We start from the raw sequence: 56156 nt of genomic DNA on the forward strand, positions 1-56156 counted from the left end.
GAACGTGTACGACAACTCGATCGTGCAGACGGACCGTTTCCTTGGCGAGACGATCGATTGGCTCAAGGGTCAGTCCAAGACTTACGACCCGGCGTTGCTGTACGTGAGCGACCATGGTGAGTCGCTGGGTGAGTACGGTCTGTTTCTGCACGGTGTGCCGTACAGCTTCGCGCCCGAGGCACAGAAGCATGTGCCGATGGTCACCTGGTTCAGCGACGGCATGAGCGAGCGGCGCAAGCTGTCGCGTTCGTGCATGGAGGCGGGGCTGGATGCGCCGTTGACGCATGACAACCTGTACCACACGGTGCTGGGCGTGATGGACGTAACCACGCCGACCTACAAGCCGGCGTTGGATGCATTGGCTTCCTGTCGCGCCAAAGGCTGAGCTTCTCTGAGCTTGTTGGGCGCTGTTGTTCAGTTCAGGGCGACACTCACGCCGACGGGGTACCTTGCTCCGCGAATGTCCCCCGGGGCTTCGCCCCTCCTCCTTTATTTCGCTGCGCAAGGCACCCCATCGACGTGAGCGTTGGACAGAGCAGTTGTTGATCGCGCGATCACCGCAGAGCGTGTCCACGTGAACAGGGCGTCGGGTGCTCCCCGCAGCGAAATAAAGGAGGAGGGCGAAGCCCGGGGGACATTCGCGGAGGGGAGTACCCAGCGGCCTGTGCACGCGCCCCGAACTGACCCCGAACCCGCACCCCGGGCAGTTACTTCTTCTCGCGCGCCACCCGCCCCATGAGAAAGAATTCGTTGTTCGGCTGCATGCCACTGAAGCTGGCCAGCCGATTGCTGAGACCGAAGAAAGCCGTAATCGCTGCGATGTCCCAAATGTCCTCATCGTCGAACCCGTGTGCGTGCAACGGCGGAAAGTCGGTGTCGTCGATTTCGTGGGAACGGTCGCACACCTTCATCGCAAAGTCGAGCATCGCGCGCTGACGCGGCGTGATGTCCGCCTTGCGGTAGTTGATCGCCACCTGGTCCGCCACCAACGGCTTCTTCTCGTAGATGCGCAACAACGCACCGTGCGCCACCACGCAGTAAAGACACTGGTTGGCCGCGCTGGTCGTCGTGACGATCATCTCGCGGTCACCCTTGGTGAGCGAGCCTTCCTCCTTCAGCATCAACGCATCGTGGTACGCGAAGAAGGCACGCCACTCGGCCGGGCGGCGCGCCAGGCCCAGGAACACGTTGGGCACGAAGCCGGCCTTCTCCTGCACGGCCAGGATGGCGGTGCGAATGTCTTCGGGCAGGTCCTTCAGCTCGGCCAGCGGGTAGCGTGTTGCGGTGGGGTTTGCGATGGGGGTGGCAGTCATCTTGTCTCCTTCGGGTCGTTTGTTTGAAAGCCTTTTGAAAGGCGCCGCGCTGCTTCCATCATAGGCAGGACACTTTCCTACAAGACTGTGCACGTGGCATCGCGATGATGAAGGTTCGCACAACAACACGCGGCCCATTGCCGCACACAACGCGATGAAAGACGTCTCGCATTCCGACCGCCGCAGCTTTCTGCGCCGGTCCATCGCCATCGTGCCCGCGGCCACCGCGTTCAGTGCAGGTGGTGTCACCGGCGCCGCGCTGGCCCAGGCCAACGCACCGGCGCCAGCCCTCGCAGCCAGCCCCGCCACTCCTTACACCCCCGTGTACTTCAACGCCACCGAATGGACCTTCGTGCAGGCCGCGGTGGCGCGGCTGATTCCGTCCGACGACGCAGGCCCCGGTGCTATCGAGGCCGGCGTGCCCGAGTTCATCGACCGGCAGATGGAAGGCGCCTTCGGCCATGCGGCCACCTGGTACATGCAGGGCCCTTTCGTGGAGGTGTCGCCGCTCTTCGGCTATCAGAAGAAAATGCCGCCGCGCGAGGTGTATCGCGCAGGCATCACGGCGGTCGATGCCTACTGCCGCAAACAGTTTGCCGACAAGCCCTTCGCGCAGCTCACCACCGCGCAGCAAGACGATGTGCTCAAGGGCCTGGAGGGCGGCAGCATCACGCTCGACGGCGTGGGCGCTACAGACTTCTTCGGCTTTCTGCTGCAGAACACCAAGGAGGGCTACTTCAGCGACCCCATCCACGGTGGCAACAAGAACGCCGCGGCGTGGAAGATGATCGGCTTTCCCGGCGCGCGCGCCGACTACGCCGACTGGGTGGACCGCCCCGGCGTCAAGTACAACCTGCCGCCGGTGAGCATCGCCGGCCCGCAGGGCTGAAGGCGAGAACAGGGAACACACCATGGCCAACATCAAGAAACCCAGCGTCGACGCCGTGCTGGTCGGCTTCGGCTGGACCGGCGCCATCATGGGCATGGAGCTCACCAGCGCAGGCCTGAACGTGCTGGCACTGGAACGCGGCGAAAACCGCGACACCCAACCCGACTTTGCTTACCCGCGCATCACCGACGAGCTGAGCTACGGCATCCGCGGCAAGCTGTTTCAGAACCTCTCGCGCGAGACCGTCACCATCCGCCACACGCCGATGGAAACCGCCGTGCCGTACCGCCAGCTCGCGTCCTTTCTGCCCGGCGACGGCGTGGGCGGCGCGGGCGTGCACTGGAACGGCCACCACTGGCGCCCGCTGCCCAGCGACCTGCGCATTCGCAGCACCTACGAAGAGCGCTACGGCAAGAAGTTCATACCCGACGGCATGACCATTCAAGACTTCGGCGTGAGCTACGAAGAGCTGGAACCGCACTTCGACCAGTTCGAAAAAATCTGCGGCACATCGGGCAAGGCCGGCAACATCGGCGGCAAGATCCAGGTCGGCGGCAACCCCTTCGAAGGCGCGCGCGCCAACGAATTTCCGCTGCCGCCGCTGGCCTCCGTCAACAGCGCCAGGCTGTTCGAAAAAGCCGCACGCGAGCTCGGCTACCACCCGTTCCCGCAAGCCGCCGCCAACGCATCGCGTGCGTACACCAACCCGCACGGCGCGCAACTGGGGCCATGCAACTTCTGCGGCTTCTGCGAGCGGTACGGCTGCTACATGTACTCCAAAGCCTCGCCGCAGACCACGCTGCTGCCGGTGCTGATGAAGCGGCCCAACTTCGAGCTGCGCACCAAGTCGCATGTGCTGCGCGTGAACATGTCGCCCGACGGCAAGCGCGCCACCGGCGTGACCTACATCGATGCCGAAGGCAACGAGGTCGAGCAACCGGCGGACCTGGTCGTGCTGTGCGCCTACCAGTTCCACAACGTGCGCCTGCTGCTGCTGTCGAACATCGGCCAGAAGTACGACCCCGCCACAGGGCAGGGCGTGGTGGGCCGCAACTACGCCTATCAGCTCAACGGCGGCGCCAGCCTGTTCTTCGACAAAGACCAGCCCATGAACCCCTTCGTGGGCGCTGGCGCCAGCGGCTCGGTGATCGACGACTTCGACGGTGACAACTTCGACCACGGCCCGCTCGGCTTTGTCGGCGGCGCGACCATCAACGCCATCAACACCGGTGGCCGCCCCATTCAGCAGATGAGCCTGCCGCCCGGCGCGCCCGCATGGGGCGCGGGCTGGAAGAAGGCCGTGAAAGAGAACTACCTGTACCAGGCCAGCGTGGGCAGCCAGGGCTCGGTAATGGCCTACCGCGACAACTACCTCGACCTGGACCCGACCTACAAAGACGTGCACGGCCAGCCCCTGCTGCGCATGACCTTCGACTGGAAGGCCAACGACCTGGCCATGACCCAGTTCATCGGCACCAAGGTCGAGCAGATCGCCAAGGCCATGGGGCCCAAGCAGATGAAGCTCAACTTTCAGAAGCCCGACGCCCACTACGACGTGCGCTTCTACCAGTCCACCCACAACACCGGCGGCGCGCCGATGGGCACCGACCCCACCACCAGCGCCGTCAACCGCTTTCTGCAGGTGTGGGACGTGCCCAATGTGTTCGTGATGGGCGCCAGCGCCTTTCCGCAGAACTTTGGCTACAACCCGACCGGCATGGTGGGCGCGCTGGCCTACTGGTCTGCCAAGGCCATTCGCGAGCAGTACCTGAAGAACCCGGGAGCGCTGGCATGAGCGCGCGACGCCTGTATGGCGGCGTGGCTGCGGCCGTGGTGTTGCTGTGTGCAGGGGCATGGGCCGTGGCGCAAAAAGCAGAAGCACCGGTGCCGGCACCTGTGGCCAGCGCAACGCCGGCCACCGCCCCCGCTGCACCAGCAGACCCGGTACTCGAACGCGGCCGTTACCTCGCCCGCGCCGGCGACTGCGTCAGCTGCCACACCGCCCCGGGCAAGCCCGCGTTCGGCGGCGGCCTGCCGATGAAAACGCCGTTCGGCACCATCGTGTCGACCAACATATCGCCCGATCCGCAAGCAGGCATCGGCGCCTACACCGAGGCCGAGTTCGCTCGCGCCTTGCGCGAAGGCGTGGCCCGCGACGGCCACCGCCTGTACCCCGCCATGCCGTACCCGTCGTTCGCTCGCGTGAACGACGAAGACATGCATGCGCTGTTCACCTTCTTCCGCAACGGCGTGCAGCCCGTCGCGCAAAAGCCGCCCGCCACCGACCTGCCTTGGCCCTTCAGCATGCGCAGCCTGATGATCGGCTGGAACTGGCTCTACCTAGACAAGGGCGTGTACCAGCCCGACACCGCGCGCAGCGCCGAATGGAACCGCGGCGCCTACCTGGTGCAGGGCCTGGGCCACTGCGGCGACTGCCACACGCCGCGCAGCATGCTGGGCGGCGTGAAGGCGGCCAGCGACAAGAAGGGCGAGGTGTTTCTGTCGGGCGCCATCATCGACGGCTGGTATGCGCAACCGCTGCGCCACACCGACCGCCCGAGCATGGCGCAGTGGTCGTCCGAAGACATCGTGCAGTACCTGCAGACCGGTCGCACCAGCCACACCGCCGCGTTCGGCGCCATGGTTGATGTGGTGCAGAACAGCACGCAGCACATGTCCACGCAGGACCTGCAAGCGGTGGCCGTGTACCTGCAATCACTGGGCGCGAAGGACGGTGAGCAGCAAGGCAAACCGTCGCCCGCATCACTGGTTGCGGCAGCGCCCCAGCACCCGACCGCGCTGGCGCTGCGCAACGGCACTGTCGAGGGCAACAGCGGCGCCATGGTCTACCTGAACAACTGCAACGCCTGCCACCGCTCCGACGGCACCGGCGCGGACAAGACCTTTCCGGCGCTGGCCGGCAACAGCGTGGTGAACGCGAAAGACCCGACCTCGCTCATTCGCCTGGTGCTCGCTGGCTCGGCGATGCCCAGCACCGCCAAGGCCCCGTCGCCCATCGCCATGCCCGACTTCGGCTGGCGCCTGACAGATGCCGACGTGGCCAGCGTGCTGAGCTTTGCGCGCTCCAGCTGGGGCAACCAGGGCGACGCCGTAACGGCCGCGCAGGTGGCCAAGGTGCGCGAAACGGTGAAGCCGGTGGTGGCGAAGAACCCGTAGGGCTGCGGCAACTGAAGCGCGCCTGAAACGCGCTTGAGCCGCTTCTGAAGCGCGGCCGAGCCCGACGGGCCCGCCCGCTACTTCAGCGCCTTGCCCGCCGACGCGCCCAACGGCGTGTGCAACTGAGAGGCCACCCAAGCGCCCGTGTTGTCATCGCGCCCCTGCAGCAGATAGCGCGTGTCGGCCTTGCCGTAGCTCTGCACGGCCATGGCCGAGAACTTGCCGATGTCCGTCTTCGGGTCGCGCAGGCGGTTGACGATCAGCACCTTCTTGGTGTCCGCAAAGTCGGCCATCATGTTCTGGTCGCCCTCGCTGTCGCCGGCCACAAAGCTCGGGCCGTAGCCGTACCTGGCGACTAGAAAGCGCTGAATGTTTTTCGTCTTGCCCGGCCCCTGCGTCTGGTCGTAGCCACGGCGGAACTCGGGCTGAATCACGCCGTTGGCATCGCGCTCTAGCTCCATTGCAAGCACGCGCTCCGGCGGGTTGTTGTAGCCGAAGGCGGGGTTCGAAGAAATCTCCTTGATCACATCGACGAACGATGCCGAGCACACCCACACGTCGAAGCCCGCGTTGCGAAACGCCGCATACAGCTCCTGCATTTCAGGCTGCAGGCGCAGGCCGTTCTTCCAGCTCACCGACACCACGCCCGCGCGGCCCGGCAGTGCGGTGGGCGATGTCCACTTGACCTTGGTGATCGGCTCTTTCAGCTGCCACGCCACCGTGTCCGCCGTGAGCTTGCGCACCTGCGGCTCGGTCATGCCGACGAACAGGTACGTTACCCAGGGGTAGGCCGTGTCGTGATCGAAGGTGTCGCCGATGGCCTCGTACAGGTAGCGCACCTTGGTGATGAATGCGCCGTAGTGCGGGCTCATGGCCACCACCGCCAGCGACTGCGTGCCCTTCAGGCCCTTGTAGTTCTGGTACAGCCACGTGTAGCTGGCGACGATGTCGGGCACCAGCAAATCGATGTTCACCGGCTTGCCGGCGGCGTTGTTGAACGCGGGCAGAAAGTCTTTCTTGGGAATGTTCTTGCGCAGCGCCACGTCAAGCTGCGCCGGCGTGGCGCCGAAGACCAGGTTCTCCAGCTGATAGATCAGCGAGGCCTCTTCGATGTCCAGAAACACGCTGGTGTTGTCCCAGTCGAACACCACGTACGGCGGCTTGGCGGCGTTGTAGCCCGCGCTGCCCTTGCCCTGGCTGGCGAGCAGCCCTTCGATTTGCGCGCGGTTGAAGGCGTCCCAATGGCCGGCGGCCAATGTCGGGCCCTTGGCCGAAGAAAGACTGGCGCAGCCAGCGGCGACCAGCGCGGCGGCCATGGGGGTGAGAAGGACGAGACGGCGTTGCATGCGTTCCTTGTTGTTGTGCGTTGCGGTGCGGTGTTGCGGAGAGGCACAGAGCGTATGCAACGCGTGTGACAGTTCCGCAGCGCTCTACGCATCAGTCGTGCCAGTCGTGTCGGTCGTGCCGGTGCGTTCGGCCATGGGCGATGCGGCATGCCGACACGGCACGCGGCGGAAGCTGCATTTGTTGGCGTGAATCGCGTTTGAGTGCGGCACGAAATGCCTGCACATCGGGCGCCGTTATCTACAGTGAATGCCCCTGCCACTCAACGCCTCGCCAAGGGCGCAAGGAGCTACGTACAACCACCGGAAGAACGACAGGCTGAAGACCGCGTGCCTCGCTGCGGGTTGTCGGTGCTGAACAAGCACTGATGCAGATGCGAGGTATCAAAAGGCGACGGCCGGGGTGCGGAAACACCCCGACCGTCTAACCAAAGACGTGCACTAACCCTCTAAAGGACCGCACAAAAATGGCTACCAAGACTATAGCCGGGGCCCCTGCGTCCCCAACTTCCCCTCCGACTTCCGCTGACGGCACCACGCCCGACGCGACGGACCTGCTGGAAAACACACTCTCCCAACTCGAAGCCCTGCTGTGGGTCTGCCACGGGGAAGACATCGACTGGTGCAGCGGTGAAGGGCCCAGGCAACTGGACAACCTGCTGTGGCTTGCGGCTGAACTGGCGCGCAAGGCCGGGGAGCTGTTTCAGTTGAGTGAGAAGGCGCGGGCGAAGGCGCCTGAACCGGTCGGTAAATAAAGGCTGGTTTGACGGGCTGCGGGTCGCGGCCTGTCATTTGAAAATTGCGGCAAGTGGTTCAACGCGAAGAGGATGCAGATGGGTACGATCGCCCGGCACCAGACGCTCAGGGGTTTGCTCCAGCGCTGTCATGAACACACTTGGGAGGGAATCGATGAGAGAGCTTTTTGAAAAGCCGACCGGTCAGCAAGCACTTCAGGCGTACATCGAGCGGATCGAACGCGACGACTTCGAAGGCACCGCGCTGTTGGCCGGCGCTGACGTCGTCAGGTGGAACGAAGCCATGCGCTCGCACCCGACGCTCAAGCTGCTTGGAGGGTTCGTTTTGGACGACCCCGGCACCAGCAACCACCATGTGTTGTTGACGGCCGAGCCGCTGGCTGGCGCGGTGCTGTACCTGAATCACGATGGCGACACGCGCGTGGTTTTCGCGTCGGTCGAAGAGTTTCTTGAGGCGACCAAGAAAGCCCGCTCCGGGGAATGTGATGTGGAGGATTTCCATCCGCGAATTTCCCCTTCGGCCCCGGATCAGAAAAACCTGACGGCGCTGATTCGGCAATTGCTCGCATCTTCAGAAGACGACGATATTGCTGTGCAGCTTATTCCGTCGCTGGATCTGGCTGATTTGGATTTATTGCGGGAATTGGCGTTGCATGGCAATTTTTTCATTGCTGAAGCAATTGCTATTGAAATAGCGAAACGACCTTCTGAGCAACTTGGAGAAATTGCAGCGCTATGCGCGGGGCATGCGCATCCACAGGCGTCCAATGCTGGAAAACGGGCATTGGCAACTAAAGAGCAGAGGCGACTTGAAAGCGAAACACGTTTGCAAGAGTAGACGGCAAAGGTCAAAAAAGGATATTTAATAATAAGAAATTTAGATGAAAATTAACGTGCCAATTTTCTGATTAATCGGATATTTATTTTCTATGGGTCAGTGCGCGGTCACAAAATCCTGTTAAAAATATTGCAGACAAGCATAAAATAATATAGAAATAAGGGGGTATTTTTCAGATAAGCAACCTAAGTCGCACCTTTTCGGGCCAGACCCGCTGGAGGCGATTTTCCGATACGCTCTGTGACCGCCTTAGGAATTTTGGACCCTGCGCCCGCAGCCTTTAGTTCAGGGCCGAAATCATCTATCCGTACATCGAAAACCGATACGGCGAGTTGATGTGAGCCGTGCGCATGAGAGATCAAGCGGCGATGCTCTTTGTCATATGGGGCCTGAGCTGTCGACCCGCCCCACTCGCCGACATTAGCAATCAAAATATGTTGGTACATGTGATATCGCAAAGCCGCGATCATCCCATCAAAGGTTTTAACATCCTTATTCATTGCCGCTACCACGTACAAGTGGCTTTCATTACGCAGGTCAGCGGCGAGCGCTAAATCGGTTGCATCAAAGCATATGGAGCCAGTAATTCGGTACGGTTGCGAATTTGGCTCCAACTCCGAGTGAACTTCAACGACAACTTGGTAAGGGCGCCACGAGTGAATTCCAAGTACTGGCTCTTCAGGCGTCAGGTAATATTTTCCCTGATCGACCTCAATCCAAGACCTGCGACCTGATCTGCGTTGTGGAACTAACCATCTGGCCGCGTTTACGTATTGAAGAGTGGTAGGATCTTTGGCCCCAATAAGCCCGTAAAAAAGCATAGCGCCCGTCGAGTCGGAAAATGCCCGCATTAGGTCTTGATCATCAACATGAATGGTGAGTTCGGGAAAAACTACAAGGTCGAAGTGCGGTTTGCCGGCAGTTCCAAGAACGTAGTCGCGCACGGCAAGGTGTTTGCTGCCCAGATGGAGTAGCGCCGCAGTGTGATTTCGGTGTTTCTCCCTGTATCCTGGGGCATTGAATGCCTCCAATCCACCCGAAAAATCTGCGTGTAACGGCATCAGCCCCTGCACCATTGCGACCCTGAGCCCCCTTTCACGATTAAGAGGCCAAATGACAGGATATCGATAGATCGGCAGATCGCTGCTTTTGCCAAAAATGCTTTTCTGCAGCTCAAGGCGGACTTTTAAATGTTGGGTTAATTCACGGCGATTTTTGACGTTCGCAGCGCTCGACTCATTATTTCCTGAGACGCCAGGCCATCGAAGAAGGATAAGAAGTAAATCCGAGAACCACGGCGTAATTGCTGAACTGGTTCCTCTTAAGGCTTCGGCACTGTGTGTCATGCCGATTCGGCGTTTGTGCCAGGTACTTCGCAGCCCCAAATACCAGTGCGCGTCCTCTTTTATCAACCATTGGCGAACAGTGAAATCAGGCTCCCCAGTCGCTGCAGCGCGCAAAACCCGACCGATTGCATACATCCATGCGCTCTCGCCTTTGCACCATGAGGGAGTTTCATAAAGGCGGTCTCTCGCTCTCGAAATAGGAGATGCCCTCAATTCAAAATTCTCAGAGCGAGGGTCATTCAATAGCGACCAATCCGCACTACGGATTTCGATATTAAGAGGGTTGAGTAGTTCGGGCGTCAGAACCGCCGATAGCTTTAATGAGGCCAGCTTTGAAGCAAGCTTTAGGAGGCTATTTTCCTGAGAAAAATGTGGAAGCTTACGGCCAATTACATGAAGAAGAGGAATCCAGCGGCCCGTTTCAAGAGTTTCTGTTTGGCGCGATCTCGCTTCCCAGTACTTTAAAAGGTAACCTGGAATCCGGTCGGCTACACCTTTCGATTTATTCGCTCTGGAGTTGTGCAGAGATGAAAAAAGTTCAGGATTCGTCTCGGCAATAACTCTCCAAGCCTGCGCAATTATGGATTTTTCTCTGCCTTTGAGAAAACGCTCGAACCAGAGGTTGTAGTGCGTTACGTCTCCAAGAAGCTGATGACCGACTAACGATACAGCCAATTCCTCATCAATGCTAACTTCTTCTTGGCTGGGTACGGCTTTGATATAAGCCTCCAACACTCGATGAAGTTTTAGTTCGTTGCCATAGGTAACAGCGGAATTTCGATGAGAAACTGCGGCCATAAAAATGCTTGCTTGCTGCCTCACGTACCACGGTACGTTATCGAGATTCCAGAATCTCCAAGGCGAGCATCGCCAGATCTGCTCGATATGCATCAACATCCGATACTTTGAAGCTTGGATCTTCGGTGGCTCTTCTCCCTGTTTCTGTGGCGCCCGCTTTGAAGATATCAGTCAGGACATAATAGGCGACGCGTCTTTCATACTCATTTCCAGTAGAGCAGGGTGCTACCTTCCTCAATAGTGCCTCTTTTATGTAATCTAGGAGTTCAGTGCTAGGGAATAGATCAAGCGCGTAGCGCAATACCTGAACCAATGACGGGTTGACAGCCCAAGCCGCAACTAAACGCCTGGCGGCAGCTTGGAAATCATGAATAAGGCTTTCTTTTACAGAGCCATCCACACTTGTTTCCGTGATATCTGTGATACTCCGCCTCATTCGAAGTGATCGGGTCAATCGGTATGCGGAGAAGCGTGTCAATGTGTCATCGCGCACCTCGAGCTTAGTCTTTGCTACCGTCGCAAGCCGTAAACCTTTATCTTGACCCAGCGATGTTGTTTCATCTATTAGTCCTAATTCAGCGAGAGAAAGAAGTCCATTCAGGCCTGCCTCAGCATGTCTTAGGGTATCAAGATCAAAAGGGCCGCTAAGTTGATGCTGCAAGGTTTTCATTCGCAAAGTCGTCCGCGAATCGCCCCCGACCTCTTTTAAGCTTTCCATTTGAGTTTTTTCTAAATTTAACCTCAAATATGCATCGGGTTCATTAACGAGGGTGGTATTTTTCTTTAGGTGCTTCTGAACCCAAGCGCTCACTTCCGCGCTTACTCTAAATTCATCTAAATTTTCGTCAGTCGGTAAAGAAATAACTAGACGTAGGTCATCTACATATCGACAGTAGTCGTGCACGATGAAACTTCTCCCAGCGGTTTCTTTTCCAATCGAATTTCCTATTGCACGGTCAAATTCTAGTAGGTATGCGTTGGCAAAGAACCCACTCGCTACGAGACCTTGGGGAAGCCCGGACGGAAGAGTTTGGTCACGCAGCAAGGGTGCTAACGCCTTGTCTTCGTCGCGCCAACGAAAAGTCAGCGATTTTTCTGCTGTTCTCCAGAAGCGAGAATTGGCTTCTTTTGAATTGGGAGTAGCAGATTGAAATTCGTGATATTCGTCTTCAAGCTTATTGACTAGAAGCTTGATGTTCACGTTGTCAAAAAAAGCACTAACGTCCAAGCTGACAATGAAGACATTGGTGGCGCCGCTAGATTCAGCTTCGATGGCAAGCGCTAATGGGCGGGCGACAAAGTTTTGATAGTCTTGAAAGTATCGGCTATATGTATTTGAGTTGCCCCACGGAAACCGTGCAATTGAGTGGTCATCACTCCAGTTGCAGAAGAGACGGTTTCCGTAGCTAAAGACGCGTTTATTTGCAGCTTGAATGGCAGGAAGAGATGTGTCGCCCTGCGCCGATTCGATGCAATCCGCTAAACATAGCATTACAGCTGTTGCGACAGTCTGTTCTCTTATTCCGACGTGTGCTAAAGGCCGAAGAACAGGTTGGCCTTCACCTTTTTTGAGAACCGGTCCCCAGCCGCCTTCCGTGGTTGAGGAAAAGTTCCACATTCCGTTCTTTGGCGCAGGGACTAGCCACGCCGGTTTTGGGGAGTAGGTGCCGCTCGAAAGCGCGTCCGACCATTCCGATAGTAAGGCTGGCAGGCAGACTGCTGAAACATCTAATTCCAACGTGTCCGCGTACCAATTTTGCCGACGGATAAACGTGTGCGTCTTCTTCCAAGCTTGCGCTAGCACCACTTCATCTTTTAGTACGTGCTGCTGTGGATACAAGCGGTCGTAGCTCGAATTTGATTCGCTCATTTACTTTTGCCTTCCATCGCTTGCATTCTGCTACTTGTCGACGAAGCTGGGATCGGCGGCAGTGGGATATTGGTTCAACCCGTCCGGTTGAAACGTGGTCTAGCGCACGCTAAACGACAGCCTTAGTCACGGCAGTACGTGGGCAGGATCCAAGCAGACAGCCACCCAAATAGGCGCTTCCGAATCTGAATGCTCGCGCAAATCCGCGAAGGAAAGCTTCGAAGCATGAATCAAACGAACGCCGCGTGCCCTCCTAAACCCCAATCCGCCGCAGCCTGCGGCTCAAACCCCCTCCACCCCGGAAAAATGCCATCGATACCCAGCAACCAACTCAGCCAGTTCCTCACATTCGTGGCGGTGGACTTCGTGGCGCAGACCCTGCTCTGGCCCGGGCTCCGCCTGTTGCTTGCGGCCTGGCCGGACATTTGCCTGTAGATCAACGGCAGCTACCGCATGACCGACATCGTGGCCGAGCGCTACGACTTAGGTGTGCGCGCCGGCGTGCAGGTGGCCAAGGACATGGTGGCGGTTCGCATCTCGCCGGCCTACTTCGAGCGCCACGCCATACCGCGCAAGGCCGCCGACCTGCTTTAGCACGACTGCGTCACGACGCGGCGGGCCACCAGCGGCGCGCGCTTTCCGAGGGAACTGCGCCTCAAAGGCGGCCATGTGCAGCCGCTGCGCGTGGAGGACCAGTACACCTTCAACAATACGCAGCAGATCCTGAGCGCCGCGCTGGCGGGCGCGGGACTGACGTTCACACCCGTACAGCTGGCGCGCGCACATCGACGGCGGGCGGCCGGTTCCGGTGCTGCAGGACTGGTGGCCGACTCACGCGAACTGCACTGGCCGGCCATAGCGGCTAAGGCTTATGAATGCCGCGCATGAATTGCGGACGTGGCTTGCAGAGCGCCAGCGCGTGGCCGCTTCGCTCGCTGGCCAATCGGTGGTCGACGTGCTTCAGCGGCGCGTATTTCGACCACCCGATGCCGTGGCGCTCAGCCTGCGCACCATGCCGTCGACACGCTCTGCAATTTCATCCGCAAGGCCTTGCCCCACGTCGTACAGCGAGGCGTACCGCCGCCAGTTGGCGGCCGCATCGACGACTTGGTCAGCAATCGCCTGCGCGCCCTCGATGTCGAATGCGTCGGCGATGGCGGCCACGTCGCGCCGGGTCGGGTGTCCGCTGCCGTTGACCGCCGTCATGTGCTCGCCGCCCATGTGGGTGTTCGGGCTCATCGACAAATCGTATGAAGGGCTGCAGACCCAGCGCCCGTTCTTGAACAGAAACGCGAAGTTCTTCGCATGGTCGTCGCGGTTGAACGCGGCGATGTTGAAAACCATTTGGGCGAAGCGCTTGCGCAGTTCTTCGACGGAGCCCGTCATCGTGAGCGTTGCGCCCAGCAGGGTTTCGTAGTCGATGGACGGCGTGCGGTGCGACGCATGAAGCAGCCCGGACGCCGAAAGCATGTGCACCTTCTCATCGCCTTCGCGGTCGAAGCGCCTGACGGCAAAGAAGGCCTCGTGCGTGCCGTTCACCTCGACTTCGATCAGATCGACGTCGGGCAGCGCCAGGCCTGCATCGCGCGCCATGTGGGCGTAGGCCATTTCCGCGCGCCCGGTGTCCGGCGGCTCGGACTTGTGCCTGAACTTGACGAGCCAATGCGCAAACCCCGGGCGCAAGGGCTGGAAGCCGCTGACGCACAAGCCACTGGCCACATCGCGGGCCACCGTGACCTTGGGCCTGGCACCGCCGCCGCTGCCTCCGTGGATGCGCAACGCTTCGAGAACTTCTTGCTGGGCGCCTTCGGTCACGAGCTCCGCAGCCCTGGCCAGATCGGACAGGTCGAATTGAGCTTCCTCGGTGCCGGGGTCCAGCATGGGCAGGTATTCGAGCGCGCCCATCGCACGATCGCCCATGTAGGCAAGGCGGTCGAGGCCGTTGATGTCGCCGTGGTTCCAGCCATGCCGTCGGCGCAGTTCGCGGTCCATCAGCATCAGCCCCCAGCCGTCGGGAAGGCTGTCGTTGAAAACGCCGTACAGCCCCCAGAACTCGCGTGGATGTGGCTGCTGAGGTTGCTGCAGGCCGGGTCTGAATTCGAGCAGGTGTGGGGTCAGCGGAAACCCCGCTTCGAGCCAGCCGGCGTCGTATGAAAAATGAGGGCCCAGCCCGGGGGCCTGCGCAATTTCTCCGACCTTTGCCCCGGCCAGGTTGACGCTCAGGCGTTGCGTGTGCGGTGTGTGCGGCGTGGGTTTCATGCGGCTGAATCCTTCTGCTTTCCAGCGTCCGAGCGGCGGCCTCTTTGACGCCTTGGCTTCATCAGCTCGCCCATGGTCTGCGGCTCGGACTTGGCGCCCAGTCGCAGGATGTGATCGACTGCCTCCAGCGAAATGAAGATGCGAAGCATCGCCTTCGTTCCGATCTCGCCCGTGGTCTCGAAGCGCTTGATGGTCGACTCGGGCACGCCGCACAGCTCGGAGAGCGCGACACGCGACAAGCCGCGCTCGAGCCTGAGCTGCTGAACGCGCTGGCCCAGCTGGCTCAGGATCACTTTCGGTGGAAGAAAGCTAACGGGCAAAATAATGTCCTTTAAATCGATATTAACGATTTAGTGGACTATAGGATAGCCGTTAAATGAGGGCGGCAATGGACTGTTTGGGGGTTCGGCTTCGCACCTTGCTAAGCCTCGATGCGTTCAGCCTGCTTCTCAACAAACCCCGCCACGCGCCGCACCAGCGCCGGTTCCCCACCCGCCGCCGCCACACCCGCCGCCGCATGCACGGCCACCGTCTCGCCAACAAAAACAATGACCTCTTCCGCAGCCGAAGCCGTCATCCCGAAATGCGGCGCCGCCGCCCGCACCAGAGCAAGGCTAGACGCATGCTGCCCCGGAAGAATCGCCAGCTCCTGATACCCCGTGTGCCCACCCAGCTGCATCACCAGATCGAACGCCGGAGACAACCGCCACCCCCCGTCTTCCCCTCGGAGCGCCCCATGGTTCTTCACATGGTCGTCGCTGTTGCCCACCGCCAGGTTGAACACCATCCGTCGAAACAGCTCTGCCAGGTCTTGCTGCGGCTGCCGCGAGATGCGCCGCAGCAGTTGCGCCAGCTCCACGTAGCTGCCCCTGCTCGATTCATACGGCACATCGAGCAGCGCCGATGCCGACAGGTAGTGCAAGCGCCGTTCGTCGGTCACCGGCCCCATGCGGTCGAAGCGCTCGACCAGCAAGGCGTGCCCCTGCGCCAGCGGCTGCAGCAGAAAGGGCGGCACGTCGATGCCGCAGGCATCGGCCAGCCAGAGCGTGGCGGCTTCGATCACTTCCACGTCGTGGTCATCTCCGCGCGATGCGAACTTGGCGATGCAGCGCCGGCCCTCGTGCACAAAGGCCGCCTTGGGCCGCGCGCCGCCCAGGCTGCCGCCGCGCAGCAGGCGGTGCATGTCGGGGCCGATCTCCATGCCTGCCTCAACGCGGCGGGACGCTTCGGCCAGTGCTTCCAGCGACAGCAGGGCGGAGGGCGGCTCTTCGCTCTCGATGGGCAGCGCTTCGGAGAACACCATCGCGCCGATGCGGTCCGCGTTGGTCAGCAGCAGCGCGTCGACGTCCGACAGCGGCTTGCCCTGGCGTATTTCGAGCACCTTGCGGCCCCAGCTGTCGGGCAGTGCATCGCGCAGCGTGAGCGGCATGGCGCCGCCGTCGCGCAGGCGTGCCTCGGGCAGCACGAAGGCGGCGTCGCGCAGCGGCAGGTGTTCGGGGTTGAGCGGCGCGGCCGTCGGGGTGTCGAGGTAGCGCCGGCCGTAGGCGAATTCGCCGGACTCCACCACGCCACGGCGCGCGAGCTTCATCAGGCCCGCCGGCTGCACGCGCTCGCCGGTGTGGTGCGCGAGGCCGACGTAGACGCGCCGCTCGCGCTCGTCGTTGTCAGAAGTCACGCTCGTCCTCCGCGATCACGCCTGCGGCTTGCTGGCTGGCTGACTTGCGCACGCGGCGCTTTGCGGCCAGCCCGGCAGGGGCGGGGGCTACGCCGTCGAGCGAATCTATTTCGCCCAGCAGCCACAGCGCATGCGCGAGCAGGCCGATGCTGGTGCCGGGCTTGCCGGACTCGAGCGCGCGCAATGTGTTGGGGGAGCACAGCAGCCGCTCGGCCATGTCGGCGATGGTCCATTCGCGGTGCACCCGGTGCGCGCGCAGGCGCAGGCCCAGGCTTTCAAGGGGCTGGACGGTTTGCGACGGAAGGGCCGACAGGCTATGGCTGCTTTTTGACATCAATAAAATGACTATTAAACGGCTTAAGAGTCATTTTATTGCGTATGTTGTTATTTTAAAAGCCCGCTGAGCCGGCCCAGTTCCGCCGCACCCGGTTGCCCCAGCACCGCAAGGTTGCTCTCGTCCTTCAACGCCACACCGGTCAGCCCCCGGCGCAGCGACTCGCGCATCAACCACGCCAGCTTGAACGAGGCCGCTTCGTACGGCAGGCCTTCGGGCCGCACGTTGGAGATGCAGTTGCGCTCGGCGTCGTGCCGGCCGCGTTTGGGTGAGTGGGTCAGGTAGATGCCCAGGCTGTCGGGCGAGCTCAGGCCGGGGCGCTCGCCGATGAGCATCACCGACAGCGCCGCGCCAAACAGTTCACCCACCTCGTCGGCCAATGCGACGCGCGCCTGCGTGGCGATGACCACGGGCGCGAAGCTGGTGTCGGCGGGCAGGTGGGCGCGCACGGCCGCCAGCAGCGGCGCGGCGTGGCGCGCGACGGCAAGCGATGACAGGCCGTCCCCGATGACCACGCACACGTCGCAGCCGTAGCGCCGGTCGGCCAGCAGGCGGGTGGCGTCGTGTTCGTCGAGCTTTCGGCCCAGGTCGGGCCGGCGCAGGTAGGTGGTGCGGTCTGCCGCCTGGCTGCGTGCGCGCGCCACCTGCCAGTGCTGCGCGGTGAGCGTGGCGGCCAGCGCATCGACGTCCAGTGCGGCATGAATGGCGTCGCGCGCCATGGCATGCGCCCAGCCGAAGCGCAGCGTTTCGTCGGTGGGCATGCCGGCGCCGGCGCGGCCCAGCGCCAGGCGCGCGGGGGTGGCGGCGCGCCATTGCGCCCAGGGGTTGGGGGTGACGGAGTCGTTCATGGCACCAGCGCCTTCAGCCCGCTCATGTCCGCCAGCAGCCGGTTGGCCGAAGGCGGCGCCAGTTGCCCCGCCGCGTTGGTGATCTGCATGCGCTGCAGCCAGGCCTCGAACTCGGGCGCGCGTTTCAGGCCCAGCGTTTCGCGCATGAAGAGGGCGTCGTGGAACGAGGTGCTCTGGTAGTTGAGCATGACGTCGTCCGCGCCCGGAATGCCCATGATGAAGTTGATGCCCGCGGTGCCCAGCAGCACCAGCAGGGTGTCCATGTCGTCCTGGTCGGCCTCGGCGTGGTTGGTGTAGCAAATGTCGCAGCCAATGGGCAGGCCCAGCAGCTTGCCGCTGAAGTGGTCTTCCAGGCCCGCGCGAATGATCTGCTTGCCGTCGTATAAGTACTCGGGCCCGATGAAGCCGACCACGGTGTTGATCAGGAAGGGCTTGTAGCGCCGCGCCAGCGCATACGCGCGCACCTCGCAGGTCTGCTGGTCGACACCAAAGTTGGCGTTGGCCGACAGCGCGCTGCCCTGGCCGGTTTCGAAGTACATGACGTTGTTGCCGATGGTGCCGCGCTGCAGCGACAACGCCGCGGCATAGGCCTCGTCGAGCAGCTCGGGCGTCACGCCGAAGGAGAGGTTGGCTTTCTCCGTGCCGGCAATCGACTGAAACACCAGGTCCACCGGCGCGCCGGCCTCGGCCAGCTTGAGGGTGTTGGTCACGTGGGTGAGCACGCAGCTTTGCGTGGGAATTTCGAAGCGCTGAATCACCTCGTCGAGCATGTGCAGCAGCCGGCCCAGCACGGGCATGCTGTCGGACGCGGGGTTGAGGCCGATCACCGCGTCGCCCGCGCCGTAGAGCAGGCCGTCGAGCGTGGAGGCGGCCACGCCGCGCAGGTCGTCGGTCGGGTGGTTGGGCTGCAGGCGCACCGCCAGGTGGCCGGGCAGGCCGATGGTGTCGCGAAAGCGCGTGACCACGCTGCACTTCTTGGCGACCGACACCAGGTCCTGGTTGCGCATGAGCTTGGACACGGCCGCCACCATCTCGGGCGTGAGGCCCGGCGCCAGTGCGGTGAGGGTGGCCGTTGTGGCTTGGCTCGACAGCAGCCAGTTGCGAAAGTCGCCGACCGTCAGGTGGCTCACCGGCGCAAAGGCCTGCGCGTCGTGGCTGTCGATGATCAGGCGCGTGATGTTGTCGCTCTCGTACGGGATCAACGCTTCGCTCAGGAACTGCTTGAGCGGCGTGTCGGCCAGCACGTGGCGCGCGGCCATGCGTTGCTGCGCGGTGGCGGCGCCGATGCCCGCAAGGTAGTCGCCGGAGCGCGCCGGGCTTGCGAAGGCCATGACCTGGCGCAGGTCGTCGAAGGCGAAGACCTGGTCGGCGATGGTGGTGCGATAGCGCATCGTCTGTCAGGCGTCGGTGGCCGACGAAGAGAGCATCGCGTCGGGTGCGGCGGCCTTGCGCTGCGCCGACGTGAGCAAGAAGTAGCCATACGCGGCGGCCATCAGCACGATGAACAGCAGCGTGAGCATGGCGTTGAACCACACCATCGCGCCCAGGCACACCACGCCCAGGCCCAGCGCAATGGCCGGAAACACGGGGTAGAAGGGCGCGCGGTAGGTGCGCAGCAGGCCAGGCTCGCTGCGGCGCAGCTTGAAGAGCGCGGCCATTGAAATGAGGTACATCACGATGGCGCCCAGCACCGCCATGGTGACGATGTTGGCCGTGAGCGTTTGCCCGCCAAACTGCACCCACTCGTCGCTGAAGATGGCCACCACGCCGATGACGCCGCCGGCCAGCAGCGCGCGGTGCGGCGTGTTGAAGCGCGGGCTCAGGCCGGCAAAGTAGCGCGGCAGGTAGCCCGCGCGCGCCAGCGCGAAGATCTGGCGCGAGTAGCCCATGATGATTCCGTGGAACGACGCAATCAGCCCGAACAGGCCGATCCACACCAGCATGTGCAGCCAGCCGCTGTTGTCGCCCACCACCGCTTTCATGGCCTGTGGAAGCGGGTCGTTGATGTTGGCCAGCTTGCGCCAGTCGCCCACGCCGCCCGCGAAAATCATCACGCCAAAGGCCAGCACCACCAGCGTGACGATGCCGGTGGTGTACGCAATGGGAATGGTGCGGTGCGGGTCGCGCGCCTCTTCGGCCGCCATGGCCGCGCCTTCGATGGCCAGAAAGAACCAGATGGCGAACGGTATCGACGCAAAGATGCCTGAGACGGCCGCGCCGTTCAGCACGCTGCCGCCGGCCCATCCGTTGGCGGTGAAGTTGGCCAGCGTCCAGCCCGGTGCCACCACGCCCATGAACACCAGCAGCTCCACGATGGCCAGCACCGTCACAAACAATTCGAACGCTGCCGCAATGCCCACGCCCACCCAGTTCAGCGCAATGAAGATCACGTAAGCGCCCAGCGCAAACCACTTCGGGTTGATGCCCGGAAACTGCACGTTGAGGTAGGCGCCAATGGCCAGCGCAATGGCCGGCGGCGCAAACACGAACTCGATGAGCGTGGCAAAGCCCGCGACAAAACCGCCGGTGGGGCCGAAGGCGCGCCGTGCATACGCAAAGGGCCCGCCCGCATGCGGAATGGCGGTGGAGAGTTCGGTGAAGCTGAAGATGAAGGTGGTGTACATTGTGGCCACCAGCAGCGTGGCGACCAGAAAGCCGAGCGTGCCGGCGGTGTTCCAGCCGTAGCTCCAACCAAAGTACTCACCCGAGATGACGAGGCCGACCGCAATGCCCCACAGCTGGAACGGGCCCAGCACCTTTTTCAGGTGGCCCTGGCCCCCCTGTGCGGATGACCCGGCCGGCGTGGCGTCTGTGGCGTGCATGGAGCGTCCTCTCTTCGTGAATGGTGACAGTGCACCTTCAGCAAAGCAAGGGCTGTTCCAACACGCAAGGGCTGTGCGGCGCGCACTCCGAATATCCCCTTACAGGCATGCAGCGGGCGCTGGCCATAATCGGGGCCTCTCAACCTTCGAGGTGTTTCGTGAAGTCTTTTTTCTGTGCCGCGCTCGTGTCCGTTCTTGCTGTTCCCGCTGCCTTTGCGCAGTCCGCCCCGGTGACCACGCCCAGCGGCCTGATCTACCAGTCGATCAAGGAAGGCACCGGCGCCTCGCCCGCGGCCACCGACGTGGTGAAGGTGCACTACCGCGGCACCTTCCCCGACACCGGCAAGGAATTCGACAGCTCCTACAAGCGCGGCGAGCCCACCGAATTTCCGCTCAACGGCGTGATCCCGTGCTGGACCGAAGGCGTGCAGAAGATGAAGCCCGGCGGCAAGGCCAAGCTGACCTGCCCGCCGTCGATTGCCTACGGCGCGCGTGGCGCTGGCGGCGTGATTCCGCCGAACGCCACGCTGAACTTCGAAGTGGAACTGGTGTCGGTCAAGCGCTGACCTGACGCAGTTGCAGCTTCACTGGGCGCAGGTCGTTCAGATCTGCGCCATGCCGCCATCGACAAACAGCTCGATGCCGTTCACGAAGCTACTGTCGTCCGAGGCCAGGAACACCACGGCCTTGGCAATTTCGTCGGGCGTGCCGACACGGCCGAGCGGAATGCCCGCCGCCTGGCTTTCGATGAAGCCCTTGACCTGTTCGGGCGTGAGGCCCAGCAGCTCGTAGGCGGGCGTGGGCACTACGCCGGGGCTCACTGCATTCACGCGAATGCCCTGGTCCTTCAGGTCCACCGTCCAGCTGCGCGCAAAGCTGCGCACGGCCGCCTTGGTGGCGCTGTAGACGCTGAAGGCCGGCGCGCCCTTGATGCTGGTGATCGACGCGTTGAGCACGATCGACGCGCCCCGTGGCATCAGCGGCAGCGCCTTCTGCACAGTGAACAGCAGACCGCGCACGTTGGTGTTGAAGGTCTTGTCGAAATGTTCTTCGGTGATCTGGCCCAGCGGCAGCAGGCTGCCGCCGCCGGCGTTGGCAAACAGCACGTCGAGCCGGCCTTTTTCCTGCTTGATGGTGGCGTAGAGGCGGTCGAGGTCTTCGAGCTTGGAGACGTCGCCGACCACGCCCGTCACGTTGCGGCCGATGGTCTTCACCGCCGCATCGAGCTCGGCCTGCCGGCGGCCGGTGATGAACACATAGGCGCCTTCGGCCACCAGGCGTTGCGCGGTGGCCAGGCCGATGCCGCTGGTGCCACCGGTGACGAGGGCGATCTTTTCGTTGAGCTTGAGGGTCATGATTTCTTCCTTGGAGGGCTGCCGCGGCGCGGCGTTGCCGATGGAAGGAAGTTTGGGCGCGACCCCCTCACGCTGCAAGGCGCCTTGCAGCATATGTCTGTTCATGAATCACCAACAATGCGGCGATGGGCCATGGCAGCGCCTTGGGCGCAGTCGGCGTTGAGGTTCGTGACGACGCTCACGCCGACGGGGTGCTCTGCTCCGCGAATGTCCTCCGCCTTCGGCTCCCCCTTTATTTCGCTGCGCAGAGCACCCCGCCAGCGTGAGCGTTTTCAGAGCGATGGTTATCAGCGGCAAACCAGCAGCGTACCCAGGTGCGAAGAGCACCGGGTGTCCCCCGCAGCGAAATAAAGGAGGAGGCGAAGCCGGGGGACATTCGCGGAGGGGGACACCCGGTGCTCTTCGCACGCGTCCCGAAACGCAAGCCTGAACTAAGGCCCCGTCGGTACTCAGACCCCAGGCTGGTACTGGTACAGCCAAGTCTCAGTCAGCGTCTGCTCCCCGTTCTTCAGGTACAGCCGCATGTCGATCGGCTCGTTGCCTTCCGGCGTGAAGTCGAACTGCGCGCGCCAGTGGCCCGGCACCCCGTTGGGCACGGCCTCGGCAAAGATGTACGAGAACTTGCCGCGCGCAGCCGTCAACACCACCTCCGGCTTCACACCGAAGGGCACGGTGGTCAGCGGCTGGCCCACAAACTCCACCATGAACTTGCGCACCCCCTGCGGACGCGGCTGCCCCGGCTGCCCACCACGCCCGATGCGCGTGGCCACGCAGCGCGCCAGCGGTGACGGAAACGGCTCCTGGTCGGTCCAGTGCAGGCGGTACTGCAGGCTGTAGCTGGCGCCGGCCCTGGCGTCGGCCTTGGGCACCCAGAAGGCGACCACGTTGTCGTGAATTTCGTCATCGGTCGGAATCTCGATGAGCTGCACCGAGCCTTCGCCCCAGTCGCCCAGCGGTTCGATCCACAGGCTGGGGCGCTTCTCGTAGTTCACGCCGTCCTGGTAATGGTCGAAGGCGCGGTCGCGCTGCAGCAGGCCGAAGCCGCGCGGGCGGGTGTCGGCAAAGGCCGAGGCGCGCGTTTGCGTCGGGTTGTTCAGCGGGCGCCAGATGCGCTCGCCCGCGCCGTTCCAGATGGCCAGGCCGTCGGAGTCGTGCACCTCGGGGCGCCAGTCGATGGCGGTGGGCTTGATGGTTTCCGAGTACCAGTACATCGACGTGAGCGGCACCAGGCCCAGGCGCGACACGTCGCGGCGCAGGAACATGCGCGCGTCGATGTCCATGATCACGGCCTTGTTGCGCTGCATGACGAACTTGAAGACACCGGTGATGCTCGGCCCCTCCAGCAGCGCGTAGACCGTCATCGAGGTGGTGTTGCCGGCGGCCGGCGTCTCGAAGTAGAAGCGCGTGAAGGTCGGGAATTCTTCGGCCTTGTCGGGCACGGCCACATCGAGCGCCACGCCGCGTGCCGACAGGCCGTACTGGTACAGCTCGCCGATGGCGCGGAAGTAAGAGGCGCCCAAGAACGCGACCCAGTCGTTCTTTTCCCAGTCGAGCTTGCTCTGGTCGCCCAGGCGGCTCTCCTGCAGCCTAAAGCCCGCAAAGCCCGCGCCGGGCGGCAGCGCGCGCGCGGGGCTGTCGGGCGGCATGGAGAAGTACGAGGCGTTGTAGAGCACCTCGCGCGAGAAGGCGTCGCCGTCGGTGTTCTCCAGCACGTGCATGCGCACCGGTGTCTGGAAGAAGCGGCCGAGGTGGAAGAAGGTGACCGGGAACGCGCCAGGGCCTTCGCGGAAGAGGGCGTTGGCCGGGTCGAACTTGATCTTGCCGTGGGCGTCGTAGTCGATGCGCTCGAGCACGTCTGGCGCCAGCGGCACGGCGGCCACGTATGGCTTGGCGGCCAGCGACTGGGCCTGCGCGACCAGCGCGTCGAAAGAGAAGGGCGTGGGCTGGCTCAGCTGCAGGCCATTGGCGGCCAGCGCTTCTTGCGGCAGGCCAAGGGCAGCGAGGGCGGCGGCGGCGCCACCGGCGGCAAGGAAGGATCGGCGATCAAGCATGTGGTTCTTGAGGGTTGCGAATCTTGCGAGTCGGGGAGGGTGGGAGAAAAGAAGGGAGGAAGGAAGGAACGGTGCAGCCTGCGCAGCTTGTGGGCCTCGTAGGCGCATGCGGGATTCGGAATCATCCTAATGCAGCACGGGGCGCAGGGGATTTTTCCGCGACCGCCCGCAGCCTCAATCAGTGTGCAGTGTGAACCGCCGGCGCGCCGCGTGGCGTCAGCCATTCCGCGCACGCAGGGCCGGACAACATCGCCAATCGGCGAAATTGTGCGTTTATGTGTCGACGCCGTCCGCGGCCCGCAGCGCGTACACCGCATACACCGACACGCCCAGTAGCAGTAGCACCACCGGCGCAAACAGCTTGTAGGTCAGCCCCAGGCCCTGCAGCACCCGGTAGCTGCTGTCCAGCCGCAGGCGCGGGTGCGGCTGCGTGAGCTCGGTGGCGCGGCGAATGCCCCACTGAAACTCCGCGCCGGTGGTGCGCACGGACGGATGCTGCCTGGCGCGCCCCACGCCCAGCCAGCACATGGCATCGAAGGCCAGCACCGAGCCCGCGGGCGCGCGCTCACCGAAGGTGGCGAGCACGGCAAGCACCTGCTCGGGCGTGAGGTACATCAGCACGCCTTCGGTGAACAGGAACACCGGGGCGCCGTCGCGGGTGGGGGGCAGCGCCAGTTGTTCCCACCAGTCGGTCGCGGTCAGGTCGAGCTCGCGCAGGTCGTGGCGCGGGTTGATCTGGGGGATGAGCTGGCGGCGCAGTGCGAGCACCTCGGGCAGGTCGGCGTCGGTCATGCGGCACTTGTCGTCGTCCAGCCACTGAAAGTAGTGGCTAAGGCCGCAGCCCATGTTGACCACGCGCCCGCCCGGATGCAGCTTGAGAAAGTCTTGCGCCAGGCTGCGCAGGCGGCGGGTGCGCGAGAGGATGCTGTAGATGGTCGAGCGGTCTTCGGGCAGCGCATGGCCGTCGTCCCGAATCTGCTCCAGGATGCCGGCCGCGTAGGCGTCTCGCACCGCGACCTGGGGAAACATGCGGTCGCCCGATGCGCGCGCGGCCAGTGGAATGCGCAAGGTGGAAGGAACGGCCGACAGGCCCCGTGCGGGTGTGGGAAGGGTCATGAAGCGGGGAGCAGAGCCATGCGCAAAGTCTGGCGGCTGCGCTACCCCGGGGCAAGTCAATCTTTGGTTGTGCATGCGGGCGTGCAGCGCGCTCGCGCGTAGGCGATGGCTTGCGTGACCGGACCGCGTTGCTGTGCGGCTTTACCTGAAGCTACGCCAAGCTAAGTCAAGCTACGTTGCAGCCTCGAAGGCCTGCACCGCGTCTTCGGGCCGCACGTCGTCTTGCATCAACAAATCTTCGTAGAAGGCGCCGAAGGGCCGCGTGGGGTGCGCGATCTGTATCTCCAGAATCCAGATGCCCGTGCTCGGGCACAGGCCGAAGTCGCCCAGCTTGCCGGCCTGGTAGATGGCATGCGGAAAGTCGCACACGCGGTGGCCCTTGATGTCGAGGTTCAGCCGCCAGCCCATGGCCTGGGCGCGCTCGGCCGCATAGGCGTAGAGCGCCTGGCCGCTGAGCTTTTCGGTGCGCCAGTGCGCGGCCACGTCGTGCCACAGCGTGCGCGCGGCCTGGGCGCAGGCGTGCATCTGCGGGTCGTCGCCCATCACGAAGGTGTCTCCGGCGTCGCCCTCGTGGCCTTCCCAGACCGGGCCGATGTCCACGAAGAAGATGTCCTGCGCACCCAGCACCCGCGCGGGGTCCGATGTTTCGCGGAAGGTCTTGAGCGTGTCTTCGCCGAAGCGGATGACGATGGGGTGCCAGTTGCGTTCCATCTCCAGCTTGTGCAGCGTGGCCATGGCCAAGTCGTGGGCCTGCGCGTGTGTCATGCCGGGGTGCATGCCCGAGGCGATGCGGCGCACCGCCAGCTGCGAGAAGGCCCGTGCGGTCTGCATCGCGCACGGGGAAAATCGGGTGCCGGTGGCTTCGGTGCGGCCGGCTTCAGCGCTTGTCATTGTCAATGTCCAGGTTCAAGGGGTCTGCGAGGGGGTGGGCTTGCGGGAAGAACGGGGCGTGCGGGAAGAACGGGGAGGGCGGGGAGGGCGCCTGCGAATGCACGGGCGCTGTCCAGGCCGACCACACCTGCCCCGGCAGCGCATGGTTGCGCGGCGGCGGGGCTTCGGCCACGCTGCCCAGGCTCACGAAGCCCGCAAGAAATTCGTCGGCCTTGATGCCGAGCTCGGCGCTCAGCAGGGGGTCGAAGCATCGCTCGCCGCTGAGCATGATCGCGCCGAAGCCCAGCTGGTGCGCGGCATTCAGCAGGTTGCCCAGCGCGGCCCCGGCAGCCAGCCACTGCTCGCGCGCCGGCACCTTGCTGCGCGCACGCGGCACCACGACGAAGGCCAGCAGCACGGGCGGGCGCGTGGCGTGCTCGCGGGCACGGCGCAGGTCGGCGGGCGAGGCGAGCGGGTCGCGGCGGCGCTTTTCTTGCTCGAAGCGGTCGGCCAACGCGGCGCGCTGGCCTTCGCGGAACTCGAGCACGCGCCACGGATGCAGCCCGCCATGGTCGGGCGCGCGCAGCGCGGCCTGCAGGATCAGGTCGATGTGCTCGGCGTCGGGGCCGGGTGCGTGCAGGCGCTTGGGCGAAACGGAGCGCCGCTCCAGCAGCGGGGCAATGGCGCTTTCCTGGCGGGACGACTGCAGCGCGTGGTGCAGGTCAGCGCTGTCCTGCAGAAAGCTGCGTGCCCAGGCCAGCACCTGCTCGCCCTGCGGCGTGAAGCCTTCGAAGCGCGGGCCGGCCTCGATCAGCGGATGGCCGTATTCGGCTTCGAGCGCGCGAATGGCTTCCAGCAGCTCGCGCGGCGACACCTCGCTGGCTTGCGCGGCGCGCTCCAGGTGCAGCGTTTCGCCGAGCGCGACGAGGCAGCGAAATTGACTGGTGACCATGGGTGCGTAGGAGAAGCGTGAGTGCGGTGGCGGTGCTTCGCTGTATTCTATGAAGCATAGCGAAGCATTGCAGCGCAGCCCGCAATGCACGTTGCGCGCCGCTCGGGTTTCGACTTTCTAGCGCGCGCCGGGCTGGCCGCGCGAGCGCACCAGGTGGCGGTACACGGTGCTGCGGTGAACACCCAGGCGGCGCGCGGCCTTGGCCACGTCGTGGTCGCAGGCCTTCAGCGCCTCGTCGATGGCGTGGCGGGTGATGGTCACCAAGGGCTCGGCCTGCGAGGCCGGTGGGTGTTGATGCGCGGGCTGTGCATGGGGCACCGGTGTGGCCTGAGATTGCGGCTGCAGCATCTGTTGATTCAGGTGCTGCGTCAGGTACGGTGGAAGCTCGTCAGCCGTCACCGCATCGCCCGTTTCCGCCAGCGCCACCACGGCGCGCAGCGTGCTGCGCAGCTCGCGCACATTGCCCGGCCAGCGGTAGGCGGCCAGCACGGCAAGCGCATCGTCTTCCAGTTGCAGGTGCCGGGCCGCGCCACCCGCTTCCATGAACAGCCGCGCAATCAGCGCATGCCGGTCGTTGCGCTGGCTCAGCGAGGGCAGGGCGACGGTGAAGCCGGCCACGCGGTACATCAGGTCGGCGCGAAAACGCCCTGCCGCCACCAGCGCGGGCAGGTCGCCGTGCGTGGCGCAGACCAGGTCGAAGTCCACCGCCACGCCCTGGCCGCCGCCCAGCGGCGTGACCACGCGTTCTTCGAGCACGCGCAGCAGCCGCGTCTGCAGCGCCAGCGGAATCTCCGCGATCTCGTCGAGAAACAGCACGCCGCCATGCGCCTCGCGGATGCGCCCCACCATGCCCTTGCGCCGCGCGCCGGTGAAGGCGCCCTCGTCGTAGCCGAACAGCTCCGACTCGATCAGCGTCTCCGGCAGCGACGCGCAATCGACCGCCACAAAGGGCCCGCCGCCGCGTCGGCTTGCCGCGTGCAGGCGGCGCGAGAACACCTCCTTGCCGCTGCCGGTCTCGCCGTTCACCAGCACCGGCACGCCTTCGTTCAGCACGCGAACGGCCTTGGCCAGCAGCGGCTGCACGTCGTCTGCCTCGGGTGGCTGGTGCGTTTGCGCCGCTGATGCATCGGTGCGCCTTGCGGCGGGGCGCCCGTTGCCCGGCGTGTTCGCGCGCTCCATCACGGTGGCAATCTGCCGCCCGCCCGGCAGTGTGAGCAGGCTGCGCTTGTGCGCCATGCGCGGCCAGTTTTCGCCGAGGAAAATTTCCGCGCTCAGGTCGAGCAGCCCGTCCCATGAGCAGGCGAACAGGTCGAGCGCCACACGGTTGGCTGCAACGATGCGCCCGCTGTCGATCACCATCAGGCCTTCGCGCGCGGTGCCGATCAGCGCCGGGCGCGCATGAAAACGCAGCACGTGGCCGCTGGCCTCGGCCAGCAGCATGCGGTGCTCCACCTGCTGCGCCGCCATGCGCACCAGCCCCAGCGCATGCGGGTTCACGCGCTGTGTTTCGCCCGAGATGTCGAGCGCGCCTGCCACCTCGCCGCGCCCGGTGAAGATGGGCGCGGCCGCGCAGCCCAGCGCGCCGTTCTGCGACAGGTAGTGCTCGCCGCCCAGCACCATCAGCGCCTCGCGCTCCGCCAGCGCGGTGCCAATGGCGTTGGTGCCGCGGTGGTTCTCCGACCACTGCACGCCGGGCTGCAGCGCAATGCGCTGGGCCTTGGGCAGAAAGTCGGGGCTGCCAATTTCTTCCAGAATCAGCCCGCTGGCGTCCGACAGAATCACCACGCAGCCGTTGCCGATGGCGTGCTCGGCCAGCCCGTCGAGCTCGGGCTGCGCGCAATTCAGCAGCCGCATGGCCTGCTCGCGCCGTTCACGCAGCAGCGCAATGGCCATGGGCTCGGGGTCGATGGCCTGGTGGTCGACCGGGCGGCTGCGTTGCCATGAGCGCGAAATGTGCGGGGCAATCCACGGCGCAGGGTCCAGGCCCTGTTCGAAGAAAAGCTCGCGGGCCTGCGCCACTGCGACCGACGGCAACTGGGCTTGGCTCATTCGTGTCTCCGATGGTTTTTCGCCTTGTGCGACATCCTAGTCGCTGTGTTCGCGCATGCATGTCGCAGATTGCGAATGGAAACCCTCTGAACGCCTCGAAGCAGCTCTGGCAGGCGGTTTTGCTGCGCGGAAGTTCTCAGGGAATGTCCCCATCCGCGCGGGTATGTTGCTTGCAGTTGTTCATGCGGACCGCCGCATGTCGCGGCGCCACCACCCTGCACATGGAGACAAAGACATGGACATGCTCGAACCGGGCAAATTCGGTACCGCGGTGCCGTTCAAGAAGCGCTACGGCAACTACATCGGCGGCGAATGGGTCGCGCCGGTGGACAACCAGTACTTCGAGAACATCACGCCTGTCACCGGCAAGGTGTTCTGCGAGGTGCCGCGTTCCAGCGCGGCCGACATCGACCGTGCGCTGGACGCCGCCCACAAGGCCAAGGCCGCCTGGGGCCGCACATCGACCACCGAGCGCGCCAACATACTGAACCGCATTGCCGACCGCATGCAGGAAAACCTGCCCATGCTGGCCGCCGCCGAAACATGGGACAACGGCAAGCCGCTGCGCGAGACCATGGCCGCCGACCTGCCGCTGGCCGTGGACCACTTCCGTTACTTCGCCTCGTGCATTCGCTCGCAAGAGGGTGGCATCAGCGAGATCGACCACGAAACCTTTGCGTACCACTTTCATGAACCCATTGGCGTGGTCGGCCAGATCATTCCGTGGAACTTTCCGATTCTGATGGCCGTGTGGAAGCTGGCGCCCGCGCTGGCTGCCGGCAACTGCGTGGTGCTGAAGCCGGCCGAGCAAACGCCGGTGTCGATTCTGGTGCTGATGGAGACCATTGGCGACCTGCTGCCACCGGGCGTGCTGAATGTGGTGAACGGCTTTGGCGTGGAGGCGGGCAAGCCGCTGGCGTCGAGCAACCGCATCGGCAAGATCGCCTTCACCGGAGAAACCACGACCGGGCGCCTGATCTCGCAGTACGCGAGCCAGAACCTGATTCCGGTCACGCTGGAGCTGGGCGGCAAGTCGCCCAACATCTTCTTTGCCGACGTGATGGACCGCGACGACGCGTTCTTCGACAAGGCACTGGAAGGCTTTGCCATGTTCGCGCTGAACCAGGGCGAGGTGTGCACCTGCCCTTCGCGTGCGCTCATTCAGGAGTCGATCTACGACAGGTTCATGGAGCTTGCGCTGAAGCGCGTGGCGGCCATCAAGCAGGGCAGCCCGCTGGACATGGCCACGATGATCGGCGCGCAGGCGTCGAGCGAGCAGCTTGAAAAGATCTTGTCGTACCTGGACATCGGCCGGCAAGAGGGCGCGCAGGTGCTCATAGGTGGTGAACGCCAGAAGCTCGAAGGCGACCTGGCCGACGGCTACTACGTGCAGCCGACCGTGTTCAAGGGCCACAACAAGATGCGCATCTTTCAGGAAGAAATTTTCGGCCCCGTGGTGTCGGTCACCACCTTCAAGGACGAGGAAGAAGCGCTGTCCATGGCCAACGACACGCTCTACGGGCTGGGCGCGGGCGTGTGGAGCCGCGACATGAACCGCGCCTTTCGCATGGGCAAGGGCATTCAGGCCGGGCGCGTGTGGACCAACTGCTACCACCACTACCCGGCGGGTGCGGCTTTCGGTGGCTACAAGCAGTCGGGCATCGGGCGTGAGAACCACAAGATGATGCTCGACCACTACCAGCAGACCAAGAACCTGCTGGTGAGCTACAGCGAGAACAAGCTGGGCTTTTTCTGATGAGCGGCGCGGTCCTGCGTGTCACCGCGACCGATGCCGCGCTCGCGTTGATCGACAGGCTCGCGGCCAGGCACGGCCCGCTGATGTTTCATCAGTCGGGCGGCTGCTGCGACGGCAGCGCGCCCATGTGCTACGGGCGCGACGAGTTCATCGTGGGCGACTACGACAAGCTGCTGGGCCACATCGGCGGTATGCCGTTCTACATCAGCGGGCCGCAGTTCGAGTACTGGCAACACACGCAGCTGATCATCGACGTGGTGCCGGGGCGCGGTGGCATGTTCTCGCTGGAGGGGCCTGAAGGCGTTCGGTTCCTGACGCGCTCGCGGCTGTTCACTGATGAGGAGTGGGCGGTGCTGGCGGCCGAGGCAACGAAGTGAATGAGTGAGTGAATGAGTGAATGAGCAAGGCACTCGGGTGAAGGCGCCCGGTTTTCAAATTCCATTTGACACCGTGAAAACCTTCTTCTAATCTCCAGCCCCACGACAGCACTCGCTCTTGAGTGCGTCGGGCAGCAACATTGCTGCTTCACATACCGGCTATGAAAGCCCTCGAACAACGCGCAAGCGGGGTCGAGGGCTTTTTGCTTTTTGGAGCTTGAATGACTGTGGAAGAAGACCAGGGTTTTTCGCACCTCGTGGTGGCGGCCGTGCAGATGGCGCCGCGCGTGGGGCACACGGCGGACAACGTCGCGCGCTCGGTGGCGCTCATCGAGCAGGCCGCCACGCAGGGCGCCTCCATCGTGGTGCTGCCCGAGCTTGCCAACAGCGGCTACGTATTCGCCAGCCGCGCCGAGGCCTTCGCGCTGGCGGAGCCTGTGCCCGACGGGCCCAGCACGCAGGCCTGGGCCGAGGTGGCGCGCCGCTGCAACGTGCATGTGGTCGCGGGCATTGCCGAGCGCGAAGGCGACCGCCTCTACAACGCGGCCGTGGTGCTGGGTCCGCGCGGCTGGCTGGGCACCTACCGCAAGCTGCACCTGTGGGGCGACGAGCATCTGTTCTTCGAGCCCGGCAACAAGGGGCTGCCGGTGTTCCACACCGAACTCGGCCGCCTGGGCGTGCTGATCTGCTACGACGGATGGTTCCCCGAGACCTACCGCCTGCTTGCGATGCAGGGCGCAGACATCGTCTGCATGCCCACCAACTGGGTGCCCATGCCGCACCAGCCGACGGACCGGCCGGCCATGGCCACCACGCTGGCCATGGCGAGCGCCCACAGCAACGGCCTGAACATCGTGTGCGCCGATCGCACGGGCACCGAGCGGGGCCAGCCCTTCGTTGGCCAGAGCCTGATCGTTGGCGCGCGCGGCTGGCCGCTGGCCGGGCCTGCGTCGATCGACAGCGAAGAAATTCTCTGTGCCCGCATCGACCTCAGGGCCTCGCGCCAGGCGCGGCACCTGAACGTGTTCAACGACGTGCTGCGCGACCGGCGCGACGACATCTACGACCCGATGCTGGGCACGGGCTGGCCGCTGCCACCGCACTGAGCCGCGCAATTCTTCTTTCCCGCTGTCACTCACTCAGAACTTTTCAATCGAACCCCCCAGAGGACTTTGACCATGAAGCAACTCAGCTCCCTCCTGCGCCTTGGCGCACTCGCCGCGGCTGCCCTGCTGGGCGCCAACGCCCACGCGGCCGACCCCTTGCGCATTGGCGTGGCGGTCGGCCTCTCGGGCGCCAACAGCGTCGTGGCGCCCGCCGCGGTGCAGTCGTCGCAGCTTGCGGTGGACGAGATCAATGCCGCCGGCGGCATCCTCGGGCGCAAGGTCGAACTCGAGATCGTGGACGACGCCTCCGGCGCCGTCGGCGCGCAGAAGGCCTTCGACACGCTGGTGTTCCAGAAGAAGGTCGACGCCATCATCGGCATGGAAAACAGCGCCGCGCGCAATGCGGCGCTGCCGGTGGTGAGCAAGGGCAAGGTGCCGTACATCTACACCTCGTTCTACGAAGGGCGCTCCTGCAACAACTGGATGTATGTGAACGGCTGGGTGCCCGAGCAGCAGGTGGCGCCGGTGGTCGACTACTTTCTGAAGACCAAGAACGCCAAGAACTTCTTCCTGGTCGGCAACGACTACGCCTTCGGCCGCGGCATGCTCGACTTCACCCGCAAGTACATCGAGCAGAAGGGCGGCAAGGTGGTGGGCGAGGAATACCTGCCGATCGACGGCAGCGACTGGACCTCGGTGATCTCGAAGCTGCGCGCGGCCAAGCCCGATGCGCTCGTCAGCGCCACCGCGGGCGGCGCGCCCAACGTGTCGCTGGCCAAGCAGCTCAAGGGCGCCGGCCTCACGCTGCCTTACGGCAACCTTGCCATCGACGAAGGCACGGCCAGGACCATGGGCGACGTGGCCAGCGGCATGTACATGTCGGCCTCCTACCTCACGGGCATCGACATTCCGGAGAACCGCAAGTTCATGGACGCGATGAAGAAGAAGTTTGGCGCGGACCTGAAGACGCCCAACGAACTGTCGGAGCCGCAGTACGAGGCCTTCTTTCTCTACAAGGCCGCAGCCGAGAAGGCCGGTTCGACCGATTCGGCCAAGGTGGTGAAGGCGCTGGGCGAGGTGTCGTTCACCGGCCCGCGCGGCACGGTGTCGATGAACAAGAGCCGGCACACGCCGCTGTCGATGCGCCTGGGCCAGGTGCAGGCCGATGGGTCCATCAAGATCCTGGAGACCTTCCCCAGCGTCGATCCGGGCGCGCAGTGCCCCAACCTGAAGTAACCGCGCTCGCACGGGACTTGCCATGGTGCTGTTGCTGGACCTGCTGACCACGGCGGCGATGCTGTTCGTCGTCACTGCCGGGCTGATGATGATCTTCGGCGTGATGAAGATCGTCAATTTTGCGCACGGCGCGCTGCTCACGCTCGGCGGCTACGCGAGCTATGTGGTGACGCAACTCAAGCTCGACCCGTGGCTGAGCTGGCCGCTGTCGATGGTGGTCGGCGTGGTGGCCGGCATGGGGGTGGAGTGGCTGATCGTGCGGCCGCTGTACAAGCGCCCGCTGGACGCCATTCTTGCGACCTGGGGGCTGGGCATCGTGATCGGCCAGGCCATCGTGATGGCCTTCGGGCGCGAGGTGCAGTTTGTCGATGCGCCGCTGGCGGGCACCTGGTCCGTGGGCGGCGTGGACTACTCGGCGTACCGGCTGCTGCTGGTGCCCGTGGCCATCGTGCTGTGCCTGTTGCTGACCGCGCTGCTGAACGGCACGCGCTTCGGCATTCGCACGCGCGCGGTGATCATGAACGAGGAGCTGGCCAGCGGCCTTGGCATTCACGCGGGCCGCGTGCGCTTCATTACCTTCAGCCTGGGGGCGGGGCTGGGCACGCTGGCCGGCACCATGATCACGCCGCTTTCCAGCGTCGACCCGAACATGGGGCTGCCATGGCTGGTCAGCGCGTTCATGCTGGTGATGGTGTCGGGCCATTCGATGCTGAGCCTGCTGGCCACCTGCGTGGTGTTCGGCGCCTGCCAGGTGCTGGTGAGCACCTATGCGAACCCGGTGCTCGGCGGGCTGACCATTGCGGTGCTCGCGGCGGTCACGCTGCGCATCCGGCCTAAGGGGTTTGCCCGTGGTTGAGCACGCTGCAACCGTTCTCCCTGCGGCGTCGTCCTTGCGCGGCGCACTTCGTTCGGGCCGCGGGCTGTCGATGCTGGGCGCCCTCGGGCTCGCGCTGATCGTGCTCGGGCCGTGGGTATTCGACACCTACCTGCTCAACATTCTCATCAAGGCCTTTTTCTTCGCCATCGCCGCCATCACGGTCGATGTGCTGTGGGGCTACACGGGCTACCTGAGCTTCGGCCAGTCGGCCTTCTTCGGCATCGGCGCCTATGCGGCGGGGCTGGTGTTCACGCACAGCGGCTTCAGTGCATGGACGGCGCTGCTGGCGTTGGGCGCTGCCGTGGTCGTGAGCGCGGCGGTGGGGGCGCTGGTCGGCTGGCTGTCGTTCTACCGGGGTGCCTCGCCGTTCTTTGCGACGGTCATCTCGCTGGTGCTGCCCATCGTGCTGACGCAGTTGTTGTTGTCGGGCGGGCAGTGGACCGGCTCCAGCTCCGGCCTGACCGGCTACGAGAGTTTCGACCTGTCGATCGAGGCCTGGTACTGGGTGGCCGGTGGCGCGCTGGTGCTGTTCGGCGTGCTGGGCTGGCTGCTGGTGCGCAGCGATGCGGGCCGCGTGCTGGCGGCCATTCGCGACAACGAATCGCGCTGCACCTACCTGGGCATTCCGACCTCGCTGGTGAAGATCGCGCTGCTGACGGTGATGGCCGTGGTCGCGGGCATCGCGGGCTTCGGCTACGGCGCGTTCAGCGGCGTGGTGGCGCCGGAGCTGACGGGCTTTGCGCTGGGCACCGAGCTGATCATCTGGGTCGCGCTGGGCGGGCGCGGCACGCTGTGGGGGCCGCTGATTGGCGCGGTGCTGATCAACGTGGCGACGGCCTACCTGAGCGGCAGCATGCCGTTCGCGTGGCAACTGATCGTCGGCGTGGCCTTTGTGCTGGTGATCGTGTTGCTGCCGCAAGGGCTGGTGCCGCTGCTGCTCAAGCCCTTCGGGCTGGGCCGCATCGCCGCGCGCGTGCCGGTGCTCGCCGAGCGTGCGGTTGGCGCGCCGGCTGCACCCACGCAGGAGGCCGCATTGCGCATGCACCAGGTGGCCAAGCACTACGGCGCGCTCAAGGTGCTGCAGGGCATCGACCTGGAAGCCCGGGCCGGTGAACTGGTGGGGCTGATCGGCCCCAACGGCGCGGGCAAGACCACGCTGATGCGCTGCATGAGCGACGGGGCGGAGCGCAGCGCGGGCACGGTGATGCTGTGCGGCCACGACATCAGGCAATTGCCGCCCGAGGCCTGCGTGCGCTTCGGGCTGGGGCGCAAGTTTCAGAACGCCAACATCTTCGAATCGCTCACGGTGGCGCAGTGCCTGCGCATCGCGGGCACGCTGCTGGAGAAGCCTTCGCTGTTTAGGCACGACACCGCACTGCGCCTGCCGGCCTACGCGCTGGACGTGGTGCGCACCACCGGGCTGCACGCCAAGCTCGGCACCGTGGCGCGCGACCTGTCGCACGGTGAGCAGCAGGCGCTGGAACTTGCGATGGTGCTGGCGCTGGCACCGCGCATCGTGCTGCTCGACGAGCCTACCGCCGGCCTCACCAAGACCGAGCGCTCGCAGATCGGCGAGGTGCTGTCGTCGTTGGCGCACCGCTACGGCCTGTGCTGCCTGCTGGTGGAGCACGACCTCGACTTTGTCGAACAGATCGCCACGCGCATCGTGGTGCTGCACCAGGGAACCATCGTGATGCAAGGCAGCTTCGAGGAGGTGGTGAACTCGCCGCTGGTGAAGACCATCTACGCCGGCAGCGCGCACGCGCCCAAGGAGGCTGCATGAGTGGTCCCGTGTTGAAGATCGACGGCCTCACCAGCGGCTACGGTGCCTCCGTGGTGCTGCGTGGTCTGTCGTTGCGGGTGGCGCCCGGCGAGGCGGTGGCGCTGCTCGGCAAGAACGGCATGGGCAAGACCACCTTGCTGAAAACCGTGATGGGCTATCTGCCCAAGAACGGCGGCACGGTGCACCTGCGTGGGGAGGACATCACCCGGCAGCCGCCGCACCGCATTGCGCGCCAGGGCCTGGCGTATGCGGCGCAGGAGCATGCGCTGTTCGCCGACCTGAGCATTCGCGACAACCTGTGCCTGGGCCTGGAAAAGGCCCATGCGTTCGACGAACGCATGGCCGACATCGCGCCGCTGTTTCCCGTGTTCAAGACGCGGCTGGCGCAGCAGGCCGGCACGCTGTCGGGCGGCGAGCAGAAGATGCTGCTGCTCGCGCGGGCGCTGATGATGCGCCCGGCCATGATCCTGCTCGACGAGATCACCGAAGGCCTGCAACCCTCGGTGATCGACCGCCTGGCTCGCGCCTTGCTGGAAGAGCGCGCACGGCGTGGCACGGCGATGCTGATCGTCGAGCAGAATGTGCCGTTCGCGCTCGAAGTGGCCGACCGCTACGTGGTGTTGAAGCAGGGCGAGCTGGTCGACGAGGGCCAGGCCAAGGCCCCCGGCGCCACCGGTTCGGTTTTTGCGCATTTGCGGGTCTGACTGGAGAAAGCCGATGACCACTGAAAAAGCCGCACCGGCCGAAGACGGCTGGCCCGTCGGGTTGCTGTATTCGCGCTCCGGGCCGACCGGGGTGAGCGAGTCGGAGCACTTTCTGGGTGCCGCGCTGGCCGTGGAAGAAATCAACGGCCTGGGCGGCGTACTCGACCGGCCACTGCTGCCCATTGCGCGCGACCCCAAGGGCAGGGAGGACGAATACCGCCGGCTCGCGACCCGGCTGCTGCTGGAAGACGACGTCAACGTGATCTTCGGCTGCTCGCGCTCGTCCAGCCGCAAGGCCGTGCTGCCGGTGGTGGAGCGCAACAACGCGCTGCTGTGGTACTGCTCCATCTACGAGGGCTTCGAGTACTCGTCGAACGTGATCTACACCGGCGCCGTGCCCAACCAGAACAGCGTGCAGCTGGCCGCCTACCTGTTGAAGAACAAGGGCCGGCGCTTCTACCTGATGGGGTCGGACTACATTTTTCCGCGCGAGTCGAACCGGGTGATGCGCGAGATGGTCGAGCAGCACGGCGGCGAGGTGCTCGACGAGGTGTATGTGCCGCTGGAGGCCTCGGAGGCGGAGCTGCAGAAGGTCATGCGCGACATCGTCGACGTGCAGCCGGAAGTCATTTTCTGCACCATCGTCGGCCAGTCGGCGCGGCGCATCTACCAGATCTACCGCGAGCACGGGCTCGACCCGCGCCGCATGCCCATTGCCAGCCTGACGATGGCCGAGGAAGAGATTCGCCTGATTGGCGTGGATGTGTGCGAGGGGCACATCACCTCCGCCACGTACTTCAACTCGCTGAAGAACGAGAGCAACGCGCGCTTTCTCGCGCTGTGGCGCGCGCGCTTCGGCGACCGCCCGGCCAGCACGTGGTCCGCCGCGTCGTACAGCCAGGTGCATCTGTTTGCGCGCGCGCTGGAGCGCAGCGGCAGCCTCGACACGCGCAAGCTCGTCAGCGCCTTGCGCACGGTGCGCTTCGATTCGCCCGAGGGGCCGCTGTGCATCGATGCCGAGAACAACCACTGCCTGCTGACGCCACGCATCGGCGTGTGTCGCAGTGACGGCCAGTTCGACTTGCTGTGGGAGGGCGCCGAGCCGGTGAAGCCCGACCCGTACCTGTCGACCTTCGGCTTCTCCGACTTCTGGCTGAGCTGACGCCATGAGCAGCCTGCGCCGCCTTTACGACGACTTGCGCGGCATCTGCGTGGCGGTGGTGTACCCGCCGGGCGAGGACCGCGATGTTCTTCTGGACCAGCTCAAGCGCATCGGTTGCCGGCTCAAGGTCGTGTGGCCTTTTCCGGCCACGCCGCCCACCGGCTGCGACGTGATCCTGTTCCAGGTTTCGCAGGAGCTGCAGGGCAGCGGCACCTGGTGCGCCAGCGCGGTCGAGGCCACGTTGATCGCGCTGTCCGACTACGAGAGCCCGACCACGTTGAAGCTGCTGCTCGACACCAGCGCGCACGGCGTGCTGACGCGGCCGTTCCGCTCGTCGGGCGTGTTGAGCACGCTGGTGCTGGCGCGGTCTTCGCGCGGTTACCAGGAGCGGCTGCAGAGCAAGGTGCTCAAGCTGGAGGACACGATCAAGTCGCGCCGGCAGATCGAAAAGGCCATTCGCATGCTGGCTGAAACGCAGGGGCTCACGGAGGCCAAGGCCTATGAGCACATGCGCGCCCGCGCCACATCGCTGCGCGTGACGGTGGCGGAGGTGGCGCTGATGGTGGTCGACGCGCACGAGGCGATGGAAAAGCTCGGGTTGGGGCGCGCGCGCGGCAGCGACTGAGGTCGAAGCACTCCTGTTGTTTGCGCCGGGGCGGCGCATGCAAGTGCCGAAAGTCACCGTGAGATTCGGATGAGAACCAAAAGGCTCGTTTGACATGTTATGTCGAACCGCCTACATTGAACCCATCGACGAACCACGCGTTTCCATCGGTACATAACCACAAGGGAGAGGTATGCAACTACTGCTCGATCAACTCAAGGGACTGGACGTGCTGGCCGGCGCCGAGATGGGTGGGCTGCCCGTGCAACTGCAGCCCATACCGGGCAACACACCGGTCGTGCAGGTGAGCATCGAGGGGCGTGAAGAGCTGCCCATTTTCATCACCAGCTCCGACATGCAGATCATCTGCATCTGCTACCTCTGGACCGAAGAAGAAGTGAAGGCCGAGCGCCGCACCGAGCTGCTGGAGTCGCTGCTCGACCTGAACCCCTCGGTGCCCCTGTCGTCCTTCGGCCGTGTTGACGGCCGCTACGTGCTCACCGGTGCACTGGGCCGCGATGCCAGCGTGCAAGACATTGCCCGCGAGGTGGCGGTGCTCAGCGACAACGCGCTCGATGCACTGGACGCCCTGTCCGAATTCCTGAATTAAGCGGAGATCCACATGACAGTCATCAAGAAGCTGGTCACCTTGCTGCGCGGCAGCGCACGCGAAATTGGCGAGAGCGTGGTCGACAGCAACGCCACGCGCATCTACGAGCAGGAAATCATCGACGCCAAGCACAGCATCGAAAAAGCCAAGGGCGACCTCACGGGCGTGATGGCCAAGGAGATGCAGTCGGCCCGCGAAATCGTTCGCTTGAAGAACGAAGTGGCGCGCTACGAAGGCTTGGCGCTGGAGGCGCTCAACAAGACGCAGGAAGGCTTGGCGCTGGACGTGGCTTCCAAGGTCGGCACGCTCGAACAAGAGCTCGAAGAGCAGGCCAAGGCGCATGCCTATTACGCCATGCAGGTGTCCAAACTCAAGGAGCTGATCAAGTCGGCCGAGGCGCGCATTCGCGAGCACGAGCGCGAGATCGGCATCGCCAAGACCACCGAGAGCGTGTATCGCGCCACGCAGTCCATCTCCGAGAACATCGGCAGCGGTGGCTCGCGCTTGGCCAATGCGCGCGAGTCGCTGGAGCGCATTCGCGCACGGCACGAAGACTTGTCCGACCGCATGTCCGCTGGCCAGCAATTGGAGAACGAGTTCGGTCACGGCGCGCTCGAAAAGAAGCTCGCGGCTGCGGGCATCGGCAACGACGCCGACCGCACCGGCAAGGTGATGGAGCGCATTCGCGCGCGCCAGGCCAGCGCATCGAACACGGGTACGGGTTCGGGTACGGGTACGGGCACCGGAGCCGCATAACCATGCGCGCCAAGCCGGTCCGCTGGCAGGGCTCCGACGAGGCGATACGCGCCGTTCAAGTGGCGTTCGACGTGGAGGAGGCCGTGCTCGAATCCGTGCGCAGCGCGGCGTTCGAGCAGCATGTGTCCACGTCGGACCAGATCCGCCAGGTGCTGGGGCTGACAACCACCTCGAAGCCGAAGCGCCCGCGCCTCACCGTTTCGCTGAGCGCGGCGGACTACGAATTTCTGGCGAAGCGCTACGGCCTCGCCCCCGACGACCGCCTGGCCATCAAGGAGAGGGCCACGCGAGATCTGATTGCCTTCGCGGCGCAGGCAACATCGGGGGGTGCAGCATCGGCGGGTAAAACGTCGCCGAGCGCAAAGAAGAACACCGGCACGGGAAGGCCGGTACGCGGCAAGTAGAACAACAAACAACAACCCGCAAGCGGGGGAGGATCAATGGGCAATTTCATGGGAGCGGTGACGGGGTACCCCACCGCGATCTACACGGTGCTGCTGGGCGTCGTGGTGATCTACTGGGTGCTCGCGATGCTCGGCATGGTCGACATCGAACACAGCGGGCTGGACGTCGACGTGCACATGCACACGCATGCCGACGGCGACACCAGCGACATCGGCCATCTCGCCAGCTATGTGGTGGCTCTGGGCTTGAACGGCGTGCCGTTCTCGGTGGCCGTGAGCCTGCTGGTGCTGGCCTCGTGGACGTTGTGCTGCCTGGGCGGCGAATGGCTGCTGCCGCTGGTGCCCACGCTGCCCCTGCAGTTGCTGGCCGGCACGGCGCTGCTGGTGCTCAGCGCGGTCATTGCGATTCCCATCACCGCGGTGGCCATCCGGCCGCTGCGCGGGCTGTTCGTGAGCCACTCGGCCGTGAGCAATGCCGCGCTGGTCGGCCAACTCTGCCGCGTGGTCACCGGCGTGGTGAACGAGAAGGACGGCCGCGCCGAGGTGGCACGCCGCGGGGCCAGCCTGAACGTTCGCGTGTGGGCCACCACACCCAATGCGCTGAAGCGCGGTTCGCAGGCGCTGATCATCGAATACGACGAGGTGGCCGGGCGCTACCTTGTGGCCGCGCACGACGAGCCCGTCGGCTGACGGCCTGACCGTCCGTTCGACTGCCAAAACCGCTTTCGCGCGTGCCTTGCCGGCGCGCCGCACCCCTCACCTGTTCGTCTCGCTCTCAAAGCAATTCTGGAGAAAAAATGGAGCCCATCATCTTTGCCATCGTCATACTGGCCGTGGTCATCCTCGGCCTGTTCGCGATGTTCGCCAAGTTCTATCGAAAGATCGAACAGGGCCACGCGCTCATCGTGAACACGCTGCGCGCGGAGCCCGAGGTGACCTTCACCGGGCGCCTGGTCTACCCGATCATTCACAAGGCCGAGCTGATGGACATTTCGGTCAAGACGATCGAAATCGACCGCTCGGGCAACGAAGGCCTGATCTGCCGCGACAACATTCGCGCGGACATCAAGGTGAAGTTCTTCGTGCGTGTGAACAAGACGGCCGACGACGTGCTGAAGGTGGCGCAGGGCATCGGCTGCGCGCGGGCCTCCAACCACGAGACGCTGGAAGAACTGTTCTCGGCCAAGTTCTCCGAGGCGCTGAAGACGGTGGGCAAGTCGATGGACTTCGTCGATCTGTACCAGGCACGCGACGGTTTCCGTGACCAGATCATCAGCCAGATCGGCAACGACCTGTCGGGCTACGTGCTCGAAGACGCGGCCATCGACTACCTCGAGCAAACGCCGCTGTCGGAGCTGGACGCCAACAACATCCTCGATGCGCAGGGCATCAAGAAGATCACCGAGCTCACGGCGGTCGAGCATGTGCGCACCAACGAGCTGCGCCGCAACGAGGAAATGCAGATCAAGAAGAAGAACGTCGAAACGCAGGAGGCCTTGCTCGAGCTGGAGCGCCAGCAGGCCGACGCCACCTCGCGCCAGCACCGCGAAATTGCCAGCGTGCGTGCGCGCGAAGAAGCCGAGACCTCCAAGATCCAGTCCGAGGAGCGCACCAAGTCCGAAACCGCGCGCCTGCTGTCGGAGCAGACGGTGTCGGTGCATCAGGAGAATGTGCAGCGCGAGAAGGAAGTGGCCGAGAACAACCGCAAGCGCGCCGTGGCCGTGGAGGAGGAAAAGGTCATTCGTGCCCGCGACCTGGAGATTGTCGACCGCGAGAAAGAAGTGACACTCCAGCGCATCGAAAAGGACAAGGCCGTCGAAGTGCAGAAGAAGGCCATTGCCGACGTGATTCGCGAGCGCATCGTGGTCGAGCGCACCGTGGCCGAGCAGGAAGAAGCCATCAAGGAACTGCGCGTGGTGGCCGAGGCCGAGCGCACCAAGAAGGCGGTCGTGATCATGGCCGAGGGCCAGGCCGACGAGAAGATGGTGATCGACGTGAAGGCCGCCGAAACCCAGGAAAAGCGCGCGCGCCACAAGGCTGCCGAAGAGCTCACGCTGGCCGATGCCAAGCTGAAGGTTGCCGAGCGCGACGCCGAATCGAAGAAGCGCGAAGCCGAAGGCATGGAAGCCATTTCGGCCGCGCCGGGCCTTGCGGCCGCCAAGGTCGAGATTGCGACCGCGCAAGCCAGGCTCGCCAGCTTCGAGGCCGAAGCCTCGGGCAAGGAGAAGCTGGGCCTGGCCGAGGTGCACGTGCGCCAGGCCGATGCCGACGCCATCCTGAAGTCGGGTCAAGCCGATGCGCAGGTCATCGAGGCCCGCTCGCAGGCAGAAGCCGCCGGCATGCGCGCCAAGTTCGAGGCCGAGGCTTCGGGCAAGGAAAAGCTAGGCCTTGCCGAGGTGAGCGTGCGCACGGCAGATGCCGAGGCCACGCTCAAATCGGGCCAGGCCGAAGCGCAGGTGATCGAAGCGCGCTTCAACGCCGAGGCCAAGGGCCTGCACGAGAAGTTCGAGGCCATGAAGTCGATGAGCCCCGAGACCCGCGACCATGAAGAGTTCCGCATGCGGCTGGAAAAGTCGCACATCGAGACCATGAAGGGCATCGATGCGCAGACCGCCATTGCCAAGGAACAGGCCGAGGTGCTGGGCACGGCGCTGTCCAACGCCAAGATCGACATAGTGGGCGGCTCGGGCGACTACTTCGACAGCTTCGTGCGCTCGCTGTCGGTGGGCAAGGGCATCGACGGCGTCATCTCCAAGAGCAACGCGTTGCAGGTGGCCTTCAAGGACCAGCTGTCGGGCGACCGCGATGTGGTGAAAGACCTGCGCGACATCGTCGGCGCACTGGGCACCTCGTCGGGTGAAATTCAGAACCTGAGCGTGGCCGCGCTGATGAGCAAGATTTCCAGCGACGGCAGCGAGAGCCAGAAGAACGCGCTGCAGAACCTGATTTCCACCTTCCGCCATTGAACCGGGGCGCGCGATGAACCCGAACCTGAAGTGCAGTTGCCCGGCGCATGCGCCGATGCAGCCTGTGGCATTGGCCGAGGCGCTGCTCGCGGTGCCCCACCGCGACGAACTGCTCGCACTGCTGCGCGCGGACTGAGCGCGCCGACCTATGCAACCCACGCAAGAAACAGGAACACCGCCCGGCGCCGATGTTCAGCCAGGGCAGACCGACCCGACCGAGGCGCTGGTCTCCGGCAGCGGCAGCTACGACCTGCTGAAGAAGCGGCTCGAAACCCAGGGCGAAGGCCTGCTGAAGAAGACGCAGGCGCTCAACGAGCAGCGCCTGGCCGAGTTCGGCCGCTCCGACCAGACGCTGATACTGCGCACCCGCGCGCGCACCGAGAACAACGCGGTGGCGCGCGACCTGGTGCGCATCGGCGACCTGCTGCTGTTCGGCTACAACGTGTTCATCGGCCTGCGCAAGGAAACGGCCGTGGGAGACGTGTTCGGGCTGTACCGGCTCGCAACGCCGGGCGAAGCCGCCACCGAGAACGACGAGCTGCAGCCGGTGCCGCTGGCCGGCACCTTTCTGGAAGACACGCGCTTCGCTTCGGACTTTCGCGAGCTCTACGCCTACTACAAGCAGGCCACGCTGCTGCAGTTGCGCGTGACGCAGGACAAGCTGCTCGCCGCCTTCCAGATCGGCCAGCAGGTGACCGACGTGCGCGTGTTCCGCTGGGCCATCGAGCGCGATGGGCGCATCAGCTACATCGACAACCGCGGCGAGCGCGACATTGCGCTGCCCGCGAGCCACGACTTCGAATGGACCGTGGCCACGCGCGAAGACCACGTGGGCGGCAAGCATCCGCATGTGAACGTGCTGGACACCGTGTTCGTCGAAACGCTGGGCGGCGACCTCACCGTCAAGATAGAGAACAACACGGAGACCGGCCTGGGCATCTACAGCGAGCCGGTGGACGACCGCACCCAGTCGCTGACCGACGCGGAGATTGCTTGGGCCAAGCTGGGCATGCTGATCTTGCTGCGCGTGAAGCCGTACCGCGAGCAGGTCACGCGCTACCTGGTGTTCAACATTCGCACGCAGCAGGTGGAGCGCATCGACGCCATCGGTGGCTCCTGCGTGCAGTTGCCTGAAGACCACGGCATCATTTTTCCGGGCGGCTACTACCTGCAGTCGGGCGAGCACAAGCGCTTCGACCTGCCGGCCGACGTGGTGGAGAGCCTGCGCTTCAAGCGCATGCTGCGCTCGCCCAACGGCGAAGACGTGGCCTATATCTTCTACGACCCCAAGCCGGGCCGCTACGCGCTGTTCAACTACAACCTGATCGACAAGAAGCTCGCGACGCCCATCATTGCCAACGGCTACGCGCGCTTTGCCGACGGCCGCATCCTGGTGTTTCACGACAACGGCAGCGAGCCGACGCGCGTGCACCCGATGCAGCTGTGGCAGACGCCTTTTGCCAGCGAAGAGCATGTGAGCGCGCAGCCGCCCGCCACCGGCTTCTTCGGCAAGATCGGCAACGCCGAGCTGGTGCGCGGCGTGAGCGATCTCATGGGCATTGCGCGCGCGGTGCGCGAGCAGGCGCCCACCCGGGCGGCCTACGAAGACCTCATTCGCCAGTGCACCCGCGTGAGCGACGCCTACTTCTGGCTCGACGCGCCCGAAGCCACCGGCCTCATGGCCGAGCTGCGCAGCATCAGCGAGGTGGCGCGCAGCACGCTGGCGGAGTTCGAGAAGGTCGACACCCTGCGCCGCGAAACCGCGCGTGCGCTGGCCCGCGCGGAAGACGAGCAGCATGCGCTGCTGGTCGACATTGCCAGCACCATCTGGCGCGCGCCCGACGACTTTGTGAAGGCGCTGGGCCGCCTGCGCGAGCGCCGCGGCGCGTTGCAGATGCTGAAGGAGCTGCGCTACGCGGATCTGCCTCGCATTGCCGCGATGGACGCCGCGCTGCAGACCGAGCAGCAGCGCATCGGCGAGCGTGCCATGCAGTTTCTGGCGGCCGACAGCGCCTTCGTCGGCCAGCGCCAGGCGCTGGACAAGCTCGCGCTCGATCTGCCCAACCTGGCGACGTCACCGGCGCTGGGGCAACTGCTGAACACGCTGGACGAGCAGGCCGCCGGGCTCGACCTGCTCACGGAGCAACTGGGCAGCCTGCCGGGTGGAGACGCGGTCATTCGCACGTCGATTCTCGACCGCATCTCGCTCATCTATGCGGACATCAACCGCATGCGGGCCGATGCGCGCGCGCGGCGCAAGTCGCTGGGCGCCACCGAGGCGCGGGCCGAGTTTGGCGCGCAGTTCAAGCTCTTTGGCCAGGCGGTCGAAAACGCGCTGGAGTTTGCCGACACGCCCGAGAAGTGCGACGACGCGCTCACGCGCCTGCTGGCCCAGCTCGAAGAAATAGAAGGCCGCTTCGCCGAGCAGGAAGACTTTCTGGGCGACATCGCGGAGAAGCGCGAGAACGTGTACGAGGCGCTCTCGGCCCGGCGCCAGAGCCTGGTGGAGGCACGCCAGCGCCGCGCGCAGGGCGTGGTGGACGCAGCGGGGCGCATTCTGGACGGCATCGGACGGCGCATTGCGCAGTTTGGTGATCTGACGCAGGTGCACAGCTACTTTGCGGCCGACCCGATGATCGGCAAGCTGCATACGCTGATTGCCGATCTGCGCACGCTGGGCGCGGCCGTGCCGGCCGACGAGCTGGACACCCGCCTGAAGACCGCGCGCGACCAGGCCTTGCGCTCGGTGCGCGACAAGCGCGAGCTGGTGAGCGAGGGTGGCGACACGCTGCGCCTGGGCCGCCACGCATTCACCGTGCACCGCCAGCCGGTCGATCTGACGCTGGTGGCGCGCGAGGAGGGCATGGCCTTTCAGGTGACGGGCACCGACTACCAGAGCCCCGTGGACGACGAGCGCCTGCGGGCCTTGCAGACTTACTGGAACCAGTCGCTGGTGTCCGAAACGCGAGAGCTTTCGCGCGCCGAGTACCTGGCCGGCCGGTTGCTCGAAGCCTTGCTCGACGGCAAGGCGGACCGCGGCTGGGCCGATGTGCGCACGCTGCTGGCCGAAGACCCGCTGCATCCGCAACTGCTGGAGATGGTGCGGCGCTTTGCAGCCGCGCGCTACCAGGAGGGCTACCAGAAGGGCATTCATGACGACGACGCGCTGCGCCTGCTGGGCGCGCTGGTCACCATGCAGGACCAGGCCGGCCTGCTGGCCTGGGGGCCGACCGAGCGCGCGCTGGCGCTGCTCTACTGGCAGCACGGCCACCTGATCGCGCACCGCGAGTCGTTGCTGCGCCGCGCGCGGGCCGCGCTGCAGATGCAGGACATGTTCGGGCGGCGCGACGCGCTGGAGCAGCTGGAGGCCGACACCGCGCGATCGCTGAACCATTTCGCGCGCGACGTGCTGCCCGACCTGTTGCCGATAACGGAAACCGCTGACGACGACGAGCGCGAAGCCCACAAGGGCCGCATCGCGACCCTGTGCGACCAGGCCGCGGCGTACCTGGTGCGCGAACTCGCGGCGCACGCCGGCGACACCTGGGTCGTGTCCGGTGCGGGCGAAGACCTGGCCGCTGCCTTGCTGCGCGAACTCGAACGCGGCGGGCGCCGCGACGCCTGGCAGCACGACCTGGACGCCGCACCGCCCGCGGAGCGCTGGCGCCTGTCGCGTGACTGGGTGCGCGCGTATGCCGTGCACCAGTCGCCTCAGTCGTTGGACTGGGCCGACGACGCCGCCAGCGTGCTCGCCATGCCGCTGCAGCGCACGCGCGTGAACGTGGCGCTCGACCGCACGGTGGAGGGCCTGCGCAGCGAGCACCCGCGCGTGGTCGATGGGCGCGTGACGCTGAACCTGAACGACTTCTGGCGCCGCTTTCTTTTCCATGCACAGCACGCGGTGCCTGGCTACGAGGCGTTGCAGGCGCTGCGCCATGCGCTGCTGGAGCGCGAAAAGGCGCGCCTGAATCTGAGCCAGTTCCAGGCCAAGCCGCTGTCGACCTTTGTTCGCAACCAGCTGATCGACGAGCTGTACCTGCCGCTCATCGGCGACAACCTGGCCAAGCAGATCGGCTCTTCCGGAGAGGGCAGCCGCACCGACCGCATGGGCCTGCTGCTGCTGATCTCCCCGCCGGGCTACGGCAAGACGACGTTGATGGAGTACGTGGCCGACCGCCTGGGCCTGATCTTCGTGCGCATCAACTGCCCCGCGCTGGGCCACGGCGTGACCGCCATCGACCCGGCCAACGCGCCCAACAGCGCGGCACGGCAAGAGCTGGAAAAGCTCAACCTGGGCCTGGCGATGGGCAGCAACGTGATGCTGTACCTGGACGACATTCAGCACACCAGCCCGGAGTTTCTGCAGAAGTTCATTGCGCTGGCCGACGGCACGCGCCGCATCGAGGGCGTGTGGAACGGCGAGCCGCGCAGCTACGACATGCGCGGCAAGCGCTTTGCGGTGGTGATGGCGGGCAACCCCTACACGGAGTCGGGCGATGTGTTCAAGATTCCGGACATGCTGGCCAACCGGGCCGACATCTACAACCTGGGCGATGTGCTGTCGGGCCGCGAGGCGGCGTTTGCGCTGTCGTACATCGAGAACAGCCTCACGTCGAACCCCACGCTGATGCCGCTGGCCTCGCGCGACCCGAAGGACGTGCAGTTGCTGGTGCAGATGGCGCAGGGCCACGACGTGCCGAGCAGTGCGTTGTCGCACGCTTACAGCGCGGTGGAGCTGGAAGAAATAAAGGCGCTGCTGCAGCGCCTGTTCCGTGCGCGCGACCTGTTGTTGAAGGTCAACTTGGCCTACATCGAATCGGCCGCGCAGCAAGAAAACTACCGCATGGCGCCGCCGTTCAAGCTGCAGGGCAGTTACCGCAACATGACGAAGCTGGCGGGCAAGATCACGGCGTTGATGCGAGACGAGGAGCTGGATGCGCTGTTGCGTGACCACTACCGCGGCGAGGCGCAAACGCTGACCACGGGTGCGGAAGAAAACCTGTTGCGGCTTGCGCAGTTGCTGGGCAGCCCGACGCCGGAGGAGAACGCGCGCTGGAAGGCCATCTGCGAAGAGTTCGTGCGTCAGCGCAAGCTGGGTGGTGGCGACGTGGACGGCAGCCAGCGCATTGCGAGCAGCATGCTTGACGTGGCGCGCGCGGTCGATGCATTGAAGCCCCAACCGGTGGTGCCCGCCGAGGGGCCGAGCGAAAGCCAACGGTTGGCCGACGCGATGTTGCAGATTGCGGTGACGTACCGCGAACTGATCCTGCCGCTTGTGACCGCTACCGAGCGTCGGCTTGAGCTGGACCGGTCGATCAAGCAGGACATGGAGCGGTTGGCCTCTGAAGTGCAGGCTGCTCGGGGTGTTCCCAAGCGTTCGCCCAAAACGGACAAGGATCAGTAGCGTGAGCTTGTGCTTTGTTGTTCGCGCATTGGGGGCATTCAGGGCGCGCCCACGCCGACGGGGTACCTTGCTCCGCGAATGTCCCCCGGGGCTTCGCCCCTCCTCCTTTATTTCGCTGCGCAAGGCACCCCATCGGCGTGTGCGTTATGCGGAGCGGCCGTTGATCGGCGGAACACCCGCAGCGTGCCCTGGTGCACAGGGCGGCGGGTACTCCCCGCAGCGAAATAAAGGAGGAGCGAAGCGGGGGACATTCGCGGAGGGGAGTACCCGGCGGCCTGTGCACGCGCCCTGAACGTCGGTAAAAAAAGAGCCAAAGAAACACCCGAAATGTCAGATTTCCCAACCCTCCTGGCCCAACTGGAAGCGTCGTTGACCGACGCCCGCTTGAGCGACGACGAACGCCGTGTGCTGGTTCATACATTGCGCGAGGCCTCACCCCCTGAAGACGGCCTGCGCCAACTGCGCAACCGTGCCTTCGACCTCGTGCGCGCCCGCACCGTCGAGCCCGAACAACTGGCCTTGCTGAAATGGCTCGAAGGCGTGGTGCGCGCCATCGACTCCGGCCGCTCGCCCGACAACGTCGCCGTGCGCTCACAGGCCTTCTTCAGCCCCGGCATGGCATGCCTGCAGGCCATCACCCGGCAACTGAGGGCGGCCAAACGCTCGGTGGACCTGTGCGTATTCACGCTGTCGGACGACCGCATAACCGCCGAAGTGCTGGCCGCGCATCGGCGCGGTGTGGCGCTGCGCTGCATCTCCGACAACGACAAGGAATTCGACCGCGGCAGCGACATCGGCCAACTGCGCGCGGCCGGCATTCCGGTGGCGCTGGACCGCACCGACGCCCACATGCACCACAAATTTGCCATCTTCGACGGCATGCGCCTGCTCAACGGCAGCTACAACTGGACCCGCAGCGCCTGCGAGTTCAACGAGGAAAACCTGGTGCTCACCAACGACCCCGCGCTCGTGCGCCGCTTCGCCGACGAATTCGATACCTTGTGGAAAGAACTGCAGGCCCACCGATGAGCAACAACCGACGCATCGACTACGACTGGGAGCTGCCCCCCGCCTTGCAGCAACGCCTGGGCTCCTCCAGCTACGGCGCGCAGCGCATCATTCACGAGCAGGGCCACCTGATGGTGATCCTGCACGAGCCGCCCGCCGGCACCGGCGCCGAGCGCAAGCCCGCCGTGTTCCTGCGCAAGCCCGACGGCGCCTGGCTGCACAAGGGCAACAACCCCGGAGAGAAGGCGCTTCAGAAGCTGCTCGAAAGCTACCGCGCCGCGCTGAGCACGTTCGAGATCAGGCACGAGGCGGCCGAAACGTCGGAGGCGCTGTTCCAGATCCTCGGCCCGCTGATTCCGCTGTCGCGCGCCGCGTCCAACGTGCAGGCGACGCTGCAGGCCGCGCGCGAGGCCGTGGCGGAAGACCCGCTCATCACCGACATGCGCGACCGCGCGGTGGAAATAGCCCGCGGCATCGAGCTGCTGCTGGCCGACACGCGCATGTCGCTCGACTACCGGCTCGCGCATGCGGCCGAGCAGCAGGCGCGCGCGGCCGTGGAAGTGAGCGCGCGCAGCACAAGCTCAACACCATTGCGGCGCTGACCTTCCCGCTGATGGCCATTGGCGCGGCCTTCGGCATGAACCTGCACAGCGGCATGGAAAGCCTGCCGGGCTGGGTGTACTGGGCGATCTTCGGCGGCGGGCTGGTCATGGGCCTGGTTCTGCGCGGATGGGTCAAGGCGCCGGAGCCGGTGGTGTCAGTGGCCACTAGGCCCGGGTTGCTGAAGAAGAAGTAAGCAGGCCGGTTCGCCGTCACGACCGTTGCGGGCCGCGCGATCGCCTGTTGGCACCGTGAGAAATTCGAGCAGTGCGAACGTCCAAATTCGCACATGACCGCAGACCCGGCTTACGATCTCGCGCGTGCTCACAGCCCTGCGCCACTCCGACGGTCTGAAGATGCTTGCCCGCGATGCCGAGCGCAGCCACGGGCCGTTCGCTTGCGCCGCGTGCGCGGGCGAAATGATGCTGAGAAAGGGCCCGATCCGGGTCCATCATTTCGCCCACAAGGCCGCCATCGCGTGCCGCCAGGGCTTCGGCGAAACCGAAGACCACTTGCTCGTGAAGCTCGCGATCCACGACGCCTTGCGCGCCGAAGTCAACGTGACCGATGTGGAGGTCGAGAAGCGCCTGCCCGGTGCGGTTGCCGATGTCTTCGCCGTCATCTCCGGCGTGGCGGTGGCGATCGAGGTGCAGCGCAGTGTGCTGGGCGTTGCCGACGTGGCGGCGCGAACGGCCAACTACCACCGCCTGGGCATCGCCGTGGTGTGGGTCGCGATGCCCGACGGCGAGCTCGACTTCGACAGGTACAGCCCCTGCGCCTGGGAGCGCTGGTGCCATGCGGCCTGCTTCGGGCGGGTCTACCACTGGGCACAGGGCCAGTGGCTGCGCCCCGTGCACTACGCGCCCTTCAGCCTGCATGTGCCGCAGCAGACCTGGCGCAAGGCCGGTCGCGAGCACAGCGCGGGCGGCTACGACAGGCGCTCCAGGCTCTGGGTGCGGCCGATGCCGGGCGAGCCGGTGCTGTTGTCAGCGCACTTTCAGAAGCGGGTGCGGCCCGCGTGGTCCGGCGGCAAGCTGGTGGTGCCGGACTGCACGCTGTTCATCGACCGGCAGCCGAACTGGTGGAGCCAACAGCCGGAGCCGCGCTGAGCCTCAGGGGCTCCTGCAGGGCGCTGTCGGCGCCCGCAGCCGCTACAGCCTGACGTTGATGATCGACAGAATGATGGCCGACAGCGTGAGCGCCATCGGCATCTGCTGCGCGGCCAGCGCATGCGCGCGCGCCACGGTCACCTGGGTTTGCAGCAGCAGGCTTTTTTCGGAATGAAGGGATGTGGGCATTGCAGACTCCTTGAGCGATGTGCGGGCGGCTTGCCCGCATGCCTCCACGATAGGCCGCGAGGCGCACGCCGAATCGCCGCTTTCAAGGACGCGGCGTTTCCGTTTTGGCAACGGTCCAACGCGGAACTTTCAGCCTGCTATAAGTTTCTGCACCAGCTCCGCCGTGGTGGCCGCTGCGTACTTGCGCATCAGCCGTGCCCGGTGCAGCTCCACCGTGCGGTGGCTGATGCCCAGCGCCTTGCCTATTTCCTTGGAGGTGAGCCCGCGCATCACCTGCGCGGCCACCTCGCGTTCGCGCGGCGTGAGTTCGGCCTTCACCGCGCGGCGCGAGCCCAGGTCCTCGAAGGTCCAGATGCCGGCCTCGTGCGGCGCTTCGCGGTTCAGTGCATGGCCGGTGACGTGGCACCAGAAGGTCTCGCCCGCAATGGAGCCGTGCAGGCCGCCCAGGCGTTTCATCATGCGGTTGTCGGCGTAGTTGCCGCTGGCGTTCAGGAAGGGTTCCATGCGCTTGCCGATGCGCTCGAACTCGGCCACGCTGGGGTACAGGATGCTGAACGAATGCCCCACCAGCGCCGGGGGCGTTGCACCGAAAATTTCGCACACCCGCAGGTTGCAGGCGACGATGGTGCGGTTGCTCGAAACCACCATGCCGACGGGCGCATGTTCAAAAGCCAGCCGGTAATCGATCTCGGGCATCGGGGGTCACCATTACGAAATACTACGTATGCGGGTACGTAGTATCGTTCAGGGCTTTCCCCACCCACTCTCCATTCATCCATCAAGGAGCCCGAGTGAACAAGATCTATCCCTCCGCAGAAGCGGCACTCAAGGGAGTCGTGGCCGACGGGCAAATGCTCGCGGTCGGCGGCTTCGGCCTTTGCGGCATTCCCGAGGCGCTGATCGACGCGCTGAAGGACTCCGGCGTGCAAGACCTCACCGTGGTCTCGAACAACGCGGGCGTCGACGGTTTCGGCCTCGGCAAGCTGCTGGAAACGCGCCAGATCAAGAAGATGGTGGCCTCCTACGTCGGCGAGAACAAGGAGTTCGAGCGTCAGTACCTGGCCGGCGAACTCGAGCTTGAATTCACGCCCCAGGGCACGCTGGCCGAAAAGCTGCGCGCCGGCGGCGCGGGCATTCCGGCCTTCTTCACCAAGACCGGCGTGGGCACGCAAGTGGCCGAGGGCAAGGAGCTGCGCGAGTTCAACGGCGAAACCTACGTGATGGAACATTCGCTGGTGCCCGACGTGGCGCTGGTGAAGGCCGACGTGGCAGACAAGTCGGGCAACCTGCGCTTTCGTCTGACGGCACGCAACTTCAACCCGGCCGCCGCCATGGCCGGCAAGGTCTGCATCGTGGAAGTCGAGAAAATCGTCGAAGTGGGCGAACTGGCCCCCGACGACATTCACCTGCCGGGCATCTACGTGCACCGCATCGTGCTGAACGCCAACCCCGAGAAGCGCATCGAAAAGCGCACCGTGAGCGCCGCCGCCCCGGTGGACGTGGCCGCGGCCAAGGTCGAGGCCCAGGCCGTCATCGCGCAGGCCGCCGCCAGTGCCGAAGTGCCCGTGCCCACCGTCCCCGCCAACAAGAAAGAAGGAGCCTGAGATGCCCTGGACCCAAGACCAGATGGCGGCCCGTGCCGCCCAAGAACTCGAAGACGGCTTCTACGTGAACCTGGGCATCGGCATTCCGACGCTGGTGGCCAACCACACGGGCACCAAGGAGGTATGGCTGCAGAGCGAGAACGGCATGCTGGGCATCGGCCCGTTCCCGACCGAAGACAACGTCGACGCCGACCTCATCAACGCCGGCAAGCAGACCGTCACCACGCTGCCCGGCTCGGCCATCTTCGGCAGCCATGACAGCTTTGCGATGATTCGCGGCGGCAAGATCAACCTGTCGATCCTGGGTGCGATGCAGGTCAGCGCCACCGGCGACTTGGCTAACTGGATGATCCCCGGCAAGATGGTCAAGGGCATGGGCGGCGCCATGGACCTGGTGGCCGGCGTGAAGCGCGTGATCGTGCTCATGGAACACGTGGCCAAGAAGAAAGACGGCACCGAAGATCTCAAGATCCTCGAGAAGTGCAGCCTGCCGCTGACCGGTGTGGGCGTGGTCGACCGCATCATCACCGACCTGGCCGTGATGGACGTGGTGCCCGAAGGCCTGAAGGTCGTCGAGCTGGCACCGGGCGTGAGCTTCGACGCGCTGCAGGCCAAGACGGGCGCCAAGCTCATCCAGTAAGGCCCATACGGCGGCCTTACGCGACAACAACCAAGGGCAGGGCCGCGAGAGCGGGCCCTGCCTTTTTGCTTTGATGGAGAACATGCAATGAATGCGAGCGAAGCGCTGGGTGGTATCTGGCGACAGGCCGGTCTGCCCGAAGAGGCTCTGTCATGGGTGCGGCTCACGGGCGCCGACCCGGTGCTGCCGTCGTCCTTTGCGGTGGGCGCGGCGGCGCAGAGCACCATCGCCGCGGCGGCACTGGCCGCCTGCGAGCTGGGGCATCTGCGCGGCACGGCACGCCAGCAGGTCGAGGTCGACATGCAGCATGCGGCGCTCGACTGCACCGGCTGGTTCAGCCTCGACGGCCGCGTGCCCGACCTGTGGGACACCTTCTCGGGCCTGTACCGCTGCGCGGACGGCTGGGTGCGCGTTCACGCCAACTTTGCGCACCACCGCGACGGCGCGCTGCGGCTGCTGAAGCTCGACCCCGCGACAGCCACGCGCGCGGATGCCGAAGCGGCCATGGCCACCTGGCGCGCGAAGGATTTCGAAGACGCCGCCGCCGCGCAAGGCCTGGTGGCCACCGCGCTGCGCCGCTTCGACGAATGGGACGCCACGCCGCAAGGCCAGGCCATTGCGGCCCAGCCGCTCTTCACCATCGAGCGCATCGGCGACGCACCGCCGCGCGCGCTGCCGCCGCTGCACGAAGACCAGCGCCCGCTCACCGGTGTGCGCGTGCTCGATCTCACGCGCATCCTGGCCGGGCCGGTCGGTGGCCGCGCGCTGGCGGCCTATGGCGCAGACGTGATGCTGGTCAATTCGCCGCACCTGCCGAACATCGAATCGATTGCCGACACCAGCCGCGGCAAGCTCTCTGCGCATGTCGACCTGCGCACCGACGAAGGCCGCGCAGCGCTGCAGAAACTCGCTGCCGACGCGCATGTGTTCGTGCAGGGCTACCGGCCCGGCGGTGTCGCGTCGCTGGGCTTCGGGCCGGCCGAACTGGCGCGGCTGCGGCCGGGCATCGTGTGCGTGTCGCTCACCGCCTACGGCACGCAATGCCCGTGGGCCGGCCGACGCGGTTTCGATTCGCTGGTGCAGACCGCCATGGGCTTCAACCATGCGGAAAGCGAAGCAGCGGGAGACGGCAAGCCCAGGCCGCTGCCCATGCAGATCCTCGACGAGGCGACCGGCTACCTGATCGCCTTCGGCGCGGCCGCCGCGCTCAGGCGCCAGCAGCAGGAGGGCGGCAGCTGGCATGTGCAGGTGTCGTTGGCGCAAACGGGGCAGTGGCTGCGTGGACTGGGGCGCGTGCCGGGCGGGCTGTCGATCGCCAAACCGGACCTGAAACCTTACGTCGAAACCTCGGCCTCCGGCTTCGGCGAACTGGCCGCGTTGCGGCACAGCGCGCAGCTGTCGCGCACGCCCGGCGCGTGGCCGCGCCCGTCGATGCCGCCGGGCAGCCATCCGCCGGTGTGGCCCGCCCTCGGCGGGGAATGAGAAACTGGGCGCATGCCTTATCTAGATACCGACAACCTGCAAGCGATCTTTCAAGACTACGAAACCTTGCGCGCGCACCATCTGCAACGTCAGCCGTGCGGCGTGTTGCACATCACAAGCGGGCGCATCGTGGCGTGCGATCCGCTGGTGCAACCCGAGCGCCAACCCTTCGCGCGTGAGCTGCAAGCGCGCGGCGCTTTCCCCGTCGAGGTGCTGCATGACCACGGCTGCCATGCGCTGGCGGTGCTGTGGCTGCGCGAACGCGACGGCCTGCGCGCTGAGGGCCTGCAATGGGAGCCGGCGTTGATCGACGGCCAGTCGCAAGCCGAACTCGGCGACGACGAATTCCACGGCTACCCGGTGGACGCCGGCGTCGGCTGTTTCATGGACGCCGATGCGGCGCTCGCCATGTCGCAGCGCGAAGCCCAGGAGGCCGCCCGCCCCGACTTCACCAGCTACTACGACGACGTGCTGGCCGGCGAAATGGGCGACGCCCACATCGCCGACCACTACCCCGCGGGCGCGGGCGGCGCCAACAACCTGGTGATCTTCAGCGCGGGCTGGGGCGACGGCAGCTACCCCAGCTTCTGGGCCCTCGACGCGGCGGGCGAACCCGTGGCGCTGGTGACCGACTTCATGACCATTACCGGCGGCGACGCGCGCGACGAGAACGACAAGCGCGGCGATGCCTACAAGGCCAGCCTTTCGCCGGAGAAGCTGGCCGCGCTGGAAGCTTTGGGCACGGCGGCGGTGGCGGGTGACGCTGCAGCCATTGCGCCGTTGCTTGCGGCGGGCCTGGCGGGCGCGAACGAGATCGTGCCCTCGCTCGGCGAAACCGCCCTCATGAGCGCCATTCGCATGAACCAGCTCGACGCCTTGCGCGTGCTGCTGGGCGGTGTGCGGGGCCTGCCGATGCCGCCGCAGCTCTACACCGTGGACGAGGAGGAGAGCTACCTTGCGTACGCGCGCCGGCTCAGGAAGCCGCGCGTCGAAGGGTTGATCGAACTGCTGGAGCAGGCCGAGGCCCAGGCCGCGACAGGCGCGGCCGAACCGGTGGCACGCCCCGGTCTGTGGAAACGCATTTTTTCTTGAACACCGCAGGAGCGGACGATGAGCAGA

54 protein-coding genes (2 of these 54 only partly in view) are annotated in these 56156 nt (G+C 65.0%); 35 read left to right on the forward strand and 19 right to left on the reverse strand.

All coding sequences use genetic code 11. The features are described 5' to 3' along the window. Nucleotides 1–385, forward strand: the 3' end of a protein-coding gene (locus tag VLK31_RS18765; protein ID WP_409169938.1) for a phosphoethanolamine transferase. It extends 1376 nt beyond the left edge of the window; only the last 385 of its 1761 coding nucleotides appear in the window; its start codon lies off the left edge, out of view; its stop codon occupies nucleotides 383–385. 322 nt (nucleotides 386–707) lie between these two features. On the opposite strand, the gene VLK31_RS18770 is transcribed toward VLK31_RS18765, so the two are convergent. Beyond that, nucleotides 708–1313: a peroxidase-related enzyme gene (locus VLK31_RS18770; protein WP_409169939.1), complete on the reverse strand. Its 606-nt coding sequence runs from the start codon at nucleotides 1311–1313 to the stop codon at nucleotides 708–710. A 154-nt stretch (nucleotides 1314–1467) separates the two neighbouring features. On the opposite strand from VLK31_RS18770, the gene VLK31_RS18775 reads away from it, so the two are divergent. The 3 genes from VLK31_RS18775 to VLK31_RS18785 are packed head-to-tail and all read left to right on the forward strand — an operon-like array spanning nucleotide 1468 to nucleotide 5379. Beyond that, nucleotides 1468–2202 (forward strand): gluconate 2-dehydrogenase subunit 3 family protein, encoded by a 735-nt coding sequence (locus tag VLK31_RS18775; protein ID WP_409169940.1) that lies wholly within the window; start codon nucleotides 1468–1470, stop codon nucleotides 2200–2202. Between the two features lie 22 nt (nucleotides 2203–2224). Beyond that, the gene (locus VLK31_RS18780; RefSeq protein ID WP_409169941.1) at nucleotides 2225–3997 is read left to right on the forward strand and encodes a GMC family oxidoreductase; all 1773 of its coding nucleotides are present in this window, start codon (nucleotides 2225–2227) and stop codon (nucleotides 3995–3997) included. Next, nucleotides 3994–5379: a c-type cytochrome gene (locus VLK31_RS18785; protein WP_409169942.1), complete on the forward strand. Its 1386-nt coding sequence runs from the start codon at nucleotides 3994–3996 to the stop codon at nucleotides 5377–5379. The genes VLK31_RS18780 and VLK31_RS18785 overlap by 4 nt, the downstream gene beginning before the upstream one ends. 77 nt (nucleotides 5380–5456) lie before the next feature. On the opposite strand, the gene VLK31_RS18790 is transcribed toward VLK31_RS18785, so the two are convergent. Further along, nucleotides 5457–6725 carry a haloacid dehalogenase-like hydrolase gene (locus VLK31_RS18790; protein ID WP_409169943.1) on the reverse strand — a complete coding sequence of 423 codons (1269 nt, stop codon included), beginning with the start codon at nucleotides 6723–6725 and terminating at the stop codon, nucleotides 5457–5459. A gap of 464 nt (nucleotides 6726–7189) precedes the next feature. Here VLK31_RS18790 and VLK31_RS18795 point away from each other — a divergent pair, with 464 nt between their 5' ends. Beyond that, complete coding sequence (locus VLK31_RS18795) at nucleotides 7190–7477, forward strand: hypothetical protein (protein ID WP_409169944.1); 288 nt, start codon at nucleotides 7190–7192, stop codon at nucleotides 7475–7477. Nucleotides 7478–7631: 154 nt separating this feature from the next. Next, on the forward strand, nucleotides 7632–8315 hold the full coding sequence (locus VLK31_RS18800; protein ID WP_409169945.1) for a hypothetical protein: 684 nt from the start codon (nucleotides 7632–7634) through the stop codon (nucleotides 8313–8315). Nucleotides 8316–8500: 185 nt separating this feature from the next. On the opposite strand, the gene VLK31_RS18805 is transcribed toward VLK31_RS18800, so the two are convergent. Together VLK31_RS18805 and VLK31_RS18810 are read right to left on the reverse strand one after the other, a co-directional pair. Beyond that, the gene (locus VLK31_RS18805) at nucleotides 8501–10459 is read right to left on the reverse strand and encodes a hypothetical protein (RefSeq protein WP_409169946.1); all 1959 of its coding nucleotides are present in this window, start codon (nucleotides 10457–10459) and stop codon (nucleotides 8501–8503) included. A gap of 37 nt (nucleotides 10460–10496) precedes the next feature. Further along, the gene (locus VLK31_RS18810) at nucleotides 10497–12329 is read right to left on the reverse strand and encodes an RNA-directed DNA polymerase (protein ID WP_409169947.1); all 1833 of its coding nucleotides are present in this window, start codon (nucleotides 12327–12329) and stop codon (nucleotides 10497–10499) included. Between the two features lie 306 nt (nucleotides 12330–12635). Here VLK31_RS18810 and VLK31_RS18815 point away from each other — a divergent pair, with 306 nt between their 5' ends. The 3 genes from VLK31_RS18815 (at nucleotide 12636) to VLK31_RS18825 (ending at nucleotide 13217) form a co-directional block, all read left to right on the forward strand. Continuing rightward, a complete protein-coding gene (locus VLK31_RS18815; RefSeq protein WP_409169948.1) occupies nucleotides 12636–12764 on the forward strand; it encodes a hypothetical protein in 129 nt (42 codons plus the stop codon). 18 nt (nucleotides 12765–12782) lie between these two features. Next, nucleotides 12783–12923 carry a hypothetical protein gene (locus tag VLK31_RS18820; protein ID WP_409169949.1) on the forward strand — a complete coding sequence of 47 codons (141 nt, stop codon included), beginning with the start codon at nucleotides 12783–12785 and terminating at the stop codon, nucleotides 12921–12923. Between the two features lie 75 nt (nucleotides 12924–12998). Then, nucleotides 12999–13217, forward strand: a complete 219-nt coding sequence (locus VLK31_RS18825; protein ID WP_409169950.1) for a hypothetical protein — start codon at nucleotides 12999–13001, stop codon at nucleotides 13215–13217. Nucleotides 13218–13289: 72 nt separating this feature from the next. Here VLK31_RS18825 and VLK31_RS18830 read toward each other — a convergent pair whose 3' ends face one another. The 7 genes from VLK31_RS18830 to eat all read right to left on the reverse strand — a co-directional run bounded on the left by VLK31_RS18830 (nucleotide 13290) and on the right by eat (nucleotide 20267). Then, the gene (locus tag VLK31_RS18830) at nucleotides 13290–14588 is read right to left on the reverse strand and encodes a type II toxin-antitoxin system HipA family toxin (RefSeq protein WP_409169951.1); all 1299 of its coding nucleotides are present in this window, start codon (nucleotides 14586–14588) and stop codon (nucleotides 13290–13292) included. Further along, complete coding sequence (locus VLK31_RS18835) at nucleotides 14585–14881, reverse strand: helix-turn-helix domain-containing protein (RefSeq protein ID WP_409169952.1); 297 nt, start codon at nucleotides 14879–14881, stop codon at nucleotides 14585–14587. Before VLK31_RS18835 ends, VLK31_RS18830 begins: the two co-directional genes overlap by 4 nt. A 128-nt stretch (nucleotides 14882–15009) precedes the next feature. After that, nucleotides 15010–16263, reverse strand: a complete 1254-nt coding sequence (locus tag VLK31_RS18840) for a type II toxin-antitoxin system HipA family toxin (RefSeq protein WP_409169953.1) — start codon at nucleotides 16261–16263, stop codon at nucleotides 15010–15012. Beyond that, complete coding sequence (locus VLK31_RS18845) at nucleotides 16253–16597, reverse strand: helix-turn-helix transcriptional regulator (RefSeq protein ID WP_409169954.1); 345 nt, start codon at nucleotides 16595–16597, stop codon at nucleotides 16253–16255. Before VLK31_RS18845 ends, VLK31_RS18840 begins: the two co-directional genes overlap by 11 nt. A 50-nt stretch (nucleotides 16598–16647) precedes the next feature. Continuing rightward, complete coding sequence (gene eutC, locus VLK31_RS18850) at nucleotides 16648–17445, reverse strand: ethanolamine ammonia-lyase subunit EutC (protein WP_409169955.1); 798 nt, start codon at nucleotides 17443–17445, stop codon at nucleotides 16648–16650. Beyond that, entirely contained in the window at nucleotides 17442–18836 is a 1395-nt protein-coding gene (locus VLK31_RS18855) for an ethanolamine ammonia-lyase subunit EutB (RefSeq protein WP_409169956.1), read from the reverse strand. The genes eutC and VLK31_RS18855 overlap by 4 nt, the downstream gene beginning before the upstream one ends. A 6-nt stretch (nucleotides 18837–18842) precedes the next feature. Then, nucleotides 18843–20267: an ethanolamine permease gene (eat, locus tag VLK31_RS18860; protein ID WP_409169957.1), complete on the reverse strand. Its 1425-nt coding sequence runs from the start codon at nucleotides 20265–20267 to the stop codon at nucleotides 18843–18845. Between the two features lie 158 nt (nucleotides 20268–20425). Here eat and VLK31_RS18865 point away from each other — a divergent pair, with 158 nt between their 5' ends. Then, nucleotides 20426–20833: an FKBP-type peptidyl-prolyl cis-trans isomerase gene (locus VLK31_RS18865; protein ID WP_409169958.1), complete on the forward strand. Its 408-nt coding sequence runs from the start codon at nucleotides 20426–20428 to the stop codon at nucleotides 20831–20833. Nucleotides 20834–20869: 36 nt separating this feature from the next. Here VLK31_RS18865 and VLK31_RS18870 read toward each other — a convergent pair whose 3' ends face one another. From VLK31_RS18870 to VLK31_RS18895, 6 genes are all read right to left on the reverse strand, one after another. Then, entirely contained in the window at nucleotides 20870–21622 is a 753-nt protein-coding gene (locus tag VLK31_RS18870; RefSeq protein WP_409169959.1) for an SDR family oxidoreductase, read from the reverse strand. Between the two features lie 449 nt (nucleotides 21623–22071). Continuing rightward, nucleotides 22072–23673 carry a glucan biosynthesis protein gene (locus VLK31_RS18875; RefSeq protein ID WP_409169960.1) on the reverse strand — a complete coding sequence of 534 codons (1602 nt, stop codon included), beginning with the start codon at nucleotides 23671–23673 and terminating at the stop codon, nucleotides 22072–22074. A 273-nt stretch (nucleotides 23674–23946) separates the two neighbouring features. Next, entirely contained in the window at nucleotides 23947–24789 is an 843-nt protein-coding gene (locus VLK31_RS18880) for a class I SAM-dependent methyltransferase (RefSeq protein WP_409169961.1), read from the reverse strand. 171 nt (nucleotides 24790–24960) lie between these two features. Beyond that, complete coding sequence (locus VLK31_RS18885) at nucleotides 24961–25680, reverse strand: M24 family metallopeptidase (protein WP_409169962.1); 720 nt, start codon at nucleotides 25678–25680, stop codon at nucleotides 24961–24963. Next, complete coding sequence (locus tag VLK31_RS18890) at nucleotides 25667–26611, reverse strand: nitroreductase family protein (RefSeq protein ID WP_409169963.1); 945 nt, start codon at nucleotides 26609–26611, stop codon at nucleotides 25667–25669. Before VLK31_RS18890 ends, VLK31_RS18885 begins: the two co-directional genes overlap by 14 nt. Before the next feature lie 117 nt (nucleotides 26612–26728). Further along, nucleotides 26729–28660, reverse strand: a complete 1932-nt coding sequence (locus VLK31_RS18895) for a sigma-54-dependent Fis family transcriptional regulator (protein WP_409169964.1) — start codon at nucleotides 28658–28660, stop codon at nucleotides 26729–26731. A gap of 235 nt (nucleotides 28661–28895) precedes the next feature. On the opposite strand from VLK31_RS18895, the gene adh reads away from it, so the two are divergent. The 20 genes from adh to VLK31_RS18995 all read left to right on the forward strand — a co-directional run bounded on the left by adh (nucleotide 28896) and on the right by VLK31_RS18995 (nucleotide 51122). Continuing rightward, nucleotides 28896–30416 carry an aldehyde dehydrogenase gene (adh, locus tag VLK31_RS18900; protein ID WP_409169965.1) on the forward strand — a complete coding sequence of 507 codons (1521 nt, stop codon included), beginning with the start codon at nucleotides 28896–28898 and terminating at the stop codon, nucleotides 30414–30416. Then, nucleotides 30416–30793, forward strand: coding sequence for a DUF779 domain-containing protein (locus tag VLK31_RS18905; protein WP_409169966.1), 378 nt, complete (start codon nucleotides 30416–30418; stop codon nucleotides 30791–30793). Before adh ends, VLK31_RS18905 begins: the two co-directional genes overlap by 1 nt. A 221-nt stretch (nucleotides 30794–31014) precedes the next feature. Further along, the gene (locus VLK31_RS18910) at nucleotides 31015–31899 is read left to right on the forward strand and encodes a nitrilase family protein (RefSeq protein ID WP_409169967.1); all 885 of its coding nucleotides are present in this window, start codon (nucleotides 31015–31017) and stop codon (nucleotides 31897–31899) included. 72 nt (nucleotides 31900–31971) lie between these two features. Next, nucleotides 31972–33135, forward strand: coding sequence for a substrate-binding protein (locus VLK31_RS18915; RefSeq protein ID WP_409169968.1), 1164 nt, complete (start codon nucleotides 31972–31974; stop codon nucleotides 33133–33135). Nucleotides 33136–33157: 22 nt separating this feature from the next. After that, nucleotides 33158–33991 carry a branched-chain amino acid ABC transporter permease gene (locus VLK31_RS18920; protein WP_409169969.1) on the forward strand — a complete coding sequence of 278 codons (834 nt, stop codon included), beginning with the start codon at nucleotides 33158–33160 and terminating at the stop codon, nucleotides 33989–33991. Nucleotides 33992–34061: 70 nt separating this feature from the next. Further along, on the forward strand, nucleotides 34062–35795 hold the full coding sequence (locus VLK31_RS18925) for an ABC transporter permease subunit (protein ID WP_409170040.1): 1734 nt from the start codon (nucleotides 34062–34064) through the stop codon (nucleotides 35793–35795). After that, a complete protein-coding gene (locus VLK31_RS18930) occupies nucleotides 35792–36499 on the forward strand; it encodes an ABC transporter ATP-binding protein (RefSeq protein WP_409169970.1) in 708 nt (235 codons plus the stop codon). The genes VLK31_RS18925 and VLK31_RS18930 overlap by 4 nt, the downstream gene beginning before the upstream one ends. Nucleotides 36500–36512: 13 nt before the next feature. Further along, entirely contained in the window at nucleotides 36513–37661 is a 1149-nt protein-coding gene (locus tag VLK31_RS18935) for a transporter substrate-binding domain-containing protein (protein WP_409169971.1), read from the forward strand. 4 nt (nucleotides 37662–37665) lie between these two features. Then, nucleotides 37666–38286: an ANTAR domain-containing response regulator gene (locus tag VLK31_RS18940; protein ID WP_409169972.1), complete on the forward strand. Its 621-nt coding sequence runs from the start codon at nucleotides 37666–37668 to the stop codon at nucleotides 38284–38286. A 172-nt stretch (nucleotides 38287–38458) separates the two neighbouring features. Then, a complete protein-coding gene (locus VLK31_RS18945; protein ID WP_409169973.1) occupies nucleotides 38459–38875 on the forward strand; it encodes a YjfI family protein in 417 nt (138 codons plus the stop codon). A gap of 12 nt (nucleotides 38876–38887) precedes the next feature. Beyond that, complete coding sequence (locus VLK31_RS18950; RefSeq protein ID WP_409169974.1) at nucleotides 38888–39631, forward strand: PspA/IM30 family protein; 744 nt, start codon at nucleotides 38888–38890, stop codon at nucleotides 39629–39631. A gap of 2 nt (nucleotides 39632–39633) precedes the next feature. Beyond that, nucleotides 39634–40035 (forward strand): hypothetical protein, encoded by a 402-nt coding sequence (locus VLK31_RS18955; RefSeq protein WP_409169975.1) that lies wholly within the window; start codon nucleotides 39634–39636, stop codon nucleotides 40033–40035. A gap of 36 nt (nucleotides 40036–40071) precedes the next feature. Further along, on the forward strand, nucleotides 40072–40725 hold the full coding sequence (locus VLK31_RS18960; protein WP_409169976.1) for a ubiquinone biosynthesis protein: 654 nt from the start codon (nucleotides 40072–40074) through the stop codon (nucleotides 40723–40725). A gap of 107 nt (nucleotides 40726–40832) precedes the next feature. Further along, entirely contained in the window at nucleotides 40833–43001 is a 2169-nt protein-coding gene (locus tag VLK31_RS18965) for a hypothetical protein (protein ID WP_409169977.1), read from the forward strand. 13 nt (nucleotides 43002–43014) lie between these two features. Beyond that, nucleotides 43015–43137: a hypothetical protein gene (locus tag VLK31_RS18970; RefSeq protein ID WP_409169978.1), complete on the forward strand. Its 123-nt coding sequence runs from the start codon at nucleotides 43015–43017 to the stop codon at nucleotides 43135–43137. Nucleotides 43138–43149: 12 nt separating this feature from the next. Then, nucleotides 43150–48405, forward strand: coding sequence for a DNA repair ATPase (locus VLK31_RS18975; protein ID WP_409169979.1), 5256 nt, complete (start codon nucleotides 43150–43152; stop codon nucleotides 48403–48405). A gap of 327 nt (nucleotides 48406–48732) precedes the next feature. Continuing rightward, complete coding sequence (locus VLK31_RS18980; protein WP_409169980.1) at nucleotides 48733–49434, forward strand: phospholipase D-like domain-containing protein; 702 nt, start codon at nucleotides 48733–48735, stop codon at nucleotides 49432–49434. Next, on the forward strand, nucleotides 49431–50015 hold the full coding sequence (locus VLK31_RS18985; protein ID WP_409169981.1) for a hypothetical protein: 585 nt from the start codon (nucleotides 49431–49433) through the stop codon (nucleotides 50013–50015). The genes VLK31_RS18980 and VLK31_RS18985 overlap by 4 nt, the downstream gene beginning before the upstream one ends. 11 nt (nucleotides 50016–50026) lie before the next feature. Then, entirely contained in the window at nucleotides 50027–50209 is a 183-nt protein-coding gene (locus VLK31_RS18990; protein ID WP_409169982.1) for a hypothetical protein, read from the forward strand. Nucleotides 50210–50333: 124 nt separating this feature from the next. After that, on the forward strand, nucleotides 50334–51122 hold the full coding sequence (locus tag VLK31_RS18995) for a competence protein CoiA (RefSeq protein WP_409169983.1): 789 nt from the start codon (nucleotides 50334–50336) through the stop codon (nucleotides 51120–51122). Nucleotides 51123–51164: 42 nt separating this feature from the next. On the opposite strand, the gene VLK31_RS19000 is transcribed toward VLK31_RS18995, so the two are convergent. Both VLK31_RS19000 and VLK31_RS19005 read right to left on the reverse strand, forming a co-directional pair. Next, nucleotides 51165–51311: a hypothetical protein gene (locus VLK31_RS19000; protein WP_409169984.1), complete on the reverse strand. Its 147-nt coding sequence runs from the start codon at nucleotides 51309–51311 to the stop codon at nucleotides 51165–51167. A 129-nt stretch (nucleotides 51312–51440) separates the two neighbouring features. Then, nucleotides 51441–52007 carry a LuxR C-terminal-related transcriptional regulator gene (locus VLK31_RS19005; RefSeq protein ID WP_409169985.1) on the reverse strand — a complete coding sequence of 189 codons (567 nt, stop codon included), beginning with the start codon at nucleotides 52005–52007 and terminating at the stop codon, nucleotides 51441–51443. 95 nt (nucleotides 52008–52102) lie between these two features. On the opposite strand from VLK31_RS19005, the gene VLK31_RS19010 reads away from it, so the two are divergent. The 5 genes from VLK31_RS19010 to VLK31_RS19030 all read left to right on the forward strand — a co-directional run. Further along, complete coding sequence (locus VLK31_RS19010) at nucleotides 52103–52915, forward strand: CoA transferase subunit A (RefSeq protein WP_409169986.1); 813 nt, start codon at nucleotides 52103–52105, stop codon at nucleotides 52913–52915. 1 nt (nucleotide 52916) lies between these two features. Continuing rightward, the gene (locus tag VLK31_RS19015) at nucleotides 52917–53555 is read left to right on the forward strand and encodes a 3-oxoacid CoA-transferase subunit B (RefSeq protein WP_409169987.1); all 639 of its coding nucleotides are present in this window, start codon (nucleotides 52917–52919) and stop codon (nucleotides 53553–53555) included. An 87-nt stretch (nucleotides 53556–53642) separates the two neighbouring features. Further along, the gene (locus tag VLK31_RS19020) at nucleotides 53643–55037 is read left to right on the forward strand and encodes a CoA transferase (protein ID WP_409169988.1); all 1395 of its coding nucleotides are present in this window, start codon (nucleotides 53643–53645) and stop codon (nucleotides 55035–55037) included. Nucleotides 55038–55049: 12 nt separating this feature from the next. Further along, complete coding sequence (locus VLK31_RS19025) at nucleotides 55050–56129, forward strand: DUF4241 domain-containing protein (protein WP_409169989.1); 1080 nt, start codon at nucleotides 55050–55052, stop codon at nucleotides 56127–56129. A gap of 18 nt (nucleotides 56130–56147) precedes the next feature. Then, nucleotides 56148–56156: the 5' end (the start) of a hypothetical protein gene (locus VLK31_RS19030; protein ID WP_409169990.1), read on the forward strand. The gene runs 315 nt beyond the window's last position; only the first 9 of its 324 coding nucleotides appear in the window; the start codon lies at nucleotides 56148–56150; its stop codon lies beyond the right edge, outside the window.

Origin of the sequence: Variovorax sp. H27-G14 (genome assembly GCF_046156345.1) — a bacterium.
Classification (GTDB): domain Bacteria; phylum Pseudomonadota; class Gammaproteobacteria; order Burkholderiales; family Burkholderiaceae_C; genus Variovorax.

Excerpts from the sequence above, each read along its gene's own strand:
- VLK31_RS19015 (WP_409169987.1), top strand. The coding sequence starts at position 52,917 with ATGCCCTGGACCCAAGACCAGATGGCGGCCCGTGCCGCCCAAGAACTC.
- VLK31_RS18890 (WP_409169963.1), bottom strand. The coding sequence starts at position 26,611 with ATGGTCACCAGTCAATTTCGCTGCCTCGTCGCGCTCGGCGAAACGCTG.
- VLK31_RS18770 (WP_409169939.1), bottom strand. The coding sequence starts at position 1,313 with ATGACTGCCACCCCCATCGCAAACCCCACCGCAACACGCTACCCGCTG.
- VLK31_RS18845 (WP_409169954.1), bottom strand. The coding sequence starts at position 16,597 with ATGTCAAAAAGCAGCCATAGCCTGTCGGCCCTTCCGTCGCAAACCGTC.
- VLK31_RS18935 (WP_409169971.1), top strand. The coding sequence starts at position 36,513 with ATGACCACTGAAAAAGCCGCACCGGCCGAAGACGGCTGGCCCGTCGGG.
- VLK31_RS18830 (WP_409169951.1), bottom strand. The coding sequence starts at position 14,588 with ATGAAACCCACGCCGCACACACCGCACACGCAACGCCTGAGCGTCAAC.
- eat (WP_409169957.1), bottom strand. The coding sequence starts at position 20,267 with ATGCACGCCACAGACGCCACGCCGGCCGGGTCATCCGCACAGGGGGGC.
- VLK31_RS18855 (WP_409169956.1), bottom strand. The coding sequence starts at position 18,836 with ATGCGCTATCGCACCACCATCGCCGACCAGGTCTTCGCCTTCGACGAC.
- VLK31_RS18775 (WP_409169940.1), top strand. The coding sequence starts at position 1,468 with ATGAAAGACGTCTCGCATTCCGACCGCCGCAGCTTTCTGCGCCGGTCC.
- VLK31_RS18960 (WP_409169976.1), top strand. The coding sequence starts at position 40,072 with ATGGGCAATTTCATGGGAGCGGTGACGGGGTACCCCACCGCGATCTAC.
- adh (WP_409169965.1), top strand. The coding sequence starts at position 28,896 with ATGGACATGCTCGAACCGGGCAAATTCGGTACCGCGGTGCCGTTCAAG.
- VLK31_RS18895 (WP_409169964.1), bottom strand. The coding sequence starts at position 28,660 with ATGAGCCAAGCCCAGTTGCCGTCGGTCGCAGTGGCGCAGGCCCGCGAG.
- VLK31_RS18875 (WP_409169960.1), bottom strand. The coding sequence starts at position 23,673 with ATGCTTGATCGCCGATCCTTCCTTGCCGCCGGTGGCGCCGCCGCCGCC.
- VLK31_RS18965 (WP_409169977.1), top strand. The coding sequence starts at position 40,833 with ATGGAGCCCATCATCTTTGCCATCGTCATACTGGCCGTGGTCATCCTC.
- VLK31_RS18940 (WP_409169972.1), top strand. The coding sequence starts at position 37,666 with ATGAGCAGCCTGCGCCGCCTTTACGACGACTTGCGCGGCATCTGCGTG.
- VLK31_RS18970 (WP_409169978.1), top strand. The coding sequence starts at position 43,015 with ATGAACCCGAACCTGAAGTGCAGTTGCCCGGCGCATGCGCCGATGCAG.
- VLK31_RS19005 (WP_409169985.1), bottom strand. The coding sequence starts at position 52,007 with ATGCCCGAGATCGATTACCGGCTGGCTTTTGAACATGCGCCCGTCGGC.
- VLK31_RS18870 (WP_409169959.1), bottom strand. The coding sequence starts at position 21,622 with ATGACCCTCAAGCTCAACGAAAAGATCGCCCTCGTCACCGGTGGCACC.
- VLK31_RS18915 (WP_409169968.1), top strand. The coding sequence starts at position 31,972 with ATGAAGCAACTCAGCTCCCTCCTGCGCCTTGGCGCACTCGCCGCGGCT.
- VLK31_RS18910 (WP_409169967.1), top strand. The coding sequence starts at position 31,015 with ATGACTGTGGAAGAAGACCAGGGTTTTTCGCACCTCGTGGTGGCGGCC.
- VLK31_RS18945 (WP_409169973.1), top strand. The coding sequence starts at position 38,459 with ATGCAACTACTGCTCGATCAACTCAAGGGACTGGACGTGCTGGCCGGC.
- VLK31_RS18985 (WP_409169981.1), top strand. The coding sequence starts at position 49,431 with ATGAGCAACAACCGACGCATCGACTACGACTGGGAGCTGCCCCCCGCC.
- VLK31_RS18885 (WP_409169962.1), bottom strand. The coding sequence starts at position 25,680 with ATGACAAGCGCTGAAGCCGGCCGCACCGAAGCCACCGGCACCCGATTT.
- VLK31_RS18810 (WP_409169947.1), bottom strand. The coding sequence starts at position 12,329 with ATGAGCGAATCAAATTCGAGCTACGACCGCTTGTATCCACAGCAGCAC.
- VLK31_RS18905 (WP_409169966.1), top strand. The coding sequence starts at position 30,416 with ATGAGCGGCGCGGTCCTGCGTGTCACCGCGACCGATGCCGCGCTCGCG.
- VLK31_RS18925 (WP_409170040.1), top strand. The coding sequence starts at position 34,062 with ATGCTGGGCGCCCTCGGGCTCGCGCTGATCGTGCTCGGGCCGTGGGTA.
- VLK31_RS18880 (WP_409169961.1), bottom strand. The coding sequence starts at position 24,789 with ATGACCCTTCCCACACCCGCACGGGGCCTGTCGGCCGTTCCTTCCACC.
- VLK31_RS18795 (WP_409169944.1), top strand. The coding sequence starts at position 7,190 with ATGGCTACCAAGACTATAGCCGGGGCCCCTGCGTCCCCAACTTCCCCT.
- VLK31_RS19000 (WP_409169984.1), bottom strand. The coding sequence starts at position 51,311 with ATGCCCACATCCCTTCATTCCGAAAAAAGCCTGCTGCTGCAAACCCAG.
- VLK31_RS19025 (WP_409169989.1), top strand. The coding sequence starts at position 55,050 with ATGCCTTATCTAGATACCGACAACCTGCAAGCGATCTTTCAAGACTAC.
- VLK31_RS18780 (WP_409169941.1), top strand. The coding sequence starts at position 2,225 with ATGGCCAACATCAAGAAACCCAGCGTCGACGCCGTGCTGGTCGGCTTC.
- VLK31_RS18805 (WP_409169946.1), bottom strand. The coding sequence starts at position 10,459 with ATGGCCGCAGTTTCTCATCGAAATTCCGCTGTTACCTATGGCAACGAA.
- VLK31_RS18980 (WP_409169980.1), top strand. The coding sequence starts at position 48,733 with ATGTCAGATTTCCCAACCCTCCTGGCCCAACTGGAAGCGTCGTTGACC.
- VLK31_RS18800 (WP_409169945.1), top strand. The coding sequence starts at position 7,632 with ATGAGAGAGCTTTTTGAAAAGCCGACCGGTCAGCAAGCACTTCAGGCG.
- VLK31_RS18975 (WP_409169979.1), top strand. The coding sequence starts at position 43,150 with ATGCAACCCACGCAAGAAACAGGAACACCGCCCGGCGCCGATGTTCAG.
- VLK31_RS18785 (WP_409169942.1), top strand. The coding sequence starts at position 3,994 with ATGAGCGCGCGACGCCTGTATGGCGGCGTGGCTGCGGCCGTGGTGTTG.
- VLK31_RS18955 (WP_409169975.1), top strand. The coding sequence starts at position 39,634 with ATGCGCGCCAAGCCGGTCCGCTGGCAGGGCTCCGACGAGGCGATACGC.
- VLK31_RS18815 (WP_409169948.1), top strand. The coding sequence starts at position 12,636 with ATGCCATCGATACCCAGCAACCAACTCAGCCAGTTCCTCACATTCGTG.
- VLK31_RS18990 (WP_409169982.1), top strand. The coding sequence starts at position 50,027 with ATGGCCATTGGCGCGGCCTTCGGCATGAACCTGCACAGCGGCATGGAA.
- VLK31_RS19020 (WP_409169988.1), top strand. The coding sequence starts at position 53,643 with ATGAATGCGAGCGAAGCGCTGGGTGGTATCTGGCGACAGGCCGGTCTG.
- VLK31_RS18790 (WP_409169943.1), bottom strand. The coding sequence starts at position 6,725 with ATGCAACGCCGTCTCGTCCTTCTCACCCCCATGGCCGCCGCGCTGGTC.
- VLK31_RS18930 (WP_409169970.1), top strand. The coding sequence starts at position 35,792 with ATGAGTGGTCCCGTGTTGAAGATCGACGGCCTCACCAGCGGCTACGGT.
- eutC (WP_409169955.1), bottom strand. The coding sequence starts at position 17,445 with ATGAACGACTCCGTCACCCCCAACCCCTGGGCGCAATGGCGCGCCGCC.
- VLK31_RS18950 (WP_409169974.1), top strand. The coding sequence starts at position 38,888 with ATGACAGTCATCAAGAAGCTGGTCACCTTGCTGCGCGGCAGCGCACGC.
- VLK31_RS18820 (WP_409169949.1), top strand. The coding sequence starts at position 12,783 with ATGACCGACATCGTGGCCGAGCGCTACGACTTAGGTGTGCGCGCCGGC.
- VLK31_RS18920 (WP_409169969.1), top strand. The coding sequence starts at position 33,158 with ATGGTGCTGTTGCTGGACCTGCTGACCACGGCGGCGATGCTGTTCGTC.